The organism is Streptomyces pacificus, assembly GCF_011766325.1.
GTDB classification, from domain to species: Bacteria; Actinomycetota; Actinomycetes; order Streptomycetales; family Streptomycetaceae; genus Streptomyces; species Streptomyces pacificus.
Window position 1 is genome coordinate 113,576 of the sequence record NZ_BLLG01000013.1, and the last position, 41,353, is coordinate 154,928.

Here is a 41,353-nt window from a genome sequence, read left to right on the forward strand (position 1 = left end):
GCCGCAGCCGCAGCCGCCTCACCGACCGAAGCGGCTGCCCGGCACCTCTCCGCGGGCCTCCCCACCCCGCGCCAGGTGAGCGGGACCGCCTGCGGCCGAGTCGACGGTGCGGCCCGCGGCGCCGCCGCTCCCCAGGAGGCCCTCGCCTTCTGCAAGCGCGTCAACGGATGGGACTAGGCGAGCGTGCCCCGATGCGGTTTCAGCTGCTGGGACCGCTGAGCATCACCGACGGTGCCGACAGCGTGGTCCTTCCGCCCTCAAAACCGACCGTTCTCCTCGCCTCCCTGCTCCTGCACGCCAACAGTGTCGTCTCCGTCGAGTACCTCCAGCGCGCCATGTGGGGCGAGGAACAGCCCGCGACCGCCAGAGCGGCACTCCAGACCTGTGTGCTGCGGTTGCGGCGGCTGTTCGTGAAGCACGGAGTGACCGGCGCGCCGATCGAGGCCGTACCCGGCGGCTACCGCATCTGCGCGGGGCCCGACTCCCTCGACCTGATCGGGTTCCGGGAACGGCTGCGCCTGGCCGCGACGTACCCACACGACCCGGAGAGGGAACTGGACACCCTTCAGGACGCGCTGTCGCTGTGGCAGGGGCCGCTGCTGGCGAACGTCCGCTCCGACGTGCTGCGCCGCGACGAGGTGCCGCGGCTCGCGGAGGAGCGGCTGCACACCGTCGAGAAGGTCTGCGATCTGCAACTCGCCCTGGGGCGCTGCGGTGAGGCACTGGTCACCCTCTGGGGTGCCACCCGCGCCCATCCGGGCCACGAGCGCTTTCGCGAGCAGTTGATCGAGGCGCTGTACCGGAGCGGACGGCAGACGGAGGCGCTGGCGGAGTACCGGAGGGTCAAGGCCTACCTCAGGGCCGAGCTGGGCGTGGACCCGTCCTTGGCCCTGCGGGAACTCGAACTGGCCATCCTGCGCGGCGACGACCTCGGGCGCGCCGCTCCCGTCGCCCCGCCGGCCCCGCCGCGGCTGCGGCCGCGGCCCGCGGTGGCGTCCGGCCGGGTGGAGGGACGGTCGTCACTCACAGCGGGCGCGCCGGGCGGGGCGGGCGCGGCGGCGGCGGTCGAGCCGGTGCCGGACATCCTCGACGGGCAGCCGGTCGAGGGCCCGCCCCCCCAAGCGGTACCGGGTGCACGACCGCCGTACGCCCCGGCCGACCCGGTACATCACGCGGCCGCGCCGGTGCCGCTCCAGGACCCCGTCACGCCCGAGGGCCCCGCCGCTGCCCAAGGCGGCGCCGGCCGACCGGAAGCTGCGGGCGGCGCGGTGGGCCCCGCGGGCGGTGCGGGCGCCGCGCCCTCCGCCCGCCCGCCGGCCACGCCCGGGGGTACGCCGCCCCTGCCCGGGGCCACAACGCCGGGCACGGGACCGCCGGACGGTACACGCCCGCCGGCGGTCCCGGAAGGTGCCGGGGCGGCGCTTCCTCTCCCGGCCGCGTCCCCGGCCGCGTCCCCCGCCGGTGGACCCGCGGTGCACGAGAGCGGTGCCGGGCTCGTCGTCCCCGTCCCTCCGGTACCGGCGTTCACCGGCCGGGCCGCCCAGGCCGCCGCCCTGACCGGGCGCCTCACCGTCCGGGACGGGCACGGCGCGGCGACCGTTGTGGTCTCCGGGGCGCCCGGGACGGGCAAGACCGCCCTCGCCCGCCAGGCCGCCCACGCCGCGGCGGACGCATTCCCCGGGGGGAGGTTCCTCGTCCGGATGGTCCACCCCGACGCGCGGCCCCTCACCGCGGGCGAGGTCACGGCGGCCGTGGCGGCGGCGCTGGGAGAGCCGTACGCCCGCGGCCCCGTCCTGCTGGTCCTCGACGACGTGCTCGACGCCGACCAGGTCCTGCCCCTGCTGCACACCCGCCCCGACGTTACGGCCCTCGTCACCAGCAGGAGGGGGCTCGCCGGACTGATCGCCGCGCACGGCGGCTGGGTCCAGCGCCTCGGCCCGCTCTCCGAGCACGAGTCGTACGACCTGCTGCGCACGGCACTCGGCGCCGAACGGGTCGGCGCCGAACCGGACGCCGCCCGGGCGCTGGCCGAACTCTGCCGCCACCATCCGCTCGCGCTGCGGATCGTGTCGGCACGACTGCTCACCCGTCCGTCGCTGCGGCTCGCCGACTGCGCCGGGTGGCTGGCCGGCGACCCGCTGGCCCGGCTCTCCCTGCCCGGCTCGCCGCACATGTCCCTCCGCCGGGTGCTGGACGAGGCGCTCGGCCGGCTCGACGGACCAGCGGCGCGCGCTTTCCTGCGCATCGCCGCGGGGGCATCGGGCGTACTCCACGCCACCGACGGTGCCGCCCTGCTCGGTCTGCCCCCGCCGGAGACCGAGGACCTCCTCGAACGGCTGGCGGACGCCGGGCTCCTCGAAGAAGGCCCGCCGGGACCGTACCGGGTGCACGACTTCCTGCGCCTCTACGCGCGGGGCTGCGCCTCTCCGCCCGCCTGCTGCGCCGAACCACCTCCCGACTCCTCGGCCGAGTCCCCGCCCGGCTCCCCAGCGCCCTCTCGGCCCGAATCCCCGGCCGGATCGCTCCCCGAACCACCCCCTGACTCCTCGGCCGAGTCCCCGCCCGACCCGCCGGCCGTCCTCCCGCCCGACCGTCCCGAACAGAAGGTGTGACCGCCATGCCCACCGACGTCATCGAAGCAGACGACGCCAGAGAAGCCGGTTCCACGACCCCGGGCGGGGACCCGGCGGCGAGCGCGCAATCCCCTGACGGAGCCGCGGCCCCCGCGGCCGCGGGCACGCCGGGGGAGCCCGGCACGGGCCCGACGCCGTTCGACTCCCTCGCCGCGACCCGCCCCCGCATCCGCCGCGACGTGCTGTACACCGAGACCCCGGGCGGCGTGCTCTTCCACAACGCCGACGGAGGCTTCCATCTGACGGGCCGCACCGCATACCGCTTCGCCTCACTGATGGTGCCCCACCTCACCGGCCACCACAGCCTCGCCGAACTCTGCACCGGCTTCGGCGCCCCGCAGCGCCGGATGGCGGCCGAACTGATCCGGACCCTCTACGAGCGCGACTTCGCCCGGGACGTGCCCGCGGACGAGGACGACCCGGCGAGCGGCCCGGGCGAGGCCCCCGCCCGCCGCTACGCCTCCCAGATCGCCTATGTCGACCACTACACCGACCGCGCGCCCGCGCGCTTCCGCCGGTTCCGGGACACGCCCGTCGCGGTGCTCGGCGACGACGACGTGGCCCGTTGGTGCGCCCTGAGCCTGGTCCGCAACGGCTGCGCCGGGATCGCCCTGGGCGCCGACTTCCCCGAGGTGGCGGAGGAGGCGGCAGTGGCCACCGACGACGGCTGCCCCGTACGGATCGACCGGCTCCCCGCCGAGCCCGACTGGCCGGAACTCAGCGGTTGCGACATGGTCGTGGTGACCGGGGCCGGTGCCGCGCGGCGCATACACCGGCTGCTGGCCGAGGGCGTCCCCGAGGGCAAGACCCTGATACCCGTGTGGACCCTCGGCGAACTGGCCGTCACCGGCCCGCTCGCCACCGCCGGGTCCGCCGGCTGCTGGTCCTGCGCACTGCTGAGACTGGGAGCCAACCACGACGCCGGCGCGGCCGCCGCGCTGTGGAGCGAGGTGGCGGGCGCCGCGGCCGAACCCGGCAGGCCCGCCGGAGCGGGACCGCTCGGCGGACCGGTCGCCGCCATGACGGGCAATCTGCTCGCCTACGAGATCTTCCGCATCGCCACCGGAGCGCTGCCGGCCGAGACGGACCGCCAGGTGCTGCTGCAGAACCTCCAGTCCCTCGACGTCGTCGCCGAGCCGCTGCTGCCCCACCCGCGCTGCGCCCTGTGCGGCCCTTCCAAGGCACGGGCCGGTGCAGGGACCGCACCTGCCGGTGCCGACGTGCGAGCTGCCGGTACCGATGCGGCCGCTGCTGTCCGCGCCGGTGCGGAGAGCCCGCCGGAAGGGCCTGCCGGCAGCGGTACGCAGGCGGCGCCCGCCGCGCCAGGACCGCTCGCCGCCCCCGCCACCGCCGGTGTGGAGACCGCGCGCGACGCCGAGGACACCGTCGACGCGCTCAACCGCACCAGCGCCGCCCTCGTGGGCGCCTTCGCCGGGGTGTTCGTCCGCTTCGACGACGAGAGCCTCACCCAGACCCCGCTCAAGGCCAGTCGGCTCGAACTGGCACTCGCGCCGGGCACGCGCCGCACGATCGCGGCCTTCGACGTGCACCACCTCGCCGGCGCCCGGACGCGGGCGCTGCACCGGGCGTCCGAGGCATACGTCGAACACGTCGTCCCGGTAAGGGTCCTGGCCGGCGCGGGCACCGACCTGCCCGCCGTGGCGCCGGCCGTGCTCACCACCGGAGCAGGGACCGCGACGGCCGCCGAGGTCGCCGCCTGGGTCCCCGCCAGGTCGCTGCTGACCGGGGAGCACCTGCGGGTACCGGCCGCCGCCGTTCGGCCGTTCGGCCCGTACAACCGCGAGCGGATCGTCCTCGCCACCTCCGCCGGTGCGGGCTCCGGCGGCAGCGACGCCGAGGCCGCAGGAAGCGGTCTGCTGTCGGCCCTCGCCCATGACGCCCTGCTGCGCGCCCTGCGCGGAGCGGCGCGAACCGCGCCGGTCACGCCCGGCGACGACCCCGAACTCGTCTTCCTCCTCAAGTCCGCGGTCAACCTGGGCATCGAGGCCGAGCTGCTCGACCTCGGCGAGGACGGCCGTACCGGCGCCTTCGCGGTGCTCGCCCGGGAGGCCGGCGGGCCGGACGCACGCTGGGCCGCCGCCGCCGCTCTCTCCCGGGGACAGGCGTGCTGCGCGGCCCTGCGGGACCTGCTGGGCGTGGTCCAGCTGACCGCGGACGCCGCCGGGGCCGCCGCCGGCGGCGAACACGGTGCGGTCGCGGACACCGGCGATGTGCTCCTGATGGATCTGGCGGCGGGTACCGTCACCGCCACAGACGGTCCCGTGCCGGCAGACGCGCCCGGCACGACGTTCGACGCCGTCCTCGGCCGGCTGCGCGAGAACGGCCGGGAAGCGCTGTACGTGCGCACCACCCCGGCGGATCTGCTCTCCGGGGGAATCGCCACCGCCCGTGTGCTGCTCACCCGGGACGGCAGGGGGAGCGGCGCCGATGCCCGCTGACACGAACACGCGCCGAACCGGCAGCCGGACGACCGCTGCTTCTGCTGCCGCCTCAGGACCGGCCTCCGCTTCCGCTTTGAACGCCGACGCCGGCGCCGAGGCCAACGCCAATGGCCATGGCAATGGCAACACCAAGAGCAACGCCGGCGGCACGGCCCGGGACCGGTCCTGCGAGGAACTGGCCCGCCTCCTGCGCCCCGCGCTCCACCGGCACGGCGTTCGCTCCCGGCCCGACATCGCGGCCCTCGGTGTACGCGACGCTTTCGCTTCGCCCCCGGCGTACGCGGCCGGACGGCACGCGCCGCGCCCGGCTTCCGGACCGGACGAGCGTCGTCCGGCGCCCGGTTCGGCGGACGCCGGCGGCTGTGCGCCCGGTTCGGTGGACCCCGCTGTCCCGGTGGCGGGGCCGGACGGTCCCGGTCCGGCGGAGGGGCCGGACGGTGGACGCGTGGGCGGGGCCGGACGGTCCCGGTCCGGCGCGTCCGCCGCCGGATCGGGATACCCCGGCGCAGCCCCTGCCGGGGGAGTGGACCCCGGTGCCTCCGCCGCCGGGGCGGACGGCCCCGACGGCTCCGCGGCCGAACCCTCCGCCGAACTCCCGGTGCCCGTCCGGCTCTACGGCCACCACGCCGTCGTCGGGCCCCTCGCCCCCGGCGGCGGCGACGCCCCGCCCCGCCCCTGCGCGCACTGCCTGGAGCGGCGCTGGCAGGCCGTGCGGTCGGTGGCGCTGCGGGAGGCACTGGAACTGGGTTCCGGAACGCGGTCCGCCGGCCGGTTGCCCTACCTCACCCCGTTCACCGCGGACGCGCTCGCCGCGCTGATCGCCGGCCTCGTCGCCGGTGCCGGCCCCCGCACCGGGATGTTCCCTCCCGTTCACCTGGTGGACCTGCGATCCCTGACGGTCCGTCATTACCCGCTGGTGCCCGACCCGGAGTGCCCGGACTGCGCCGTACCCGAGAAGGACACCCCCCAGGCGGCCGCGCTCACCCTCCGTCCCGCGCCCAAGGTCCGGCCGGGCAGCTTCCGGGTGCGCGACATCGGCGACTACGGTCTGGCCGTCGAGCCGTTCGCCAACCCGCTGTGCGGCGCGCTCGGGCCGTCCGTCGTCCACGATGTGTCCTCCACGTCCACGTCCGCCGCCATCGGCTGCTTCTCCATGCGGTCCGGCGACTACCTCCGCGAGACCTTCTGGGGCGGTCACGCCGACAGCTTCGGGCACAGCGTGCGCATCGGCGTACTGGAAGGGCTGGAGCGCTATGCGGGGATGCGCCCGCGTGCCAAGCGCGCCCGGGTGACCGACTCGCTCGGCGCGCTGCGGGCGCGCGGAGTGCACACCGTCGACCCGCGTGTGTGCGGGCTCTACTCGGACGACTTCCACCGGGCCAACCCCAGGGTCAGGCCCTTCACCCCCGACCGCGAGATCCCCTGGGTGTGGGGCTGGTCGCTGCGCGACGAGCGCCCCGTCCTGGTGCCCGAGGTGCTTACGTACTATCACGCCCCGGGCCTGGAGAACCGGTTCGTGCAGGAGAGTTCCAACGGCTGCGCCTCGGGCGGCTGCCTGGAGGAGGCCGTCTACTTCGGACTGATGGAGGTCGTCGAGCGGGACGCGTTCCTCCTCGCCTGGTACGGACGGGCCCGCCTTCCCGAACTCGACCCCCGCACCAGCACCCGCCCCGCCACCCGCCACATGGTGGAACGGCTGGAGATGTACGGCTACGAGGCCCGGTTCTTCGACACCCGCATCTCCTTCCCCGTCCCGGTCGTGACCGGCGTCGCCGTACGGCACGACGGCGGTCCCGGCCGGATGTGCTTCGGCGCGGGCGCCGGTCTCGACCCGGAGGCCGCGCTCGCCGGAGCGCTGTGCGAGATCGCGACCGACGCCGTCAACCTCCGGAGCCGCACCGAGCGCGACGAGCCCCGGCTGCGCGCCATGACCGAGGACTTCCACCAGGTCACCGCCCTCCACGACCACCCGCTCGCCTACGGCATCCCGGAGATGGGCCGCCACGCCCATTTCCTCCTCGGCGAGCCCGGCGCACCGCGGCCGCCCCTCGTCCCCATGGGCGAGCGGTACGGCGACGGCACGGTGCCCCCCGTCTCCGGCGACCTGCGCGACGACCTCGTCCGCTGCGTCGACGCCGTCACCGGCGCCGGCTTCGACGTGGTCGTCGTGGACCAGACGCTCCCCGAACAGCGCGGGCTGGGACTGCGCACCGTCAGCGTGCTCGTACCCGGTCTGCTCCCCATCGACTTCGGCTGGAGCAGGCAGCGCGCCCTCGGCATGCCCAGGCTGCGCACCGCCCTGCGGGAGGCCGGTCTGCGCGAGCGCGACCTGACCCCCGCCGACCTCAACCCCGCGCCGCACCCCTTCCCCTGACCGCGCCCGTCCCCTCCCTGACCGGGCCCGGCCCGGCACCCCACGGAAAAGGAGCACCCCATGGGGTACGCCCATGACTACGCCGCCGCCATCGTGCGGCGGGGCAGGGTCCCGATGCCGCCGGCCGACTTCGTCCCGAACTGGGCCGACGGCCCGCGGAAGACCAAGTTCTACCCGGGCGCCGACACCGTGCCGCTGCCCGGCCACACCGTGCCACCCGAGGCGACGACCGGCCGCGGACTGGCCCCGGACCACGAAGGCCCGGAGCGGCCCTTCGACCTGCCCGCCCTGTCCGGCATGCTCCGGGACTCCTACGGTCTGACCGGGCGCCGGCTCGGCGTCCAGGCCAACACCGACCTCGGCGCTCTGCCGTTCCATCCGCTCGCCAACTGGTCCCGCGGCACCGCGTCCGGCGGCGGCCTCTACCCGGTCAGCATCTACTGGGTGTCCGGGCCCAGCGGCCCCCTGCCGCCCGGAGTGCACTACTACGCGACCCGCCACCACGCCATGCAGCGCCTGCTGGCCGGCGACGTCTCCGGAGAGGTGCGCGAGGCCCTCGGCGACCCGGCCTCCGCCGGTGAACGGGCCGCGTGCACCGACCAGTTCCTCGTGCTCGGGGTCAAGTACTGGCAGAACGCCTTCAAGTACAACTCCTTCTCCTTCCACGCCGTCACCATGGACGTGGGCACCGTGGTGCAGACCTGGCGGATCTGGGCCAGGTCGCAGGGCCTGTGCGTCGAGCCGCTGATGTGGTTCGACGAGCGCAGGCTCGCCCGGCTGCTGGGGGTCCGCACCGAGGACGAGGGCGTGTTCGCCGTCGTGCCGCTGCGCTGGCGGGGGGCACGGGCCAGGCCTGCGCCGCCGGCGGACACCGCGACCGTCCGCCGCCGCGACACCGAACGCTCGCGCACCGTCGTCGCCTTCGACGCGGTGCGCGGGATGCAGGCGGCCACGGAGGAGCACGCCGCCCGGCGACCCCCCGCGGGCGCGCTCGCCCCGGCCGCGGCCCCCGTACCCGACCCCGGGCTGCCGGCGGTCCCCCTGCCCGCACCGGTGCCGATGGACACCGATGTGCGCACCGCGCTGCGCGACCGCCGCAGCAGCTTCGGCCGGTTCGACGCCCGGCGGCCCCTGAGCGCAGAGCACCTGGCGTCCTGCCTGGCGGCCGCGGCCGCCGGCGCGTCCCTCGGCGGCGACACCGGTACGACCACCACCCGGATCGCCGGACTGTACGCCTTCGTCGGCCACACCGAGGGCATCGCCCCCGGCGCCTACGCCTACGACCCGGCGGCGCACACCCTGCGGCTGGTGAAGGCGGGAGCACCTGGCACCTTCCTGCAGAAGAACTACTTCCTGGCCAACTACAACCTGGAGCAGACCGGCGCGGTCCTCGTGCCGACGGTGCGCACCGGCGCGGTGCTCGACACCGTCGGCGACCGCGGCTACCGGATCGCCAACGCCGTGGTCGGCGCGATCTCGCAGAGCGTCTACACCGCCGCCTCCGCCCTCGGTGTCGGCTGCGGCGTCGCCCTCGGCTTCGACAACGTCTCCTACACCGAGGAACTCGGCCTCGAACGCACCGGAGAGGCACCGCTGCTGATCATGATGCTCGGCGGCGAACGGCCCGCGCCCGCCGACTTCCGCCACGAGATCGCCTGACCCATGGGAACCGCGAGGATGGGGACCACGATGCCGTTCATGCTCCGCGTCGCCGGGCTGCCCGTCGACAGCGTCCGCGAGCTCCGCTGCCCGGCGAGCCGCCGCTGGGCCGACGACGTACTCGCCGAAACCGAGCGGCTGGCCGCCGAGGGCGGCCGCCTCGGCGAACTGCTGCACGGGCTGATCGGCCACAACGAGGACGGGGCGTCCCGGCGGCTGCTGCTCGCCCTGCGCCGCGCGGTGTTCAACAACCGGCTGCCCGGCGAGGCGGACACCGCCCTTGCGCGGGTCCGCGCCCACGATCCGCACACCGCGGGCATGCTGGAACGCTGGCTCACCGACCGCCGCGCCCTCGACGCACGCCGGGCGGAGGGCGCCGCGCTGGTCGCCCGTGAGACCGGCCGTGCCCGGGCCGCCCTCGGGCGGCTGGCGGGGGAGCCGCGGCTGCGCGGCGGCCTGCTGCTGGCGTCCCCCACGCTCGACGCCCAACTCGACCAGTGGCGGGGGCGGCTGGCCGCCGATCCCGACCGGGCGCCGGACAAGCGGGACCGCAAGATCGAGCGCTCCCTGCTGGCGTATCTGTACCGCACGGCGTGCAAGACGAGCCCGTTCAGCACGTTCACCGGTGTGGTGCCGGGGGAGTTCGCGGCGGAGGAGACCGGGCCGGGGGAGACCGGGCCGGGGGAGTTCGCCGCGGGGGCCGGAGCGGGTGGGTTCACGGCGGCTGGGGCCGCCGCCGGGGAGGCCGCGTCGAGGGCGGCCGCACCGGGCGGGGCGGTGCACGGCGGGACCCCGGCCGACGCCCGCGACGCCCGCCAGGCCCTGGCCGTCCGCGTCGACGACGAGTGGACCGGCCGCGCCCGGCTCAACGTGGCCGCGCTCGGCCGGCTCGCCGAGGCGGTCACCGGGGATGCCGCCCGGCGCGCCGATCTGCCTCTCGCCCTCGCGCCGGGCTGGGGCCGCGTCGACGACCGGGTGCGCTATGTGCGCCGCTGGGTCACCTCCGGCGACGAGGACTCCGCCGTCACCTTCGACGCCGTCCGGGACCGGTTGTTCTTCCTGCGCAGCAGCGGCACCCTGGAACGGCTGATCGCGCTCCTGGAGGACCGCGGCAGTCTCCGCCATGCGGATCTCGCCGCATGGCTCGCCGCGGACCGCGGAGCCACCGGGGCCGAGGCGGAGCAGTACCTGACCGCGCTGCTCGACATCGGCATGGTCCAGGTCCCGGGACTGCGCACCGCTGTCCACGACACCGATCCGCTGCGCGCCTTCCAGGACTCGCTCTGCGCCCTCGGCAGCGACTGGGCCACCGGACTCGCCGGGCGCCTCGATGTACCGCTGTCCCGCGTGGACCGCTTCGCCGCCGCGCCGCCCGGCGACCGCCGCGAACTGCTCGACGGCCTGCGGGAGGACCTGCAGAGTGTGCAGTCGGAACTGGGCGCGGGGCGCGGCAGGGTGCCGCAGACGGTGCTGTACGAGGACGTCGCCGCGGGCCGGGAGGTGCGACTGCCGCTCGGCGACTGGACGCGCACGGTCGCCGGTTCGCTGAGCGCGGTCGAAAGCGTCCTGCCCGCCTTTGATCTGACTCTGCCTCAGCGCATCACCTTCAAGGGGTTCTTCCTCGCCCGCCACGGCCGCGGTGGGCGCTGCGACGACCTGCTGAAACTCGTCCACGACTTCCACGAGGACTTCTTCGACCAGTACCTCTCGTTCACCTCCCGGCGGACCCCCTTCGATGCCGAGGGCCGGTACGTACCGGAGGAGAACTGGCTGGGCCTGTCCCAGCTCAAGGCCCTCGACACCGCCCGCCAGACGTTCGCCGAGGGGATGCGCGCCCTGTGGGAGGCCCGTGGGGACAGCGGGGGCGGCGGAGACTTCGGGGCCGGTCGTGACGGCGGGTATGGCGGGGACGGCGGGGACGGCGGGGAACTCGTCGTCGGCGAGTCGCTGCTCGCCGAGGTGGCCGCCGAACTGGGGCCGGTCACCCCCTCGTTCCTCCCCATGAGCCACCACGTCCAGCTGGCCGTCCCCCGCGGCGGCCGGCCGCTGGCGGTCCTCAACCGGTCCTACGGCGGGGTCTCGTTCCCGTTCAGCCGCTTCGCCGACTGCTTCGAGGGCCTGGAGGAGCGGCTGCTGCACCGCTCAGCCGAACTCTGCCCGGACGGAGCCGTCCTCGCCGAGGTCACCGGAGGCCCGGTCACCAGCAACCTCAACCTCCACGGACGGCTGACCGAGTACGAGATCGTCTGTCCCGGTGAGAGCGCCACCCTGCCCGATCCGTACAGCCTCCACCTCGACGATCTGCATCTGGTGCACGACGAGGACAGCGACCGGCTCGCCCTGCGGTCGGCCCGGCTCGGCCGCGAGGTCGTGCCCGTCTACCTCGGCTATCTCGTGCCGCTCGCCCTGCCGGAGCTGCCCCGGACCTTGCTGCTGCTGTCACCGAGTTCCCTGTCCCCGCTGAACGTGTGGGGCGGTGTGCCCGAGAGCGAACCCGTCGCAGGGGTCACCCGCAGGCCCAGGGTCCGGCACGGCAGTGTCGTGCTCAGCCGGCGGAGCTGGAGCGCCCCCGCCTTGGCCCTGCCGCCGAACGGCAGGGGCCGGACGCAGGAGGACTGGTTCCTGGACTGGCACTCCTTCCGGCGCACCCACCGGCTCCCCGACCGGGTGTTCGCCACCGTGACGGACGGCGGGGCGCGCGGCGCGACCGGAGCCAAGCCGCAGTACGTCGACTTCGACAGCCCGCTTTCCCTCGCGGCGTTCGAGGCGACCCTCAGAACGGCGGAGGCCCGTGTGGTCTTCCGCGAGATGCTTCCCGACGAGAGCGCACTGCATGTGTCGTCCGCGCGGGGCCGCCATGTCGCCGAACTGGCCGTGGAGACCGCGGCCGTGCCCACCCGACCGAAGGGACGACGTTGACCACGACCGCCGCCGACAGCGCACAGCCCGCCCCGGCCGTGGCCCGGGACTGGCAGGCCACCCATGTCTTCTACGCCGCCAACCCCCGGCCCCTGCTTCTCCAGTGCGTCAGGCCCCTGGTGGCCGGTCTGGAGGAGGCCGGGCTCATCTCCGGCTGGTTCTTCATCAACTACTGGCTGGAGGGACCGCACGTCCGGCTCCGGCTGAAGCCCTCCTCCCCGGAGGCGGCGGCGGAGGTGCGTCGCCGCACCGAGGAAGCCGTGGACGCCTTCCTCGCCGAGCGCCCCGCCCTCTACGAGGTCGACTCGGGCTTCCTCAACGACTTCTACAACACGCTGTTCGACATCGAGTTCCCCGGCGCGGAACGCGGCCACTACACCGACGCCCGGGGCCGGATGCGGCTGCGCCCCAACAACTCCCGCAGCGCGGAACCGTACGAGCCCGAGTACGGCAAGTACGGAGGCCCCGCCGGAGTAGCCCTCGCCGAATGGCACTTCCGCCACTCCAGCGACCTGGTCGTCGACGCCTTCCGCAGCAAGAACCTGCATCTGCGCACGGTGCTGCTCGGCACGTCCGCGCAGCTGATGATGGTCATGTCCGGCACCTTCCTGCACGGGGACACCGAACTCGCCGACTACCTGGACAGCTACTACACCTTCTGGCACCGCGCCTTCCCCGGCACCGGGTTCATCGGCAGCGAGGAGTACGACCGCAACTACGCCGCCATGGCGCCCTCGCTCGCGGGGCACTTCGCCCGGGTCCGCGCCGCCACCCGCGACGGAGCACCGGGCCGGCTGCCGTCGTTCCTGGCCCGCTGGGCCGAGCACTGCGCCGAACTGCGCAGCCGCGCCGGGAAGCTGGCCACCGACGGCGACCTGGTGTTCCGCTCCTGGGACGGTGCGCGCGACGAACGGGTCACCGACCCGGCGGCCGCGCTCCCGCTGCTGCTCTCCCCATACATGCACATGACGAACAACCGGCTGCACGTCACCATCAGGGACGAAGCGTACCTCGCGCACGTCCTGGGCCGCGCCCTGCGCGAACCCGGGCCCGGTGCCGGGGAGGCGCAGTGACCGCCCCGGCCGTACCGTCGCGCTACCGTCCCGCGCTCCGCCCCGGTGTGCTCCTCAGCGATGCGCTGCTCCTCGGGCCGGACCTCGTCCACCTGATCAAGAACACCGGGAGCGGGAAGTCGTTCAGCGTCGGCCCCCGGGAGCACTTCCTGATCTCCCGGATGGACGGCACCCGCACCCTGGAGGAGATCGGGGCCGACTACGCGGTGCAGTTCGGGCGGCGTCTCGGGGACTCCCACTGGCGGTCCCTGCTGGCGCTGCTCGGCTCCCGCGACCTCCTCGCGGGACGCCGGGATCCCGCTGCCGGTCCGGGGGGTGCGGCTGCCGGTACCGCGGCCGCGGTACCGGCAGCATCCGCGTCCGCGTTTGCGCCCGATCCCGCGTACGCCTCCTCGCCCGCTCCCTCGTCGGCGGCCCCGGCCGGTACCGCACCCCGTTCTGCCTCCGCACCCGGTAGCGAACCACCGGCTTCCCGGGGGCTGCTGCGCGGCAGTGTCCGCCTCGTCGCGGACGCGGACGCGACCGCGACCCGGCTCCACCGCCTCACCCGGCACCTGCTCTCTCCCGCCGCGCTGCTGCCGCTGCTGGCGCTGACCGCGGTCATGGAGGCCGCCCTGCTGCTGCGCCTGGGTGAACTCCTCGACGCCATCGCCGCGTTGCTCACCACCCCGGCACTGCTTCTCGCAGTCGCCACGCTGCTGTGGCTGAGCACGGCACTGCACGAACTCGCCCACGGAGTCCTCGCGCACCACCACGGCGGACGGGTGTCCGAGATCGGGCTGCGCTGGCGCCTCCCCGTGATCATCATGTACTGCACCGTGGACGACTTCCTCCATCTGGCCGGACGGCGCGGCAGAATCGCGACCGCCGGCGCGGGCGCCGCGATGAATCTGCTGTTCCTGCTGCCGTTCTTCGCCGTCTGGACGTTCGCCCCGCTCGACCGCACCACCCAGCAGGCGCTCGGGGCGCTCCTCCTGCTCGGCAGCGTGCAGGCCTTCACCATGCTGCTCCCGCTGCCACCCCTCGACGGGTACCGGATCGCCGCCCAACTCCTCGGCGCCACCGGACTCGCCGCGTCCACGGCCGCATACCTGAAACTGGTGCTACGGCGCGACCCCGCGGTCGCCCGCTACCCCCGGCGCGCCCGGCGCGCCTACACCGGCTACGGGGCGGTGGTCGCACTGACCCTCGTGCTGCTCGCGGCGTCCGCGTCGGCCGTGTTCCACCACTACCTCACCAGCGCGCCATGACGACCCCTCGGCCGCGATCCGCACCCACGAAGGAGAGTTCCATGCCCCCCACCGCCGGCCCGCAGGACGGCCCGGCCGTCGCCCTTGACGCCGTGCACAAGCGTTACGGAGCCGTGCAGGCCATCGACGGTGTGTCACTGACCGTACCCCGCGGGGAGTTCTTCGGACTGCTCGGGCCCAACGGCGCCGGGAAGACGACGCTCGTGGAGATCATGGAGGGCCAGCGGCGCGCCGACTCGGGCACCGTCTCCGTCCTCGGCCACAGTCCCTGGCCCCGGAACCCGGCGCTCCTAGCACGCATCGGCGCCCAGACCCAGTCGTCCGCGTTCTTCGTCCGGCTCACCGCCCGCGAGCATCTGCGCACGGTGGCGGCCCTGTACCGGGTGGACGGCAGCGCGGCCGAGCGCGCGCTCGCCTCCGTCGGTCTCACGGAGCACGGCGGCACCCGGGTCGACGACCTCTCCGGCGGGCAGCGGCAGCGGCTCGCCATCGCCTCCGCCCTCGTCCACCAGCCCGAGCTGATCTTCCTCGACGAACCGACCGCTGCCCTCGACCCGCAGGCCCGCAGGGCACTGTGGCAGGTACTGCGCGACCTCAAGGGCGCGGGCCGCACCATCGTCTACACCACCCACCACCTCGACGAGGCGGAGGAGCTGTGCGATCGGGTGGCGATCCTCGTCGGCGGTCGGCTCGCCGCGCTGGACAGCCCGGGCCGGCTCATCGAGCAATCCAGCCCCACCACCCGGCTGCTGGTGCCCGCCGACCGACTGGATCTGGAGACGGCCCGCGGGATCCCGGGTGTCGAACGCGCCGCCCTCGACGGCGACTCGGTCGTTCTCGAGACCCTCGACGCCGGCAGCGTGCTCGCCGCCGTCGACGCCGTCGCCGGACTCCGCGGCGTCCGCACCCGCACCGCCGGACTGGAGGACGTCTACCTCCAACTGACCGGCGCGCCGGAAAGCCCGCACCTCTAGGGCGGGTTGCGCAAGCACCCCGGCCCGCGACGCCCGGCACACACGCGTCCCCGGACCCTCGGGCACGGGAGATGCCCCGCGCCGTGTCGCCGGGCTCACCCGGCGACGCGCGGTACGCGGCGACCCTCCGCCGTGCGATCGCCCACCCGGAGGCCGCAAGCCCCGCCCCGCGATCGGAGCGAGCCGCCTGCGCGCCCCGGGCCGGCCGGGCCCCGCACCCGAGCCGATGCCTACGACCGCCTATCGCCTATCGCCCCGCCTCCCGCCGGCGACGCCGGCACCGACCGGACCCCGGCCACCTCCCTCCTCCCTCCCTCCTCCCGCCACTTCCTCCCGCCACCTCCTCCCGCCGGCGCCCGACGCCGGCCGACGAACCACGGAGACCTCCGCCATGAGCGCCTACGCCGCGCTGACCACAGCCGGATACCGGGCCTACACCCGGGACCGGACCACGCTCTTCTTCACCTTCGCCTTCCCCCTGCTGTTCCTCGTCGTCTTCGGCCTCGTCTTCAGCGGGCAGGACGTCGAGCAGAGCGGCCGGCCGTACATCGACCACATCGCCCCCGGCGTCCTTGCCTGGGGTGTGGGCAACGCGGCCGTGTTCGGCGTCGCGTTCGTCCTGATGCAGTGGCGCCGTGACGACATCCTGCGCCTCATCCGGATGACACCCACGCCCCTCTCCGCCGTCATCGCCTCCCGCTATGCGCTGGCGCTCGCCGTCGGTGCCGTCCAGGCCGTGCTGTTCGTCGCCGTGGCCATGCTGCCGTTCTTCGGGCTGGGCGTGGCCGGGAGCTGGCCGCTGGCGCTGCCCGTGCTCGTCCTCGGCATCACGGCCTTCCTGATGCTGGGGGTGATCGTCGGCTCGTACGCCAAGACCCCGGAGGCCGTCGCCGCGGTCGCCAACTGCCTGATGATCCCCATGGCGTTCCTGTCCGGTTCGTTCCTCCCGCTGGACATGATGCCGGACTGGATGCAGACCCTGTCGCGGGCCCTGCCGCTGCGCTACCTCAACGACGGCGTCTCGGCCGCGCTCACGGGCGGGAGCACCGGCGGAGTGCTCCTCGACTGCGGGGTACTCGCCGGCTTCGCCGTGGTGCTGGGTGCCATCGCCGTCAGGACCTTCCGCTGGAGCGACTCGTCATGACCGCTGCCACAGCCGCCACCACCACCGGTGCCGCTGCCGCTGCCGCCGCGGACGCCGCCGCGCCACCGCTGGGGCAGGCCACCGCCCTCCTCCAGGAGGCGCTCGAAGCACGCCGCACCGTACACGGGGACGGGCGCGCCGCCGTCCCCGCACCGCTCGTCGTGCCCCTCGGCGCGGCGGACGTCCTGGGCACCGGCGTCCCCGACCCGCACGCCGCCACCCGGCCCCGGGCAAACGTCCAGCTGACCGCCCGCGCGGTCCTCGTCGGCCCCTGGGGCGGAACCCGTGAGGCGGCGTGCGGGCAGTGCCTCGCCATGCGCTGGCAGCGGCTGCGCAGCCGCTCCGAACGGGAGGCGCTCGAACGAGGCCGTCCGTCACACGGGGCGGCGGCCTGGCCGCTGCTCACCCCGTACGCCGTCGACGCGGTATGGGCCGTCTACCGGGCCGCCCTGGGCGGACGGATCTCCCCACCGGCCGAGGCCCCGGCCGACCGCGCACTGCCCCAGGTGACCCGCGTCGACCTGGGGACCCTCGCGACCGTGACCTTCCCGCTGCTCCCCGAACCCCTCTGCCCGTCCTGCGTCACCGCCGTCCCCGAGACCGCGGACACCGCCCCGGCCCGGCTGCGGGCGGCCCCCAAGCCGGACCCCGGCCGCTACCGGCTGCGCCCGGCCTCCTCGTACGACCTCCCCGAGCAGGCGCTCGCCAACCCCGTCTGCGGGGCGCTCGGCGCCCGTACCTGGATCAACCCCGCCTCGACCACCACCGCCCCCGTCGCCGGGACCAACTTCGTCCGCGGCTACGCAGGGCTGAACGACGTGACCTGGAGCGGCCAGGCCAACAGCTACGCCGCCAGCCGTACGCTGGCCCGACTGGAGGGCCTGGAACGCTACGCGGGCACCCACCGCCGCCGCGGCACCGCGCCCGTGACGGCCTCGTACGACGACCTCGTCGCGGCCGGCACCCCTGCCGTCGACCCCGCGGTGCGCGGCCTCTACGCCCCGCAGACCTATGCGCGCGACCCGCTCGTCAGCCCCTTCGACCCGGCCCGGGAGATCCCCTGGGTCTGGGGCCGTTCGCTGCGCGACGACCGGCCGGTGCTCGTCCCCGCCCGCCTCGCCCACTACAGCGCGGGAACCGACGCCGACAACTTCGTCTTCGAGTGCTCCAACGGCTGTGCGACCGGCGGCAGTGCGGCGGAGGCGGTCCTCTTCGCCCTGCTGGAGATCATCGAACGCGACGCCTTCCTGCTGGCCTGGTACGGGCGCGCCCCGCTCACCGCGATCGACCTCCGCAGCTGCCGGCGTGCGTCGATCCGCGCCATGGCCGACCGGGCGGAGCTGCACGGCTACGACGTCCTCGCCCACGACACCACCATGGATCTCGCCGTGCCGGTGGTCACCGCGCTCGCCGTCCGCCGCGACGGCGGTCCCGGTACCCTGTCCTTCGCCGCAGCGGCCGGGTTCGACCCGGAGGAGACCGTCGAGTCCGCGCTCTCCGAAGTGCTCACCTACATCCCGCACCTGCCGCACCAGGTGGCGGCGCGCCGGGGCGAACTCCTCGGCATGGCACGGGACTACTCGAAGGTCCTCCATCTGAAGGACCACGCCCAGCTGTTCGGACTGCCCGAGATGGCTTCCCATGCGCGGGAGTTCCTCGAGCCGGTGGACGTGCTGCCACTGGACGCCGTGTTCCGCGACTGGACGGGGTCCCTGCGGCCGCGGACCGGCGACCTCCGAGACGATGTGAACTTCCTGGTAGGGCGGATCGCCGAGGCCGGCCTCGATGCCGTCGTCGTGGACCAGACGACCCCGGAGCAGCGCCGTTCGGGGCTGCACACGGTCGCCATGGTGGTCCCCGGCATTCTGCCGCTGGACTTCGGATGGTCCCGGCAGCGGGCGCTGCTGATGCCGCGGTTGCGGAGCGGGCTGCGTGACGCGGGGCGGCGCCCGGACCTCCTGCCCGGACCGGAGATCAGGGCCGTGCCGCATCCGTTCCCGTGACGGCTCGCCCGGAGGCGGGGTGGGCGAGCGCCGAGCCTCCTCGGAGCGCTGCCCCGCAGTCGGAGTGGGGTCTGCCGGAGCGCCGCCTCGTCCGAGCGCGGCGCCGTGGGACGTGGCGCCCTCCGAAGTGGGGCCGCAGGCGAAGCGGCGTCATCGCACACGGCAGATTCGCCGAGCGGCGGGGTGCGAGTGGAGGTGCGTGCAGTGGGGGCGCGAGCGGCGGGGCGCGGATGCCGGGGCGGACGGGGCGGGCCGGAAGCGGCACCGTCCGTCGCATGCCGCCGGCCTCCCGTCCCGCGGTGTCGCCCGCAGGGCGGGAGGCCGTGGCCCGTCCTGGCGGACGGCCGTCGCTCCCCGGATCAGGCGCTGCAGGAGGTGGTGCTGGTGGTGCTGGAGCAGGTCGACGTGGAGGAGCACGACGTCGAACCGGCCAGGACGACCTCGGCGGCGTCCGAGTAGTCCGAGATCTCGAAGGTCTCGGACTCCAGCTCCAGGATCTCGTCGGCGAGCGTGGCGAGTTCGGGCTTCGGGGTCATCTGCGTCTCCCTTGGTGTGCGGGGCCGGCCGGCGGATCCGGCGCTCTCCCCCGCTCGGGCCATTGCAGCCGAACGGCCTGTCACCTCGCCTCGGCTCTCGCTGACACTTCGCTGACACCCCGTGTCAGCGGAACGCCGGACGTCTGACGTGCGGGCCGGGGACGCTGACGGGCGAGCCGCCTTCCGGTCCGCCCCCCGAACCGAGGGCAAGGAGACCCGTTGAACGCAGCAGAACTCCCGCGGGACGTCCTGAGGGACGCCACCGCGCTGTACATCGACCTGCATGCCCATCCGGAGCTGTCGGGCGAGGAGGTCCGCACCGCCGGGGCGCTCGCCGCCCGGCTCGAGCGGGACGGTTGTACCGTCACCCGCCGCGTCGGGGGGCACGGAGTCGTCGGCGTGCTCCGCAACGGCCCCGGCCCCACGGTGATGGTCCGGGCCGAACTCGACGCGCTGCCGGTACGGGAACGCACCGGCCTGAAGTACGCCAGTACCGTTCCCGGCGTCATGCACGCCTGCGGGCACGATCTGCACACCGCGGCCGCCGCCGGAGCCGTGTCCCTCCTCGCCGGCACCCGCGATTCCTGGCGGGGCACCCTGGTACTCGTCGGGCAGCCCGCGGAGGAGACCCTCAGCGGCGCCCGGGCGATGCTCGACGACGGCCTCTACGACCGGTTCGGAACCCCCGACGCGGTGCTCGCCCAGCACTGCGCACCGCTGCCCGCCGGATGTGTCGCCCACGGGGAAGGCCCGCTGATGTCCGCCGGAGTCACGCTCGACGTGCTCGTCCACGGGCGCGGCGGGCACGCGGGCACTCCCCACCTGGCCGTCGACCCCGTCGTCACCGCCGCCGCCGTGGTGATGCGACTCCAGACGGTGGTGTCGCGCGAGGCGGCGCCCGGCGAGCGGGTCGTGCTCACCGTCGGTTCGCTGCACGCCGGGGACCGGGCCAACGTGATCCCCTCCGAAGCCCGGCTGTCGGTGTCCGTCAGGGCGTTCACCGGCGCCGGCCTGGCCCGGGTGACCGATGCCGTCCGGCGGGTCGTACGCGCCGAGTGCGCCGCCTCCGGCTGCGACCGCGAGCCGGAGATCACGGTCACGGCCGCCTCTCCCGTGCTGGAGGCCCACCCGGAGACGGCCTGCACGGTGCGCCGCGCACACGAGGACGCCTTCGGGGCGCACCGGGTGACCGGCTGGCCCGGATCGACCGCGACCGAGGACTTCCCCCACTACGCCGAGGGCGGGGTGCCGGTCGCCTACTGGATGCTCGGTGCCACCGGCCTCCGGCAGTGGCGAGCGGCCGGCGGGGGCGGTGCACCGGTGCCGGCGAACCACACGGACACCTTCGCCCCCGATGTGCGCACCGCCCTCCCGGCCGGCATCACCGCCATGGCCGCGGCCGCACGAAGTCTGCTCGGCACTGCCGGCCACGAGGCGGGCGTACCGCGATGACCTCCTCCCGGCCGGACTACGTCGATGTCGTCGCCGTCCGCGACGACCGTTCGGCACCTGCGGGTGAGACCACCGTCATCCGGCTGCTCGGCCTGCTGCCCGGGCACTGGCCCTGCCTGCCCGAGGTCCGTGCCGACCGTATCCGGCTGCGGATCGCCCTCGACGCGACCACCGACCCGCTCACGGTCGGCAGCGCCGTCAGCCGGGCCCTGGAGGACTCGGGGCTGCGCGGCTGGTCCCGCCACCGGGAGTGACCACCGGCACCGGCTCCGACCACCGGCCCCTGCGGGTTCGGGTCCCGCAGCGGCGGTACGGGGTTCCGGCACCGGCCGTTCCGGTTGCTGCGGTGGCGGTACGGGGTTCCGGCACGTGCGGTGGCGGTACGCCGGTCCGGTGCGGGCGACCGGCGGCAGCGCCACCGCGACCGCCGGCCTCGTCGTCCGTGCGGCCGCCGTCCGAACCGGTTCCGGAAGCCGGCGTCCGGACCGTCACAGCCAGCCGCGTTCCCGGGCCAGCAGCGCCGCGTGGGCCCGGTTGACCGCGCCCAGTTTCTGCATGATGTCCGCGACATGGCGCCGGTACGTCCGCACCGACACGCCCAGCTCCCGTGCCCCCACCTCGTCCTTGCCGGCCGAGCACATCGACAGCAGCACCCGCTGCTCGGTGCCGGTCAACCGCTTCTCCTCGTCCTCCGGCCCGGCCACGGCGGTCAGTGGCTCGGCCTGGGACCAGATCTGCTCGAACAGGGCGATGATGTTCGCCACCAACCCGTTGCTGCGGGCCAGCAGCGCGCCGCGTGCCGTGTGGCGGGGATCCACGGGCACCAGTGCCGTATGGCCGTCGTATACGAGGATCCGCTCGGATATGTTCTCCGCCACCCTGATCAGGGCGCCCTCCGCGACCAGTTCCCGCAGATAGCCCGCGGTGGGCGGATGGTCGAGGGCGGCCCGCAGCACGACGTTCCGGATGCGCACGCCTCGTCGCAGACAGCGCATGTCCAGCGGCCGGGAGCGGGCGATGTTCTCGGCCGACAGCCTGGTGTACGGCTCCACCGAGAGGATCTCCTCACGCGCGAAGAACGCCAGATCCTCGATGCGGTTGCGGATGTCGTCCAGTCCGTGCAGCTGCTCGATGCCCTGCGAAGCCATCAACTCGCCCTGCTCGGCCCGCAGTCCCTGCACCACGTGCCGGGACTGCGTGACACGCTGCAACTCCTGGTGCAGCGCGTGCAGTCGGGCGTCCATCAGCCGGGCCACCGCCACCTCGGGATCTGCCGGAGCGATACGGCCGTCTGCGCCCGTGGGGTGGATCAGCCCGAGCCGGCGCAGTCGCTCCAGACAGCGGTCAGGGTCCTCCTCGGGGCTCGATCCGATCTTGTCGGCGAGCGCGCGCAGGTCCTCGACCGTGGTGTCCGGATGACGCAGGCAGTGCCGGTAGAGTTCCTCGTCCGTGGCGGGCACGCCGAGCACGGCCATCTCGTTCTCAGGCAATGCGCCCTCGGTGTGGGAGTTCGGTCCGCCGGGAAGAAGGGGATCTCCGGCTGCGTACCACCGAAGGTTATCCCGCATACCAGCCATTCGGCCCGCTCCTCCCGCACCCGTCGTGCACGCCGGTTCGCAGTGTCGTACGGAACGCGTGCCTCCGGGACGGGTGGAGCGGGAGCGGTTGTCTCCCGTCCTCGGGTCTTCACCGCTGTGCCACCCGTTCGGCGTTCCGGGGACTGCCCGGTGTCCCGGCTCCCGGCGCCGCGCCCCGGGAGGCGCCGGGCGGTACGCGGGAGCCCTCGGCGGAGCGGCGGTGTCCGGGGAGCGGGTCTCCCGTCCGCTGACGGAGTGATCGTTGACGGGCCGTTGCGCCGCAGCGTCCCGCCCGGGGGCCCTGCACGCACGATGGACGCGCCGCACCCCGGCGAACGCCACTGCGGAGGACCCCCAGGAGGACCTTGTGACCACTCAGCCGCCCGGCTCTGCCGCGCCGCCCCGCCGATACGGCGACCTGCGCGCTCTCTTCGTCAACTGCACCCTGAAACGCTCACCCGGGACCAGCAACACCGGGGGACTGCTCGACCGCAGCCGCGAGCTGATGGAGGGCCAGGGAGTCGCGGTCGAGGTCGTCCGCGCCGTCGACCACGACATCGCCACCGGAGTGTGGCCGGACATGACCGAACACGGCTGGGGGACCGACGCCTGGCCGGCGCTCTACGAGAAGGTGATGTCCTCCGACATCCTCGTGCTCGCCGGTCCCATCTGGCTGGGCGACAACAGCTCGGTGATGAAGCGGGTGATCGAGAGGCTCTACGCCTGCTCCAGCCTGCTGAACGACAAGGGGCAGTACGCCTACTACGGACGGGTCGGCGGCTGCCTGATCACCGGGAACGAGGACGGCGTCAAGCACTGCGCGATGAACGTGCTCTACAGCCTCCAGCACCTCGGCTACACCATCCCGCCGCAGGCGGACGCCGGCTGGATCGGCGAAGCGGGCCCCGGGCCGTCCTATCTCGACCCCGGTTCGGGCGGACCCGAGAACGAGTTCACCCGGCGCAACACCACGTTCATGACCTGGAACCTGCTCCACCTGGCCGCGATGCTCAAGCAAGCGGGCGGCATTCCCGCACACGGCAACCAGCGCACGGAGTGGGACGCGGGCTGCCGCTCCGACTCCCAGAACCCCGAACACCGCTAGCCCCGGTGAGGGGGCCCTGCACGGACACGGAAGCCCGGGGAGCGAACAGCGGGCCCCGCATCCGCGGGAGACCCGCCGGGCGAAGAGAGCCGTACCGACCGCGACGCGTTCCCCCTCCGCCGGGCCTCCGGCGAACGGCGCGCGCCCGCCGTCCGGCACCTGTCCGGTATCCGCCGGGGGGCCGGCCCGGTGGGGGCCGCGGCACGGTACGCTGCCTCGTATTTTGTCGTACGGCAACGATTCCCGGATCGATGGTGCGGCGGGATACGGGGGGTGGCCCTCCGCCGGGGGGCCACTGCGCTCCCCCCGTCGCACACGGGCGGAGCCGGGACGGGCTAACGAGGGCGGTCATGGCTGAGACGACGGTGGAGAAGACGCGTCCGGTGCAGCGGACGGGTCCGCACGGCGGGGGCGCCGTGGGGGAGCCCGAACTCCGGCAGTTGCTGGCGGGCCTGACGGCCGTACGCGACGGGGACTTCGGCACCCGTCTGCCGGACGGGGCCGACGGTCTTCTCGGCGAGATCGCGGGCGTGTTCAACGGCATGGTCGACCAGCTCTCCCTGTTCACCTCCGAGGTGACCCGGGTGGCCCGCGAGGTCGGCACCGAGGGGACACTCGGGGGCCAGGCGGAGGTCCCCGGCGTCTCGGGCACCTGGGCCGACCTGACAGACTCGGTGAACGCGATGGCGGGCAACCTCACCACCCAGGTGCGGGACATCGCCCAGGTGGCGACCGCGGTGGCCCGCGGCGACCTGTCGCAGAAGATCGACGTGGATGCGCGGGGGGAGATCCTGGAGTTGAAGGAGACCATCAACACGATGGTCGACCAGCTCTCCGCCTTCGCCGACGAGGTCACGCGCGTCGCGCGGGAAGTGGGCACCGAGGGGATACTCGGGGGCCAGGCGGAGGTCAAGGGCGTCTCCGGGACCTGGCAGGACCTCACCGACTCGGTGAACTCCATGGCGGGCAACCTCACCGCGCAGGTGCGCTCCATCGCCCAGGTGGCGACCGCGGTGGCCCGCGGCGACCTGTCGCAGAAGATCGACGTGGATGCGCGGGGGGAGATCCTGGAGTTGAAGGAGACCATCAACACGATGGTCGACCAGCTGTCGTCGTTCGCCGACGAGGTGACCCGGGTGGCCCGCGAGGTGGGCACCGAGGGCGATCTGGGCGGCCAGGCGACGGTCCGCGGCGCCTCCGGGACCTGGAAGGACCTCACCGACAACGTCAATGTGATGGCGTCCAACCTGACCGGGCAGGTGCGTTCCATCGCCCAGGTGGCGACCGCGGTGGCCCGCGGCGACCTCTCCCGGAAGATCACCGTCGAGGCCGAGGGCGAGGTCGCCGCGCTGGCCGAGGTGATCAACACCATGGTGGACACCCTCTCCGCCTTCGCCGACGAGGTCACCCGGGTCGCGCGCGAGGTGGGCACCGAGGGCCGGCTCGGCGGCCAGGCCCGGGTGCCGAACGTCGCCGGCACCTGGAAGGACCTCACCGACCACGTCAACTCCATGGCCACCAACCTGACCAACCAGGTGCGGAACATCGCCCAGGTCACCACCGCGGTGGCCCAGGGCGACCTCACCCGCAAGATCGACGTGGATGCGCGGGGGGAGATCCTGGAGCTCAAGACGACCATCAACACGATGGTGGACCAGCTCTCGTCGTTCGCGGCCGAGGTGACCCGGGTCGCGCGGGAGGTCGGCAGCGAGGGCCGGCTCGGCGGCCAGGCGGAGGTCGAGGGCGTCTCCGGCACCTGGAAGCGGCTCACCGAGAACGTCAACGAGCTGGCCGGGAACCTCACCCGCCAGGTCCGCGCCATCGCTGGCGTCACCAGCGCCGTCGCCGAAGGGGACCTGACCCGCTCCATCACCGTCGACGCCTCGGGCGAGGTGTCCGAACTCAAGGACAACATCAACGCGATGGTGGAGTCGCTGCGCGCCACCACCCGCGCCAACCAGGAGCAGGACTGGCTCAAGACCAACCTCGCCCGGATCTCCGGACTGATGCAGGGCCACCGCGACCTGGCGGTGGTGGCCGAGCTGGTGATGGACGAGCTGACCCCGCTCGTCTCCGCCCAGTACGGCGCGTTCTACCTCGCCGAGGAGAACGGGGACGGCACCGAACTCCGGCTCGTCGGCTCCTACGGCCGGCCCGCCGCCGCACCCGGTCGGGACCGCTTCGGACTCGGCGAGTCCCTCGTCGGGCAGGCGGCGCGCAGCCGCCGCACGATCGCCGCGGACGACGTGCCGGGAGACTACGTCATCTCCTCCGGCCTCGGCCGCACGACGCCGGGAAGCCTGATCGTGCTGCCCGTCGTGGTGGACGAACAGGTCCTCGGCGTCATCGAACTGGCCTCGTTCACACCGTTCACCCCGGTCCACCGGGACTTCCTCGGACAGCTCATGGAGATGGTCGGCGTCAACGTCAACACCATCGTCGCCAACGCCCGCACCGACGAACTGCTGGAGGAGTCGCAGCGCCTGGCCACGGAACTGCAGTCCCGCTCCGAGGAACTGCAGGTGCAGCAGGACGAACTGCAGCGCTCCAACGCCGAACTGGAGGAGAAGGCGGCGCTGCTGGCGGACCGCAACAGCGCCATCGAGGGCAAGAACCTCGAGATCGAGCAGGCGCGCCAGGAACTGGAGGACCGCGCACAGCAGTTGGCGCTCGCCTCCCGGTACAAGTCGGAGTTCCTGGCCAACATGAGCCACGAGCTGCGCACCCCGCTCAACAGCCTGCTGATCCTGGCCCAGCTGCTCGCCCAGAACCCGACCCGCAACCTCACCCCGAAGCAGGTCGAGTACGCCGGCATCATCCACTCCGCCGGATCCGACCTGCTCCAGCTCATCAACGACATCCTCGACCTGTCCAAGGTCGAGGCCGGCAAGATGGACATCAACCCCGAGCGTGTCGCGCTCCGTCCGCTCCTGGACTACGTCGAGGCGACGTTCCGGCCCGTCACCTCGCAGAAGAGCCTCGACTTCACCATCACCACCGCCCCCGGAGCCCCGGCCGACCTGGTGACCGACGACTCCCGGCTCCGCCAGGTGCTGCGCAACCTGATCTCCAACGCGGTCAAGTTCACCGAACGCGGCAGCGTGGAACTGCGCATCGAGCAGGCGGCCGAACACGAACCGCCCGGCCCGGTCCACCGCGGCGGCCCCGTCGTGGCCTTCCGGGTCAAGGACACCGGCATCGGCATCGCCGAGCAGCAGCTGGAGGCCATCTTCGGCGCCTTCCAGCAGGCGGACGGCACCACCAGCCGCAAGTACGGCGGCAGCGGCCTGGGACTGTCCATCAGCCGGGAGATCGCGCATCTGCTCGGCGGCGCGGTGACCGCCGAGAGCACCCCGGGGCACGGCAGCACCTTCACCCTGTACCTTCCCGTCGCACGCGCCGACTTCCGCGGCCAGGCCGGCGACCGGGCCCGTCCCGCGGCCCAGGCCGGGCAGACCGCGCGGGGAGGCGACGGCGGACGGCCCGCCGCGGCCCCGGGGCACGGACGCACCCGGCAGTCCAGACGGCTGCTGGTGATCGAGGAACGCCCCCGCGGACTGCTGTCGCTGGTGGCGGAGAGCGCCGTCGGGGAGCTCGCCGGAGGCGATCCGGCCGACCGCGACGGCATCGAGGTCGTCGCCTCGGCCGGACCGGAGGAGGCCGCCGCCGCCCTCGCCACCGACCCGTTCCACTGCGTGGTCCTCGAACTCGACATGGCCGACGGGCGGGCGCTGCGCTTCCTCGACGCGATGGACGGGGACGCCGCGCTGCGCACCGTGCCGGTACTCGCCCACAACAACCGCCGACTCGACGCGGCGGCCGAGCGCGCCCTGAAGTCCCGCCCCCACGAGCGGCCGCTGGAGCTGCTGTCCAGTCTGGACGAACTCCGCGAGCGCATCGCCCTGTACCTGTCGGCCGATCAGCCCGGAGACGTCGTGCCGCTGGTCCGGGCGGAGGAGGGCCGCCGGCAGCCGCCGAGCGCCGCCGGGGGGCTCCAGGGCCGTACCGTCCTGGTCGTCGACGACGACGCCCGCAACCTGTACGCGCTCAGCGGCATCCTCGAACTGCACGGCATCCGCGTACTGCACGCCGAGAACGGCCGGCAGGGCATCGAGAAGCTGGCCGAGCACCCCGAGACCGACTTGATCCTGATGGATGTGATGATGCCGGAGATGGACGGCTACGCGGCCACCTCCAGGATCCGCCAGATGCCCGAGCACACCGCGCTGCCGATCATCACCGTGACGGCGAAGGCGATGCCCGGCGACCGGGAGAAGAGCCTCGCCGCAGGGGCCAGCGACTACGTCACCAAGCCGGTCAACGCCGATGACCTCGTGGCCTGCCTGCGCAGGTGGCTGAGTACCCCGTAACGCACGCGGCACCGCGGGAAAAGCCCCCCGCCCGCGGCCGCACCACCCTGCTCACCGCCCGCACCCCGAGGAGTCCGCAGCGCCATGAGCCGAACCGAGCCCGCCGGGAGCACACCCGGCCACGAAGCTCTGCTCGCCGCCGGGTGCGAGCCGGCGGCCGGCTCCGGCGCGCCGCCGGCGGCCCGGCCCGGGCCGGGGCCGGCACACGGGCCCGCGCGGGGGCCGCGCCCGCTGCCGCAGACGACGGGGGCCCCCGGTCCGCTGCCCACCCCCACCCCCATCCCCACCCCCGGCGCGGGGCCGCACGGCGCACCCGCCTCCGGCGTCGGCCGGCTGGCGGCCACCGTGGAACGGCTCCGCAAGGAGGTCCGGGCCGCACACGCGGCCGCCGACGGACGGGCCCTGATCGAACTCGCCAAGGGCGTCCTGATCGAGAGGCTCAGCTGCGGACCCGCGCGGGCGGCGGCCCAGCTGGCCGAACTCGCCGGCCGGGCGGGCCTGTCGCAGCTCGAACTCGCGGCCGACATCGTCAACCAGGCGGCCCGTGACGAGGTCGCCGACATCGCGAGCGAGTTCGTGCGCCGCGCCCACGGCGACCCCGGCGAGGACGGACCCGACCGCTCCGTCTCCGTGCGGCTGCGCACGGCCGAGAGCGCCGCGCTGGCCTCCGGCGACACCCAGGCGGTCGCCGAGTCGCTCCTCCAGCACGCCCTCGCCCCGCTCGGTGCGACGGCCGTCGCCGTGTGGACCGTGGCCACGGACGGTTCCCTCTCACTCACCGGCCACGCCGGCTTCAGCGCGGAAGAGGCCGCACGCTGGCGGTATGTCCCGCCCGGCGTGGCCACCGTCGCCCGTCAGGCGCTCGGCGCGCGGCGCGCGGTTCACCTGCCCTGCCTCGCGGAGGCGGGCGTTCCGTCCATCGGCCACAGTCGGACGGCGGACGGCGGCCGGGTCGCCCTCCCGGCCGGAACGGGCGGCAGGATCCACGGAGTCCTGGAGATCTGCTGGCCGCACCTCCTCCCGCCCCGGTCGCCTGCCGTCGACCGCCAGCTCGACGCCCTGGCCGAACTGTGCGCCCGCACCCTGGAGAGCGCACCCGCCGCGGGGCCGCAGGCGCCGCGGGAGCGCAGCGACGTGTCCGAGCTGGTGGAGCTGACCGAGGGGCTGCACGATCCCGCGCTCGTCCTCACCCCGCACCTCGACACCCAGGGCCGGCTCACCGACTTCCGGGTCCGCCACGCCAACAGCCGCTTCCTCGACCCGGCCGGCCGTCCCCGCAGCGCGGTCAGCGGCTCCCTGCTGCTCGAGGCGTACCCCACGGCAGCGGTGGACAGCGACCTCTTCGACAAGGTCGAACGCGTCTACGCGACGGGCGAGCCGTTCCGGGCCAGGCGGATGACCCTCACCGCCCTCGTCGACCAGGTCCCCCTCGACACTCTCGCCGACCTCAGCATCAGCCGCCACGGCCACGCCGTGCTGCTCATCTGGCGCATCGAGGACGAGACCGCGCGCCTGGCCAGTCTGCTCCAGCACGCCCAGCGCCTCGGCCGCATCGGCGGCTTCGAGGAGAACCTGGTCAGCGGAGAGGTCACCTGGAACGGGCAGCTCTTCGCCCTGTACGGCCGTGCGGCCGGCGACAGCCCCGTCCATCTGGAGGACCTCTCCTCCCACGCCCACCCCGACGACGCGGTCACCATCGGCCGCTTCCTCCAGGCGGTGCTGCACCACCGGCGGCCCGCGTCCACCGCGTTCCGCCTGCAGCGCCCCGACGGCGTGACCCGCCACATCCGGGTCATCGCCGAGCCGGTGCTGGATGCCGAGCACCGGCTCGTCAAGGTACGAGGGGCCTACCAGGACATCTCCTCCCAGCACTGGACCGAGGTCGCGCTGGCCGCCACCCGCGACCAACTGGAGCACACCGAGAAGGAGTCGGCCGAACGCAACCGGCTCGCCCTGCAACTCCAGCACGCCATCATGCCGCCGAGCCGCGCGCCCCTCGACGCGCCCGGACTCGAGGTCGCCGTGCGCTACCGGCCGGCGGAGTCGGAGTCCCTGGTCGGCGGCGACTGGTACGACGCGGTCGTGCTGCCGTCCCAGCGCATCCTGCTGTGCGTCGGCGATGTCGCGGGCCACGGTATCGAGGCGGCCACCGGCATGGTCGTCCTGCGCAACGCGGTGCGCGGCCTCGCGGTCACCGGAGCGGGCCCGGCCCAGCTGCTGTCCTGGCTGAACATCGTGGCGCACCATCTGACGGAGCACGTCACCGCCACCGCCGTCTGCGGACTGTACGACCCCCGGACCCGGGTGCTGCGCTGGGCCAGGGCGGGACATCTGCCACCGGTCCTGGTCCGCGGTGCCGACGCCGTCACCCTCCCCATGCCGGGGGGGCTGCTCCTCGGCGCCCTCGGCGATGCCCGGTACGAGGAGTCCGACCTCCAGCTGGAGCCGGGCGACACGCTGCTGATGTACACCGACGGCCTCGTCGAACGCCGGGACACCTCCGTCCACGACTCCCTGACGCAGCTGCTTGCCACGGCCGGGGGCCCCTCGGCGACCCTCGAACGGCTACTGGACCGCATGCTCACCCACAGCAGGTCCGACACCGACGACGACACCTGCCTCATCGGCGTACGGGTGCACTGACCCCGGCCGCCGCACTTCTCAAGCGCGGCGGGCAGGGCGTGCCCGTCGAGCAGTGGCCCGGCGCGGCGTCCGGTGCGGCGTCCGGTGCGGTGCGGTGCGATGCGGGGTGCCCCGCAAGGCGGCGGACCGGCCCCGCCGGGCCCCCGCGCTCGCTCCGGCCACGCAGCGGTTCGCCGGGCGGGCAGGGCCGGGTGCCGTGGCGGGGCGAACGCCGCCCGACGCGGCGGTCAGTCTCTGCCGGACCTGTCGCCGCTGGGCCAGACGCCCGTCGCACGGTGGACGGCCTTGGCGCCGGATCGGTCGACCACACTGCGTACGACGGCGAAGAGGGCACCCTGGACCGCTGCCGCGAGGAGGATCTCGCCCCACTTGCGGTCGGGGTCCAGGGCGTCGGGCGCGTCGTCCTCGTGGCGCAGCACCTGCCACGCCTTCTGGAAGGCCATCCCGGCGAGTGCGCCGCCGGCCCAGCCCAGGGCGAAGCCGACGGGCTTGTAGAGGAGCGGAACCTTGCCTTTCCGCTTCAGCTTCAGCGTGCTCATGCGTCCCCTTCGCCGTTCCCTTGTGTGCATATGCCGTCGTTGTGCGTGAGGACGCACACGGTATCCCGCTTCGACGGGCCTTTCGTGTGGGCGCGTGCCCGCTGCCGCATCGCGTACACCTGACCGGAACCCCGTGCACGGGCGGTGCCGTACCGCATCCGTCCCCGGCCGGGACGGGGTGGTGCGTCTCACCCCGCGACATGCCGTGACGTGTGCCGCCACCGTCGCCGCGGACACCCGGATATGCGCCCTGACCAGCGATCCCGCCGGCGATCCGAGCAGCGCCCGGACTCGTGCTCCGCACCGGGGCCGCCGTCCGCTCACCCCCGACATCGTGTTCGAGTCCCGCGGGGAGATGGCAGCATGGCAGATCGCCGCGCGTGCCGGGCGAACCGCCCGGCGCCGCGGCATGTACATCAGTCCGCAAGACCAGAGGGGATGGGCCGTGCCTGCCTCACGGATGAGCACCACGCCGCTGCCCGGCATCGGTGTCCAGTACGACCTCAGCACGCGTGAACACCGCCATCTGTCGGTGGTCGCCCACCGGGACGGCACCAGGACGGTGAACGTCTACCGTGCCGACGACCCCGACGCCTGCGCCCAGTCCCTGCACCTCTCACCGATGGAGACGGCGTCGCTCATCGACGCGCTGATGCCGGACCACCACAGCCCCAATGTGCTCCACACCACCGATCTGGGTTTGGTCGCCGAGCGCATCGAGCTGTCCGCGTACTCGCACTGGAACGGCCGGGTACTCGGCGAGATGCGGATGCGGACCGAGACGGGGGCGTCCGTGGTGGCCGTGCTGCGCAGGGCGGAGGCGATCCCGTCGCCGGCACCCGACTTCCGGCTCGCCGGCGGCGACACGCTCATCGTCATCGGCACCCGTGAGGGCATCGAGGCGGCAGCGGCCATTCTCGGACGGGAGTGACCCGCGTGCACTCCGCCCTCTTCCTGATCGAGTTCGGTGCGATCATCCTCGGCCTCGGCCTCCTGGGCCGCGTCGCCGGCCGTTTCCGGTTCTCCCCGATCCCGCTCTATCTGCTCGCCGGTCTGGCCTTCGGCGAGGGCGGGCTCCTGCCGCTCGGCGCGAGCGAGGAGTTCGTGGCGATCGGCGCCGAGATCGGTGTCATCCTGCTGCTGCTGATGCTGGGCCTGGAGTACACGGCCAGCGATCTGGTGTCCAACCTCAAGACCCAGTATCCGGCGGGGCTGGTCGATTTCGTTCTCAACGCCGTGCCCGGTGCCGTCGCGGCGCTGCTGCTCGGGTGGGGGCCGGTGGCGGCGGTGGTGCTGGCAGGCGTGACCTGGATCTCGTCCTCCGGCGTCATCGCCAAGGTGATGGGCGATCTCGGCCGGATCGGCAACCGCGAGACGCCGGTGATCCTGAGCATCCTCGTCCTCGAGGACCTGGCGATGGCGGTCTATCTGCCGATCGTCACGGCCCTGCTGGCGGGGGTGGGCCTCGCCGCCGGCAGCGTCACCCTCGCGATCGCCCTGGGCGTGGCCGGGGTGGTGCTCTTCGCGGCCCTTCGCTACGGCAGGGTGATCTCGCGCTTCGTCTCCAGCGACGACCCGGAGAAGCTGCTGCTGGTCGTTCTGGGGCTGACGCTGCTGGTCGCGGGCATCGCCCAGCAGCTGCAGGTCTCCGCCGCTGTCGGCGCGTTCCTCGTGGGCATCGCCCTTTCCGGCGAGGTGGCCGAGGGCGCCCACGCACTGCTGAGCCCGCTGCGGGATCTGTTCGCGGCGGTCTTCTTCGTCTTCTTCGGACTGCACACCGATCCCGCCAGCATCCCCCCGGTCATCCTGCCGGCGTTCGCCCTGGCCGTCGTGACGGCCTGCACCAAGGTCGCGACCGGCTACTGGGCCGCCAGGCGGGCCGGGGTCGGCGTCAAGGGACGCTGGCGCGCGGGCGGCACACTGGTGGCCCGGGGCGAGTTCTCGATCGTCATCGCCGGGCTGGCCGTGACCGCCGGCATCGAACCCGCGCTGGGCCCGCTCGCCACCGCGTACGTCCTCATCCTCGTCATCGTCGGCCCCCTCACCGCCCGCTACACCGAGCCCCTGGCGACCCGCCTCGCCCGCCGCATCGGGTCCGGCACACCGCCGGGGGCGGCTCAGGGGGTGCGGCGGACCCCGGAACCGGTCGCGGACGGCCCGTCCGGCGGATCCGCGACGGCGCGCGGCCCGGTGCCGGACGGGGCGGCGCTGCGGGACGCGGTGCAGGGGCGTGAGACGCGGCCGGAGCATGATCCCGCGGAGCGGGGCGCGGTGGATCGCGCCTGAGGCCGGGGGCCCGCGGAATCCCCCCGGCGACCCCTGCCGGCCGCTGGAGTGGCCGGGGTCCGTGGTGCACGCCGGGTCGGGGACACACGGGAGCCGGCCCCGTGGAGTGGACCGGTGGAGTGGACCGGCGGAGTCGGGACCGTGGAGTCGTCTGCGGGGTGCCCGAGCCGTTGCCGGGCGGTACGGCCGGGGCGCCCCGGCCGTACCACCCGATCGCTCCGGCGGGAGCCCGGCTGAGGCCAGGCCCCGCGCTCCGGGCAGCGGCCCGGCTCCCGGGTGGTCCGGCGGATCGCTCCTCACGACCGCCGGATCCACCCCGGGCGGTCGGGGCCGGCCGCCGCGACCGGGACCGGCACGGCAGCCGGACGGCCGGGCGTCACACCGGCGGCGTCGGGTTGACCGGGGTGGTCATCGCGTCCGCGGCGACACGCGGACCGGGGATCGGCAGCCCGGGCTGCGGGATCTCGGTCTGGTGCACGGAGACGATGCGCCGGGGGGCGGGCACGCTGATGCCCTCGGACCGGTAGCGCCTGTGCAGCCGCTTGATGAACTCGTGCCTGATCCGGTACTGGTCGCTGAACTCGCCGACGCCGAGGATCACGGTGAACCCGATGCGGGAGTCGCCGAACGTGTGGAAGCGGATGAGGGGTTCATGGTCGGGCAGTCCCCCCTCGACATCGGCCATGACGTTCTTCACGACCTCGGTCGTGACCCGCTCGACGTGATCGAGGTCGCTGTCGTACCCGACCCCCACCTGCACATTGAGTGACATGTGCTGCTCGGGACGGTGGAAGTTGGTCATATTGGTGCCGGACAGCTTCGTGTTGGGGATGATCACGAGGTTGTCCGAGAGCGTACGCACGACCGTGTTGCGCCAGTTGATGTCGACGACATAGCCTTCCTCGCCGCTGCTGAGCTTGATGTAGTGGCCGGGCTGCACCGTGCGGGACGCGAGGATGTGCACGCCCGCGAAGAGATTGGCCAGGGTGTCCTGCAGGGCCAGCGCCACCGCCAGACCGCCTACGCCCAGCGCCGTGAGCAGCGGCGCTATGGAGACGCCCAGAGTCTCCAGCATGACCAGGAAGCCCATGGCCAGCACGACGACGCGGGTGATGTTCACAAAGATCGTGGCGGAGCCGGCGACCCCGGACCTGGACTGCGCCAGGGCCCTCACCATTCCGGCCACGACCCGCGCGGCGGTGACCGTCGCGGCCAGGATCAGCACCGCCGTCAGGGTCATGGTGACGTTGCGCCCGACCCGGGCGGTGAGCGGAAGCGCCGAGGCGGCGATCGCAGCGCCCCCGGTCAACGCGGACCAGGGGACGATCGTCCGCAGTCCGTCGACGATGATGTCGTCGCCGCTCCACTTCGTTCTCGCGGCCCGTACCCCGAGCCATCTCAGGATCACCCGGAGCAGCAGGGCGGCCGCCGTGCCGGCGGCCAGAGCGATACCGGCGACGATCAGGTCGTGCAGGGTGAGAGCCCGGTTCACCGCGCACCTCCCGGGGCGGGAGAGGGGGTGCGGACGGGTGTGCCTGCTGCTTTGCGCTGGATGTGAAGTGTCGTCACGAGCCACCTGTGCGTGTCGGGGGATGCCGCTGAGCGTCGCGCCGGGCCGTTCGGCTCCGTTCGGTGCGACGCCTCATCCTGCCGTATCTGTCGTACCGTCATATAGACGGGCTCCGGAGTGCCGCCCCTCCCGCCGGGAGGCTCCACGAGCGCGCTGCGCCCGGCCCTCGGCATCGGCCCACTCGGCCGCATGGAGGTCAGGGCATGCGGGGCACGGGATGCGGGGCGGCGTGTACGGCGGACCCGTGAGGCCATCGGCCGTGCGTGAGGCCGCGAACACCCGAAGCGACGAGGCAGGGCGAGAACGTCACCCGCATGTGATGCCGGACATAGGACCTGGGTCACGTCCTAAGCCCGGTAGTGGCGAAGAAAGCCGTACATTCCGCTGATAGCCACCCTGTAGCGACAGAACGGTCATTTCTCCGTAGAGCGGTAGTACGTCACATCTTTGCGTTCGGCCGGGGCGGCCCCCCACGATGGCTGGCGTTCCGGGGAGTGAGTGCGGCGGTGAGCGGGTCGCGATCCCGCGCCGACCGCTCGGCTCTGCCGAACCCCCTCTCCCCACGCAGCCCACCATGGGAGTCCCCGCATGACCGTTCGCAAGCAGTCCACCGCCGGCCGCATCGCCCGCCTCCGCCGGCTCTCCGTCGCCGGCATCGCCACCGCCGGTGCCGCGGCGGCGGCCCTCACGCTGGCCCCGTCGCCGGCGCACGCCGCCGAGCGGGGTTCGGCCGGTGCCGCGGCCGTCGCGGCCCCCGCGGCCGAGGCCTCGGCGACGAAGGCCGAGCAGGGCCGGCAGCAGTACCAGAACAACCTCGACGGCTGGATACGCGAGGCCCTGGAGGTCATGAAGTCCAAGGGCATCCCGGGCAGCTACGAGGGCCTGCACCGCAACATCATGCGCGAGTCCGGCGGCAACCCGAACGCCCAGAACGACTGGGACGTCAACGCCCGGAACGGCACCCCGTCCAAGGGCCTGCTGCAGGTCATCCAGCCCACCTTCGACGCCTACCACGTCAACGGCACCTCGAGCGAGGTGACGGACCCGGTCGCCAACCTCACCGCGGCCGCGAACTACGCCGCCCACCGCTACGGCTCCATCGACAACGTCGACTCCGCCTACTGAGCCGCGGCCGACACCCACCTCCCGGGCGCTCCCCGGGGGCCGCGACCGGGCAGGCCGTGAACCGACGGCGACACGCCGTAGCCCCGGTCATCACCCGTGCCTGCTGGCAGGGAAGCACCCGCGCCGCGATGCTGAAGCGTCGTCACGTGCGCACCGGGTGCGCGTGGCCGCCCGCCCCACGGGAGTCGCCGTGCCCCCAGCCGGTTTCCGGAGATCCACGACAGTCATCGCGGTCTGCTCGGCCCTCGCGTTCGGCGCCGCGGCACCGGCCGCGGCCGGTGCCGGTGCCGGTGCCGCGCCACCACCCGAACCCCTCCCGCGCGCCTCGGCCCAGCAGTTCCGGCCGGTCCCCCCACCGGCCCCCGGCCCTGCGGACCGCGGTGACGGCAGCCCCGTCGCGGCGGACCCGGGGATCTTCACCATCGCCGACGGCGACGGGCTGGAGACCGCCCGGACCAGCCGTCCGCTCGCCCCGGGCGTCGAACTCAGCTCGTACGACAGGCTGGAGCCGGACAAATGGCTCCGGGTCGACTCCCTCTCCGTCGACCTCGGCCGGGGGACGACGGCGGACTACCTCCACCCGGGCAGGGTCGCCGCCCGGCAGACCGTGTCCCGGATGGCCGCCGAGCACGACCCCGGCCCCGGGCGGCGGACCATCGCCGCCATCAACGGGGACTTCTTCGACATCAACCGGACCGGTGCGCCATCCGGCACCGCCCTCCACGACGGCCGGCTGGTCAACTCCTCCGCCCCCGGCCGCAACCGGGCCGTCGGCCTCGGCCCCGGCGACGCCGGCCGCATCCTCCAGCTGTACTTCGAAGGAACCCTGACGCTTCCCGCGGGCACCCGCCCGCTCGACGCCCTCAACGCGGCGGACATCCCCGCGCACGGCATCGGCGCCTACAGCTCCCGGTGGGGCGAGGCGGACCGGGCCCTCACCGTGGACGGCGCGCAGCGCACCGCCGAGGTCGCCGTCACGGACGGGAAGGTGACCGCAGCGGCCGGCCCACCCGGCAAGGGCCCGGTGCCGCCCGGCGTGACCGTACTCGTCGGCCGGGGCGCGGGCGCCGACGCGCTCACCGCGCTCGCCGTCGGCGACCCGGTCTCCTGGGAGTACCGCCCGCGCGCCGGCACCGGTGAGACCCCGCGCACCGCGATCGGCGCGGGCGAACTCCTCGTGGTCGACGGCGAACCCGTCGACCACGAGGGCGCCGGCAACAACGAGGCCGCCCCGCGCACCGCGGTCGGCTTCTCCCGGGACGGCGGCGTCATGCGGATCCTCACCGTCGACGGCCGCCAGGCCGACAGCGGCGGGGTGACCCTCACCGAACTCGGACTGATGATGCGGCGCGCGGGGGCCCACCACGCCGTCAACCTCGACGGCGGCGGTTCCTCCACCCTCGTCGCCACCGAGCCGGGCAGCGACACCGTACGGGTGGAGAACAGCCCGTCCGACGGCACCGAGCGGCCCGTACCCAACGGCCTGGTCCTCACCGCGCCCGAGGGAAGCGGGGAACTCAGGGGCTACCGGGTCGCAACCGCCATGGACCCCGGCGCCGCACCCACCGCCGACCCGGTCCGGGGCGGCCACCCCGAACGGGTCTTCCCCGGCCTCACCCGCCGCCTCACCGCGGCCGGATACGACGAGGCGTACGGGCCCGCAGAGGGGACGCCACGCTGGTACGCGAAGAACCCCCTGGCCGGCCGGGTCGGCCCCGACGGGGTGTTCACCGCCCGGTCCAGCGGCTCCACGGACATCACCGCGTGGCGCGGGGGCGCCCGCGGGGCCGTCCGGCTGACCGTCCTCGGCGAACTGGACCGCATCCGCTCCTCGGCACCGCGCGTGGGCCTGGCCGACGCGCGGGCGTCCGGGCGCTTCGGGATCATCGGCCTCGACGCGCATGGCACCAGCGCCCCCGTGGAGCCCTCCGACATCCGGCTCGACTACGACCGCTCCCTCTTCGACATCGCGGCGGACGCCGAGGGCTTCACGGTCCGGGCGCGTACCGCCGAGCCCGCCGCCGGCCGTGTCACCGCGACCGTGGCGGGCAGCAGCACGGTCGTCGTCGTGACCGTCGGGCTGGCCACCCGCGAGGTCGCCTCGTTCGACGACGCGGACCGCTGGACCTTCACCGCCGCCCGTGCCTCCGGCTCGGTCGCGCCCACCGCTGACGGGCGCACCGGCAGCGGACTGGACATCGCCTACGACTTCACCCAGTCCACCGCCACCCGGGCCGCCTACGCCCATCCGCCCGCGCAGATCCCCGTCGACGGCCAGCCGCAGTCGTTCGGGCTCTGGGTCGAGGGCGACGGCAACGGCGCCTGGCCGACGCTGCATCTGAAGGACTCGGCCGGCTCCGACCAGCTGCTCCGGGGGCCGTATGCGACCTGGACGGGGTGGCGGCACATCGAGTTCGCGGTGCCGGCCGGCGTCGCGTACCCCCTGAGGGTCCACCGCATCTACTTCGCCGAGACCGCCGCCACCCGCTCCTACCGGGGCACGATCACCGTCGACGACCTCACGGCCATGGTCCCGCCCCCGGTGGCACTGCCCGTCGAAGCGGTGCGCGGGGACCCGCTGATCGGAAGCGCCGCGCGGACCGGGAGCCGGGACTGGCGTTTCGCCGTGCTGTCCGACGCGCAGTTCCTGGCCCGGGGCCCCGGCAGCCAGGCCCTCGCCCAGGCCCGTCGCACCCTGCGCGAGATCAGGGCGGCCGGACCCGACTTCGTCGTGGTCGCCGGCGACCTGGTAGACGAGGGGGCACCGGCGGACCTGGCGTTCGCCCGCACCGTCCTGGAGGACGAACTCGGCGGCGAGCTGCCCTGGTACTACGTACCGGGCAACCACGAGGTGATGGGCGGCGGGATCGACGCCTTCGTGGCGGAGTTCGGGCCGGCCCAGCGGACGTTCGACCACAAGGGCACCCGGTTCATCACCCTCGACACCTCCAGCCTCGGGCTGCGCGGCGGTGGCTTCGCCCAGATCAGGGAGCTGCGTGCGCAGCTCGACGCGGCGGCCGCCGATCCGCGCGTCGGCTCGGTGCTGGTCGTCCAGCATGTGCCGCCCCGCGATCCCACACCCCAGCAGGGCAGCCGGCTCCCGGACCGCAAGGAGGCCGCGCTGCTGGAGAGCTGGCTGTCCGCCTTCCGCCGGTCGACGGGCAAGGGGGCGGCCTTCGTCGGCGGCCATGTCGGCACCTTCCACGCCGACCGCGTCGACGGTGTCCCCTACCTGGTCAACGGCAACTCGGGTAAGGCGCCGTCCACTCCGGTGGACAGGGGCGGGTTCACCGGATGGTCGCTGGTCGGTGTCGACCGGGTGTCGCCTGCCGAGCAGGCGGCGGCCCGGCATCTGCCGTGGACCGGTGGGCCGGACTGGCTGACCGTGCAGACCCGCGCGCACGTCGACGGGCTGACCCTCGGCCTCCCGGTGTCGCTGCCGGCGGGAGCCGGGGCCCCCGTCACCGCCGGCGTTCGGCAGGGACAGGGCGCGGGCGCCCGCGAGGTGCCGGCGCGCTTCCCCATGAGCACCGACTGGAGCGGTTCGCCGAACATGCAGATCGGCGACCCCGCAGGTGCGAGACCGTGGCACGTCGCGGCGTACGACCCGTCGACGGGCCGCCTCAGCGGACTGCGCCCCGGGACGGCCGTGCTGGCGGTGACGGTGAACGGGACGAGGGCCGAGTCCCGCGTGACCGTGACCGCCTCGCACCTTTCGGCCGCGTCGTCCGCCCCGTCCGCGTCGTCTGCCACACCTGCCATACCTGTCCCGGCTGTCCTATCCGCCTGGCCCGCCTCGGCCGTCTCACCTGTCCCGACCGCCTCGGCCGTCTCGCCTGTCCCGACCGCCGCGACCGCGGCGGCCGCATCGTCGGACCGTGCCCCCCATGCACCCTGCCCCCATGCACCGTGCCCGCCTCGTGCTTCCACGGGCGCGCACCGGGCGGCCCGGTGAGACGACCGCACCGGCTCACCGGGGCACCGGGTCACGGCACCGGCCGCGTCTGACTCCGCCGGCCGGCAAGGAGCGACGGGCCGCCAGGAGAGAGCGGCCGGGGAGGGACGTGGCGAGGCCCCGCCGTGCGGATGCGGGCGGGGTCTCGCTGCGGTGCGAGAAGGGGGGAGGTGCACCGCGGACCCCGGCGGACGGGTGCCGGGGATCCGCACAGTACGCGCCGGTCTGGCGGAAAAGGAACCCCCGTGCACGGCTCGGCGCGCCTGGCGCCTCCACGGCGCGTGCGACGGACCCGCGGCTTCCGCCCGCACCCGTGTCCACGGGGCCTCGCGCCCCCGCCGTGGGTCCCCGGCCCGCCCCGCGGCCCCCGCGGCTTCCGCCGCGCAGTCGTGCCGTCACCCCTCAGGGAGGTCGTCCTGACCGGTCAGCGCCCTGTCGAGCCGCTCCAGAAGGGCCTCGACGGCGGCATGTTCGGCGGTGGCCCAGGTCCCGACGACCTCCCGCAGCATCCGCCGGCGCGAGGCAGTCAGCCGCATCGCCACCGCACGTCCCTCTCCCGTGAGGAGCAGACCGGTGCCGGTCCGCCGCGCCAGACCGCGGGTCTCGAGCTCGTCGACGGCGTGGCCGATGATGCTCGTGTCGACCACGCTGCGCTGCCCGAGCCGCCCCAGGTCCAACGGCGATTCGCGGAGCGCCGTGATGAGCAGCCAGCAGGCCCGCGGCGGCAGCCGGACCCCGGCGTCCTCGGCGATGCGGGTGAAGAGCCCGCGCAGCGCGTCCCGGTTTCCGGCCGCCGAGAGAATGCGCTCCACCTCTTCGACGGATGTGCGCGGGACCGGTGCGGTGCGCAGCGGGTCGCCGGTCTCCGGGGGAGTGGCGCCGGGCTGGAGCGGGATCTTCCGCAGGAACCAGGACAGGGCGAAGGCGATGAGCGCCAGGCTGACGGATCCCAGGTACATCTCCCTGATGGACAGCGTGTAGGCGTCCAGCACGGCCGGATCGGCGCGCAGCGCGGCCAGGTCGAGATCGCGTGTGGCCTCCTCCTCCGCGAGGTTGTGTCCCAGCCGGGCGGCGAACACCGAACCCACGGCGGCGATGCCGAGGGTCCGGCCCAGGGACCGGAAGTAGCCGATGCCGGACACGGAGACACCCAGGTCCTCGTACCCCACCGCGTTCTGCACCGCCAAGGTGAGGATCGGCGCCGTGAGCCCGAAACCGAGCCCGAAGACGAGGAGCGTGCCGACGACCGTCCAGTCGCTGCTCCGCGCGTCCAGCAGATGGGTCAGTACGAGACCGGCGGAGGTCAGGCCGGTACCGGCGATCAGGTACGGCTTGTAGCGGCCGGTCCGGGTGACCAGTTCCCCGCTCGCGAGTGATCCGGCTGTGATCCCGCCGACCAGCGACACCATGATCAGGCCCGTGTCGAAGGGGCCGGAGCCCATGGCGATCTGGAGGAACAGCGGGAGGTACACGGTGGTCGCGGCCTTCGCGGCTCCCATGAGGAAGGCCACCGCGGCCAGTAGCGCAAAGACCGGGCTGCTGAACAGCCTGGGGGGCAGCAGGGGGTGGGCCGCCCGGCCCTCTCTGTCAGCCTTGGGTGAGACGCCCCGCTTCGGCGGGTTAGCCTGAGAGGGCACGACAGGAGAACCACCCCCTCATGACCAGCACCAAGCCCGCCGGATCCGACCCGGCTCCACGGCCGAA

The 41,353-nt window shown here is 74.0% G+C and carries 25 protein-coding genes (1 of these 25 only partly in view); 20 read left to right on the top strand and 5 right to left on the bottom strand.

Translation table 11 applies throughout. From position 1 onward, the window contains the following. The 11 genes from SCWH03_RS20425 to SCWH03_RS20475 all read left to right on the top strand — a co-directional run. Window positions 1–177, top strand: partial view of a hypothetical protein gene (locus SCWH03_RS20425; protein ID WP_173265732.1) — the 3' portion only. 141 nt of this gene lie to the left of the window's left edge; the window shows 177 of its 318 coding nt (coding positions 142–318); its start codon lies beyond the left edge, outside the window; the stop codon is at window positions 175–177. Window positions 178–191: 14 nt separating this feature from the next. Continuing rightward, entirely contained in the window at window positions 192–2,612 is a 2,421-nt protein-coding gene (locus SCWH03_RS20430; protein WP_254076895.1) for an AfsR/SARP family transcriptional regulator, read from the top strand. A 5-nt stretch (window positions 2,613–2,617) separates the two neighbouring features. Then, window positions 2,618–5,092, top strand: a complete 2,475-nt coding sequence (locus tag SCWH03_RS20435) for a TOMM precursor leader peptide-binding protein (protein ID WP_173265733.1) — start codon at window positions 2,618–2,620, stop codon at window positions 5,090–5,092. Between the two features lie 76 nt (window positions 5,093–5,168). Beyond that, window positions 5,169–7,469 carry a TOMM precursor leader peptide-binding protein gene (locus tag SCWH03_RS20440; protein ID WP_254076897.1) on the top strand — a complete coding sequence of 767 codons (2,301 nt, stop codon included), beginning with the start codon at window positions 5,169–5,171 and terminating at the stop codon, window positions 7,467–7,469. A 60-nt stretch (window positions 7,470–7,529) separates the two neighbouring features. Next, a complete protein-coding gene (locus SCWH03_RS20445) occupies window positions 7,530–9,128 on the top strand; it encodes a SagB family peptide dehydrogenase (protein ID WP_173265734.1) in 1,599 nt (532 codons plus the stop codon). 18 nt (window positions 9,129–9,146) lie between these two features. Next, entirely contained in the window at window positions 9,147–12,047 is a 2,901-nt protein-coding gene (locus tag SCWH03_RS20450) for a lantibiotic dehydratase (RefSeq protein ID WP_173265735.1), read from the top strand. Beyond that, window positions 12,044–13,120, top strand: a complete 1,077-nt coding sequence (locus SCWH03_RS20455; protein ID WP_254076898.1) for a lantibiotic dehydratase C-terminal domain-containing protein — start codon at window positions 12,044–12,046, stop codon at window positions 13,118–13,120. Before SCWH03_RS20450 ends, SCWH03_RS20455 begins: the two co-directional genes overlap by 4 nt. Next, a complete protein-coding gene (locus SCWH03_RS20460) occupies window positions 13,117–14,370 on the top strand; it encodes a M50 family metallopeptidase (RefSeq protein WP_173265736.1) in 1,254 nt (417 codons plus the stop codon). Before SCWH03_RS20455 ends, SCWH03_RS20460 begins: the two co-directional genes overlap by 4 nt. Before the next feature lie 41 nt (window positions 14,371–14,411). Continuing rightward, a complete protein-coding gene (locus SCWH03_RS20465; protein WP_173265737.1) occupies window positions 14,412–15,344 on the top strand; it encodes an ABC transporter ATP-binding protein in 933 nt (310 codons plus the stop codon). A gap of 391 nt (window positions 15,345–15,735) precedes the next feature. Next, window positions 15,736–16,488, top strand: a complete 753-nt coding sequence (locus SCWH03_RS20470; RefSeq protein ID WP_173265738.1) for an ABC transporter permease — start codon at window positions 15,736–15,738, stop codon at window positions 16,486–16,488. Beyond that, complete coding sequence (locus SCWH03_RS20475; RefSeq protein WP_173265739.1) at window positions 16,485–18,491, top strand: TOMM precursor leader peptide-binding protein; 2,007 nt, start codon at window positions 16,485–16,487, stop codon at window positions 18,489–18,491. Before SCWH03_RS20470 ends, SCWH03_RS20475 begins: the two co-directional genes overlap by 4 nt. Before the next feature lie 359 nt (window positions 18,492–18,850). Here the strand turns inward: SCWH03_RS20475 and SCWH03_RS20480 are convergent, their stop codons facing one another. Then, window positions 18,851–19,027, bottom strand: coding sequence for a thiazolylpeptide-type bacteriocin (locus SCWH03_RS20480; protein WP_017948544.1), 177 nt, complete (start codon window positions 19,025–19,027; stop codon window positions 18,851–18,853). Window positions 19,028–19,246: 219 nt separating this feature from the next. Here SCWH03_RS20480 and SCWH03_RS20485 point away from each other — a divergent pair, with 219 nt between their 5' ends. Continuing rightward, window positions 19,247–20,479, top strand: a complete 1,233-nt coding sequence (locus SCWH03_RS20485) for an amidohydrolase (protein ID WP_173265740.1) — start codon at window positions 19,247–19,249, stop codon at window positions 20,477–20,479. Further along, on the top strand, window positions 20,476–20,733 hold the full coding sequence (locus SCWH03_RS20490; protein WP_173265741.1) for a hypothetical protein: 258 nt from the start codon (window positions 20,476–20,478) through the stop codon (window positions 20,731–20,733). The genes SCWH03_RS20485 and SCWH03_RS20490 overlap by 4 nt, the downstream gene beginning before the upstream one ends. Before the next feature lie 234 nt (window positions 20,734–20,967). Here SCWH03_RS20490 and SCWH03_RS20495 read toward each other — a convergent pair whose 3' ends face one another. Further along, complete coding sequence (locus tag SCWH03_RS20495; protein WP_173265760.1) at window positions 20,968–21,954, bottom strand: helix-turn-helix domain-containing protein; 987 nt, start codon at window positions 21,952–21,954, stop codon at window positions 20,968–20,970. Window positions 21,955–22,423: 469 nt separating this feature from the next. Between SCWH03_RS20495 and SCWH03_RS20500 the strand changes: the two genes are divergently transcribed. The 3 genes from SCWH03_RS20500 to SCWH03_RS20510 all read left to right on the top strand — a co-directional run bounded on the left by SCWH03_RS20500 (window position 22,424) and on the right by SCWH03_RS20510 (window position 30,174). After that, on the top strand, window positions 22,424–23,161 hold the full coding sequence (locus tag SCWH03_RS20500; RefSeq protein WP_173265742.1) for a flavodoxin family protein: 738 nt from the start codon (window positions 22,424–22,426) through the stop codon (window positions 23,159–23,161). Window positions 23,162–23,511: 350 nt separating this feature from the next. Continuing rightward, a complete protein-coding gene (locus SCWH03_RS20505; protein WP_173265743.1) occupies window positions 23,512–27,531 on the top strand; it encodes a HAMP domain-containing hybrid sensor histidine kinase/response regulator in 4,020 nt (1,339 codons plus the stop codon). Window positions 27,532–27,615: 84 nt separating this feature from the next. Next, window positions 27,616–30,174: a SpoIIE family protein phosphatase gene (locus tag SCWH03_RS20510; protein WP_173265745.1), complete on the top strand. Its 2,559-nt coding sequence runs from the start codon at window positions 27,616–27,618 to the stop codon at window positions 30,172–30,174. Window positions 30,175–30,401: 227 nt separating this feature from the next. On the opposite strand, the gene SCWH03_RS20515 is transcribed toward SCWH03_RS20510, so the two are convergent. Continuing rightward, the gene (locus tag SCWH03_RS20515; protein WP_173265747.1) at window positions 30,402–30,713 is read right to left on the bottom strand and encodes a DUF4235 domain-containing protein; all 312 of its coding nucleotides are present in this window, start codon (window positions 30,711–30,713) and stop codon (window positions 30,402–30,404) included. Between the two features lie 460 nt (window positions 30,714–31,173). Here SCWH03_RS20515 and SCWH03_RS20520 point away from each other — a divergent pair, with 460 nt between their 5' ends. Together SCWH03_RS20520 and SCWH03_RS20525 are read left to right on the top strand one after the other, a co-directional pair. Continuing rightward, on the top strand, window positions 31,174–31,644 hold the full coding sequence (locus SCWH03_RS20520; protein WP_173265748.1) for a cation:proton antiporter regulatory subunit: 471 nt from the start codon (window positions 31,174–31,176) through the stop codon (window positions 31,642–31,644). Window positions 31,645–31,649: 5 nt separating this feature from the next. Continuing rightward, entirely contained in the window at window positions 31,650–32,999 is a 1,350-nt protein-coding gene (locus SCWH03_RS20525; RefSeq protein WP_254076899.1) for a cation:proton antiporter, read from the top strand. 376 nt (window positions 33,000–33,375) lie between these two features. On the opposite strand, the gene SCWH03_RS20530 is transcribed toward SCWH03_RS20525, so the two are convergent. Next, the gene (locus SCWH03_RS20530) at window positions 33,376–34,491 is read right to left on the bottom strand and encodes a mechanosensitive ion channel family protein (protein WP_173265749.1); all 1,116 of its coding nucleotides are present in this window, start codon (window positions 34,489–34,491) and stop codon (window positions 33,376–33,378) included. 666 nt (window positions 34,492–35,157) lie between these two features. Between SCWH03_RS20530 and SCWH03_RS20535 the strand changes: the two genes are divergently transcribed. Both SCWH03_RS20535 and SCWH03_RS20540 read left to right on the top strand, forming a co-directional pair. Then, window positions 35,158–35,694 carry a transglycosylase SLT domain-containing protein gene (locus tag SCWH03_RS20535; protein ID WP_173265750.1) on the top strand — a complete coding sequence of 179 codons (537 nt, stop codon included), beginning with the start codon at window positions 35,158–35,160 and terminating at the stop codon, window positions 35,692–35,694. Between the two features lie 190 nt (window positions 35,695–35,884). Next, window positions 35,885–39,649 carry a phosphodiester glycosidase family protein gene (locus tag SCWH03_RS20540; RefSeq protein WP_254076900.1) on the top strand — a complete coding sequence of 1,255 codons (3,765 nt, stop codon included), beginning with the start codon at window positions 35,885–35,887 and terminating at the stop codon, window positions 39,647–39,649. A gap of 395 nt (window positions 39,650–40,044) precedes the next feature. Here the strand turns inward: SCWH03_RS20540 and SCWH03_RS20545 are convergent, their stop codons facing one another. Further along, window positions 40,045–41,286, bottom strand: a complete 1,242-nt coding sequence (locus SCWH03_RS20545; RefSeq protein WP_173265751.1) for an MFS transporter — start codon at window positions 41,284–41,286, stop codon at window positions 40,045–40,047. Between the last annotated feature and the right edge of the window lie 67 nt (window positions 41,287–41,353).

Excerpts from the sequence above, each read along its gene's own strand:
- SCWH03_RS20430 (WP_254076895.1), top strand. The coding sequence starts at position 192 with ATGCGGTTTCAGCTGCTGGGACCGCTGAGCATCACCGACGGTGCCGAC.
- SCWH03_RS20435 (WP_173265733.1), top strand. The coding sequence starts at position 2,618 with ATGCCCACCGACGTCATCGAAGCAGACGACGCCAGAGAAGCCGGTTCC.
- SCWH03_RS20445 (WP_173265734.1), top strand. The coding sequence starts at position 7,530 with ATGGGGTACGCCCATGACTACGCCGCCGCCATCGTGCGGCGGGGCAGG.
- SCWH03_RS20450 (WP_173265735.1), top strand. The coding sequence starts at position 9,147 with ATGGGGACCACGATGCCGTTCATGCTCCGCGTCGCCGGGCTGCCCGTC.
- SCWH03_RS20465 (WP_173265737.1), top strand. The coding sequence starts at position 14,412 with ATGCCCCCCACCGCCGGCCCGCAGGACGGCCCGGCCGTCGCCCTTGAC.
- SCWH03_RS20470 (WP_173265738.1), top strand. The coding sequence starts at position 15,736 with ATGAGCGCCTACGCCGCGCTGACCACAGCCGGATACCGGGCCTACACC.
- SCWH03_RS20475 (WP_173265739.1), top strand. The coding sequence starts at position 16,485 with ATGACCGCTGCCACAGCCGCCACCACCACCGGTGCCGCTGCCGCTGCC.
- SCWH03_RS20480 (WP_017948544.1), bottom strand. The coding sequence starts at position 19,027 with ATGACCCCGAAGCCCGAACTCGCCACGCTCGCCGACGAGATCCTGGAG.
- SCWH03_RS20490 (WP_173265741.1), top strand. The coding sequence starts at position 20,476 with ATGACCTCCTCCCGGCCGGACTACGTCGATGTCGTCGCCGTCCGCGAC.
- SCWH03_RS20495 (WP_173265760.1), bottom strand. The coding sequence starts at position 21,954 with ATGGCCGTGCTCGGCGTGCCCGCCACGGACGAGGAACTCTACCGGCAC.
- SCWH03_RS20505 (WP_173265743.1), top strand. The coding sequence starts at position 23,512 with ATGGCTGAGACGACGGTGGAGAAGACGCGTCCGGTGCAGCGGACGGGT.
- SCWH03_RS20510 (WP_173265745.1), top strand. The coding sequence starts at position 27,616 with ATGAGCCGAACCGAGCCCGCCGGGAGCACACCCGGCCACGAAGCTCTG.
- SCWH03_RS20515 (WP_173265747.1), bottom strand. The coding sequence starts at position 30,713 with ATGAGCACGCTGAAGCTGAAGCGGAAAGGCAAGGTTCCGCTCCTCTAC.
- SCWH03_RS20520 (WP_173265748.1), top strand. The coding sequence starts at position 31,174 with ATGAGCACCACGCCGCTGCCCGGCATCGGTGTCCAGTACGACCTCAGC.
- SCWH03_RS20535 (WP_173265750.1), top strand. The coding sequence starts at position 35,158 with ATGACCGTTCGCAAGCAGTCCACCGCCGGCCGCATCGCCCGCCTCCGC.